The sequence below is a fragment of the Novosphingobium mississippiense genome (assembly GCF_044029535.1).
Lineage (GTDB): Bacteria > Pseudomonadota > Alphaproteobacteria > Sphingomonadales > Sphingomonadaceae > Novosphingobium.
Map to the genome: position 1 here is coordinate 3,791,023 of NZ_CP147001.1, position 50,324 is coordinate 3,841,346.

General features: G+C 66.0%; 45 protein-coding genes (1 of these 45 running past the window's edge). 21 read left to right on the forward strand and 24 right to left on the reverse strand.

Annotated features, from left to right (window positions below; genetic code table 11):
- The 4 genes from WBP06_RS18030 to WBP06_RS18045 form a co-directional block, all read right to left on the reverse strand.
- On the reverse strand, positions 1 to 439 hold the start of the coding sequence (locus tag WBP06_RS18030) for an AAA family ATPase (protein ID WP_395330496.1). 2,999 nt of this gene lie to the left of the window's left edge; 439 of the gene's 3,438 nt are visible here — the first part of the coding sequence; it begins with the start codon at positions 437 to 439; the stop codon falls past the left edge of the window.
- A 32-nt stretch (positions 440 to 471) separates the two neighbouring features.
- On the reverse strand, positions 472 to 1,242 hold the full coding sequence (locus tag WBP06_RS18035) for a thioredoxin domain-containing protein (protein ID WP_395330498.1): 771 nt from the start codon (positions 1,240 to 1,242) through the stop codon (positions 472 to 474).
- Positions 1,243 to 1,357: 115 nt separating this feature from the next.
- Positions 1,358 to 2,134: a DsbA family protein gene (locus tag WBP06_RS18040; RefSeq protein WP_395330500.1), complete on the reverse strand. Its 777-nt coding sequence runs from the start codon at positions 2,132 to 2,134 to the stop codon at positions 1,358 to 1,360.
- Positions 2,131 to 2,691 (reverse strand): DUF721 domain-containing protein, encoded by a 561-nt coding sequence (locus WBP06_RS18045; protein WP_395330502.1) that lies wholly within the window; start codon positions 2,689 to 2,691, stop codon positions 2,131 to 2,133. Before WBP06_RS18045 ends, WBP06_RS18040 begins: the two co-directional genes overlap by 4 nt.
- Before the next feature lie 29 nt (positions 2,692 to 2,720).
- On the opposite strand from WBP06_RS18045, the gene WBP06_RS18050 reads away from it, so the two are divergent.
- Genes WBP06_RS18050 through nudC form a run of 3 tightly spaced genes read left to right on the forward strand, consistent with a single transcriptional unit; the run spans position 2,721 to position 5,973 of the window.
- Positions 2,721 to 3,791: an A/G-specific adenine glycosylase gene (locus WBP06_RS18050; RefSeq protein WP_395330504.1), complete on the forward strand. Its 1,071-nt coding sequence runs from the start codon at positions 2,721 to 2,723 to the stop codon at positions 3,789 to 3,791.
- Positions 3,792 to 3,817: 26 nt separating this feature from the next.
- A complete protein-coding gene (locus WBP06_RS18055; RefSeq protein ID WP_395334254.1) occupies positions 3,818 to 5,086 on the forward strand; it encodes a serine hydrolase domain-containing protein in 1,269 nt (422 codons plus the stop codon).
- Positions 5,083 to 5,973 (forward strand): NAD(+) diphosphatase, encoded by an 891-nt coding sequence (gene nudC, locus WBP06_RS18060; RefSeq protein ID WP_395330506.1) that lies wholly within the window; start codon positions 5,083 to 5,085, stop codon positions 5,971 to 5,973. Before WBP06_RS18055 ends, nudC begins: the two co-directional genes overlap by 4 nt.
- A 167-nt stretch (positions 5,974 to 6,140) precedes the next feature.
- On the opposite strand, the gene WBP06_RS18065 is transcribed toward nudC, so the two are convergent.
- From WBP06_RS18065 to WBP06_RS18090, 6 genes are all read right to left on the reverse strand, one after another.
- The gene (locus WBP06_RS18065) at positions 6,141 to 6,845 is read right to left on the reverse strand and encodes an HAD family hydrolase (RefSeq protein ID WP_395330508.1); all 705 of its coding nucleotides are present in this window, start codon (positions 6,843 to 6,845) and stop codon (positions 6,141 to 6,143) included.
- A gap of 147 nt (positions 6,846 to 6,992) precedes the next feature.
- Entirely contained in the window at positions 6,993 to 8,270 is a 1,278-nt protein-coding gene (locus WBP06_RS18070) for an N-succinylarginine dihydrolase (RefSeq protein ID WP_395330510.1), read from the reverse strand.
- Positions 8,271 to 8,277: 7 nt separating this feature from the next.
- Positions 8,278 to 9,297, reverse strand: a complete 1,020-nt coding sequence (locus tag WBP06_RS18075; RefSeq protein ID WP_395330512.1) for an arginine N-succinyltransferase — start codon at positions 9,295 to 9,297, stop codon at positions 8,278 to 8,280.
- The gene (locus WBP06_RS18080) at positions 9,294 to 10,502 is read right to left on the reverse strand and encodes a hydrolase (RefSeq protein WP_395330514.1); all 1,209 of its coding nucleotides are present in this window, start codon (positions 10,500 to 10,502) and stop codon (positions 9,294 to 9,296) included. The genes WBP06_RS18075 and WBP06_RS18080 overlap by 4 nt, the downstream gene beginning before the upstream one ends.
- On the reverse strand, positions 10,499 to 11,917 hold the full coding sequence (gene astD, locus WBP06_RS18085) for a succinylglutamate-semialdehyde dehydrogenase (RefSeq protein ID WP_395330516.1): 1,419 nt from the start codon (positions 11,915 to 11,917) through the stop codon (positions 10,499 to 10,501). The genes WBP06_RS18080 and astD overlap by 4 nt, the downstream gene beginning before the upstream one ends.
- Entirely contained in the window at positions 11,914 to 12,945 is a 1,032-nt protein-coding gene (locus WBP06_RS18090; protein ID WP_395330518.1) for a 2-oxoadipate dioxygenase/decarboxylase family protein, read from the reverse strand. Before WBP06_RS18090 ends, astD begins: the two co-directional genes overlap by 4 nt.
- 382 nt (positions 12,946 to 13,327) lie before the next feature.
- Here WBP06_RS18090 and WBP06_RS18095 point away from each other — a divergent pair, with 382 nt between their 5' ends.
- Both WBP06_RS18095 and WBP06_RS18100 read left to right on the forward strand, forming a co-directional pair.
- Positions 13,328 to 15,691, forward strand: coding sequence for a glycosyltransferase family 4 protein (locus WBP06_RS18095; RefSeq protein WP_395330520.1), 2,364 nt, complete (start codon positions 13,328 to 13,330; stop codon positions 15,689 to 15,691).
- A complete protein-coding gene (locus WBP06_RS18100; RefSeq protein ID WP_395330522.1) occupies positions 15,663 to 16,976 on the forward strand; it encodes a glycoside hydrolase family 130 protein in 1,314 nt (437 codons plus the stop codon). Before WBP06_RS18095 ends, WBP06_RS18100 begins: the two co-directional genes overlap by 29 nt.
- Here the strand turns inward: WBP06_RS18100 and WBP06_RS18105 are convergent.
- From WBP06_RS18105 to zwf, 6 genes are all read right to left on the reverse strand, one after another.
- Positions 16,948 to 17,901 carry a DUF2268 domain-containing putative Zn-dependent protease gene (locus WBP06_RS18105; RefSeq protein ID WP_395330524.1) on the reverse strand — a complete coding sequence of 318 codons (954 nt, stop codon included), beginning with the start codon at positions 17,899 to 17,901 and terminating at the stop codon, positions 16,948 to 16,950. The two genes, WBP06_RS18100 and WBP06_RS18105, sit on opposite strands and share 29 nt — an antisense overlap.
- Positions 17,894 to 20,692 carry a phosphoenolpyruvate carboxylase gene (locus WBP06_RS18110; protein ID WP_395330526.1) on the reverse strand — a complete coding sequence of 933 codons (2,799 nt, stop codon included), beginning with the start codon at positions 20,690 to 20,692 and terminating at the stop codon, positions 17,894 to 17,896. Before WBP06_RS18110 ends, WBP06_RS18105 begins: the two co-directional genes overlap by 8 nt.
- Positions 20,689 to 21,315 carry a bifunctional 4-hydroxy-2-oxoglutarate aldolase/2-dehydro-3-deoxy-phosphogluconate aldolase gene (gene eda / locus WBP06_RS18115; RefSeq protein WP_395330528.1) on the reverse strand — a complete coding sequence of 209 codons (627 nt, stop codon included), beginning with the start codon at positions 21,313 to 21,315 and terminating at the stop codon, positions 20,689 to 20,691. Before eda ends, WBP06_RS18110 begins: the two co-directional genes overlap by 4 nt.
- A complete protein-coding gene (locus WBP06_RS18120; RefSeq protein WP_395330530.1) occupies positions 21,312 to 22,304 on the reverse strand; it encodes an ROK family protein in 993 nt (330 codons plus the stop codon). The genes eda and WBP06_RS18120 overlap by 4 nt, the downstream gene beginning before the upstream one ends.
- Before the next feature lie 14 nt (positions 22,305 to 22,318).
- Positions 22,319 to 24,133, reverse strand: coding sequence for a phosphogluconate dehydratase (gene edd / locus WBP06_RS18125; protein ID WP_395330533.1), 1,815 nt, complete (start codon positions 24,131 to 24,133; stop codon positions 22,319 to 22,321).
- Between the two features lie 237 nt (positions 24,134 to 24,370).
- Positions 24,371 to 25,843, reverse strand: a complete 1,473-nt coding sequence (gene zwf, locus WBP06_RS18130; protein WP_395330535.1) for a glucose-6-phosphate dehydrogenase — start codon at positions 25,841 to 25,843, stop codon at positions 24,371 to 24,373.
- A gap of 459 nt (positions 25,844 to 26,302) precedes the next feature.
- Here zwf and WBP06_RS18135 point away from each other — a divergent pair, with 459 nt between their 5' ends.
- Positions 26,303 to 27,301: a sensor histidine kinase gene (locus WBP06_RS18135; RefSeq protein WP_395330537.1), complete on the forward strand. Its 999-nt coding sequence runs from the start codon at positions 26,303 to 26,305 to the stop codon at positions 27,299 to 27,301.
- Between the two features lie 95 nt (positions 27,302 to 27,396).
- On the forward strand, positions 27,397 to 28,068 hold the full coding sequence (locus tag WBP06_RS18140) for a beta/gamma crystallin-related protein (RefSeq protein WP_395330539.1): 672 nt from the start codon (positions 27,397 to 27,399) through the stop codon (positions 28,066 to 28,068).
- A gap of 18 nt (positions 28,069 to 28,086) precedes the next feature.
- Here WBP06_RS18140 and WBP06_RS18145 read toward each other — a convergent pair whose 3' ends face one another.
- Positions 28,087 to 29,541: an OprO/OprP family phosphate-selective porin gene (locus tag WBP06_RS18145; protein ID WP_395330541.1), complete on the reverse strand. Its 1,455-nt coding sequence runs from the start codon at positions 29,539 to 29,541 to the stop codon at positions 28,087 to 28,089.
- 304 nt (positions 29,542 to 29,845) lie between these two features.
- Between WBP06_RS18145 and WBP06_RS18150 the strand changes: the two genes are divergently transcribed.
- The 8 genes from WBP06_RS18150 to WBP06_RS18185 all read left to right on the forward strand — a co-directional run bounded on the left by WBP06_RS18150 (position 29,846) and on the right by WBP06_RS18185 (position 38,751).
- On the forward strand, positions 29,846 to 31,336 hold the full coding sequence (locus tag WBP06_RS18150; RefSeq protein ID WP_395330543.1) for an OprO/OprP family phosphate-selective porin: 1,491 nt from the start codon (positions 29,846 to 29,848) through the stop codon (positions 31,334 to 31,336).
- A 221-nt stretch (positions 31,337 to 31,557) separates the two neighbouring features.
- A complete protein-coding gene (locus tag WBP06_RS18155) occupies positions 31,558 to 32,601 on the forward strand; it encodes a substrate-binding domain-containing protein (RefSeq protein ID WP_395330545.1) in 1,044 nt (347 codons plus the stop codon).
- A 33-nt stretch (positions 32,602 to 32,634) separates the two neighbouring features.
- Entirely contained in the window at positions 32,635 to 34,008 is a 1,374-nt protein-coding gene (gene pstC, locus WBP06_RS18160; RefSeq protein WP_395330547.1) for a phosphate ABC transporter permease subunit PstC, read from the forward strand.
- A complete protein-coding gene (gene pstA, locus WBP06_RS18165; protein ID WP_395330549.1) occupies positions 34,001 to 34,918 on the forward strand; it encodes a phosphate ABC transporter permease PstA in 918 nt (305 codons plus the stop codon). Before pstC ends, pstA begins: the two co-directional genes overlap by 8 nt.
- A 4-nt stretch (positions 34,919 to 34,922) precedes the next feature.
- Complete coding sequence (pstB, locus tag WBP06_RS18170; RefSeq protein ID WP_395330551.1) at positions 34,923 to 35,684, forward strand: phosphate ABC transporter ATP-binding protein PstB; 762 nt, start codon at positions 34,923 to 34,925, stop codon at positions 35,682 to 35,684.
- A 29-nt stretch (positions 35,685 to 35,713) separates the two neighbouring features.
- Positions 35,714 to 36,409, forward strand: coding sequence for a phosphate signaling complex protein PhoU (gene phoU, locus WBP06_RS18175; RefSeq protein WP_395330553.1), 696 nt, complete (start codon positions 35,714 to 35,716; stop codon positions 36,407 to 36,409).
- The gene (gene phoB / locus WBP06_RS18180; RefSeq protein ID WP_395330555.1) at positions 36,406 to 37,092 is read left to right on the forward strand and encodes a phosphate regulon transcriptional regulator PhoB; all 687 of its coding nucleotides are present in this window, start codon (positions 36,406 to 36,408) and stop codon (positions 37,090 to 37,092) included. The genes phoU and phoB overlap by 4 nt, the downstream gene beginning before the upstream one ends.
- Positions 37,093 to 37,362: 270 nt before the next feature.
- Positions 37,363 to 38,751 (forward strand): voltage-gated chloride channel family protein, encoded by a 1,389-nt coding sequence (locus tag WBP06_RS18185; RefSeq protein ID WP_395330557.1) that lies wholly within the window; start codon positions 37,363 to 37,365, stop codon positions 38,749 to 38,751.
- A 10-nt stretch (positions 38,752 to 38,761) separates the two neighbouring features.
- Here WBP06_RS18185 and WBP06_RS18190 read toward each other — a convergent pair whose 3' ends face one another.
- Positions 38,762 to 39,292, reverse strand: a complete 531-nt coding sequence (locus WBP06_RS18190; RefSeq protein WP_395330559.1) for a YceD family protein — start codon at positions 39,290 to 39,292, stop codon at positions 38,762 to 38,764.
- A complete protein-coding gene (locus tag WBP06_RS18195) occupies positions 39,289 to 39,816 on the reverse strand; it encodes a ubiquinol-cytochrome C chaperone family protein (RefSeq protein WP_395330561.1) in 528 nt (175 codons plus the stop codon). The genes WBP06_RS18190 and WBP06_RS18195 overlap by 4 nt, the downstream gene beginning before the upstream one ends.
- A gap of 209 nt (positions 39,817 to 40,025) precedes the next feature.
- Between WBP06_RS18195 and WBP06_RS18200 the strand changes: the two genes are divergently transcribed.
- From WBP06_RS18200 to WBP06_RS18225, 6 genes are all read left to right on the forward strand, one after another.
- Positions 40,026 to 40,532: an outer membrane protein assembly factor BamE gene (locus WBP06_RS18200; protein ID WP_395330563.1), complete on the forward strand. Its 507-nt coding sequence runs from the start codon at positions 40,026 to 40,028 to the stop codon at positions 40,530 to 40,532.
- 135 nt (positions 40,533 to 40,667) lie between these two features.
- The gene (hslV, locus tag WBP06_RS18205; RefSeq protein WP_395330565.1) at positions 40,668 to 41,225 is read left to right on the forward strand and encodes an ATP-dependent protease subunit HslV; all 558 of its coding nucleotides are present in this window, start codon (positions 40,668 to 40,670) and stop codon (positions 41,223 to 41,225) included.
- A 14-nt stretch (positions 41,226 to 41,239) separates the two neighbouring features.
- On the forward strand, positions 41,240 to 42,541 hold the full coding sequence (hslU, locus tag WBP06_RS18210) for an ATP-dependent protease ATPase subunit HslU (protein WP_395330568.1): 1,302 nt from the start codon (positions 41,240 to 41,242) through the stop codon (positions 42,539 to 42,541).
- Positions 42,542 to 42,657: 116 nt separating this feature from the next.
- Positions 42,658 to 43,059, forward strand: a complete 402-nt coding sequence (locus tag WBP06_RS18215) for a GFA family protein (protein ID WP_395330570.1) — start codon at positions 42,658 to 42,660, stop codon at positions 43,057 to 43,059.
- Positions 43,052 to 43,768, forward strand: coding sequence for a phytanoyl-CoA dioxygenase (locus tag WBP06_RS18220; protein WP_395330572.1), 717 nt, complete (start codon positions 43,052 to 43,054; stop codon positions 43,766 to 43,768). Before WBP06_RS18215 ends, WBP06_RS18220 begins: the two co-directional genes overlap by 8 nt.
- A gap of 24 nt (positions 43,769 to 43,792) precedes the next feature.
- Positions 43,793 to 43,993 (forward strand): DUF1737 domain-containing protein, encoded by a 201-nt coding sequence (locus WBP06_RS18225; protein WP_395330574.1) that lies wholly within the window; start codon positions 43,793 to 43,795, stop codon positions 43,991 to 43,993.
- A 30-nt stretch (positions 43,994 to 44,023) separates the two neighbouring features.
- Here the strand turns inward: WBP06_RS18225 and WBP06_RS18230 are convergent, their stop codons facing one another.
- The 5 genes from WBP06_RS18230 to WBP06_RS18250 are packed head-to-tail and all read right to left on the reverse strand — an operon-like array spanning position 44,024 to position 50,040.
- Entirely contained in the window at positions 44,024 to 44,590 is a 567-nt protein-coding gene (locus WBP06_RS18230) for a hypothetical protein (protein WP_395330576.1), read from the reverse strand.
- 58 nt (positions 44,591 to 44,648) lie between these two features.
- On the reverse strand, positions 44,649 to 46,469 hold the full coding sequence (locus WBP06_RS18235; protein ID WP_395330578.1) for an ABCB family ABC transporter ATP-binding protein/permease: 1,821 nt from the start codon (positions 46,467 to 46,469) through the stop codon (positions 44,649 to 44,651).
- A 5-nt stretch (positions 46,470 to 46,474) separates the two neighbouring features.
- On the reverse strand, positions 46,475 to 47,431 hold the full coding sequence (locus tag WBP06_RS18240) for an aspartyl protease family protein (RefSeq protein WP_395330580.1): 957 nt from the start codon (positions 47,429 to 47,431) through the stop codon (positions 46,475 to 46,477).
- A 55-nt stretch (positions 47,432 to 47,486) separates the two neighbouring features.
- Positions 47,487 to 49,037 (reverse strand): oligosaccharide flippase family protein, encoded by a 1,551-nt coding sequence (locus WBP06_RS18245; RefSeq protein WP_395330582.1) that lies wholly within the window; start codon positions 49,035 to 49,037, stop codon positions 47,487 to 47,489.
- 1 nt (position 49,038) lies between these two features.
- Positions 49,039 to 50,040: a glycosyltransferase gene (locus tag WBP06_RS18250; RefSeq protein ID WP_395330584.1), complete on the reverse strand. Its 1,002-nt coding sequence runs from the start codon at positions 50,038 to 50,040 to the stop codon at positions 49,039 to 49,041.
- Positions 50,041 to 50,324 lie beyond the last annotated feature (284 nt).

Here is a 50,324-nt window from a genome sequence, read left to right on the forward strand (position 1 = left end):
CGGCGATGCGCCCTTGCGAGACGAGGGCGGGGCTATGCGCGCCGGTGGCAGCATCGGCGAAGATCAGCGCCACGTCCTTGGCGCGCACGTCGCGGCCATTGACGCGATAGGCGCTGCCGGCGCCGCGTTCGATGCGGCGGACGACTTCCAATTCCTCACGCTGGCCGGCGCTGTCGGCGGCAGTTTCGGCGTGGAGGACGACTTCGGCAAAGGCGCGGGGCGGGCGGGTGGCGGTGCCCGCGAAGATCACGTCCTCCATCCCGCCGCCGCGCATCGACTTGGCCGAGCTTTCGCCCATGACCCAGCGGATCGCTTCGAGAAGGTTGGACTTGCCGCAGCCGTTGGGGCCGACGACGCCTGTCAGCCCCGGTTCGATGCGCAGTTCGGCAGGCTCTACGAAGCTCTTGAAACCACTGAGCTTGAGCCGCTTTATGCGCATCGAATCAGGTCAGGAGGCAGAGCGGCGGCGCATCAGCGCGCGCCGGCTTCCTGCAGCTTGGCTTCCAGTTCCTTGAATTCCATCGAACCGACATTGTTGCCGTTGATCAGGAACGTGGGGGTGCCGGTGATGTTGAAGTCCTTGCCGGCCTTTTCGGTCTGATCGGCAAGGGCCTTGGCCTTGGCGGTGTCCCGCAGGCAGGCGCTGGCCTGATCGCGCGAAATCCCGCGCGAGGCGAAGAATTCGGTCATGCCGCTGACTTCGGCAATGGCGGGAAGCTGCTGTTCCTTCGGCATGTTCTGGATCGCTTCCAGGCGCGACTTGTCGGCCGCCTGCAGCTTTTCGAACATGTTGGGCTGCCAGGCCCAGAACTGCTCGGCCAGTGGCAGCGCCGCCTCGGTCGAGCTGCAGGTGGCCAGCATGGTGGCCGGGAAGTCATAGGCATTGAGCATGAAGAAACGGATTTCATAGCTCACGCGGCCGCTGTTGACGTACGTGTCGCGCAGCGTGCCGAAGCCGTCGGTTGCGAACTTGGCGCAGTGCGAGCACGACAGCGCGCCGTATTCCACCAGCTTGATCGGGGCTTCGGGATTGCCGATGCGATAGCCGCCTTCAGCGGTCTTCTCGACCATGTCCGACCAGGTCTTGCCGGCCGGGGCGGGAACCTTGGCCAGTGCTTCGCTGGAAACGGGGGCCGAAGTCGAACCGTCAGTCGTCCCCTTCTTGCCGCATGCGACAAGGCCCAGCGCCAGCGGAGCGATGGCAAGGCCGAGAACGATCTTTCGGAAGGCAGGTCGGGTCATCGATGCGAATCCTCGATTGGAAGTGCGAAAGTTAGCGTAACGCCAGAGGCGTTCAAAGCGTGGGAAAGCCCGTTTTCAGCGGCTTTCCCACAAGATTCCGGGGCTTTCGGGCCGATCAGATCGAGCCCTTGCGCTGGGCCGCCTGCTTGTCGGTCAGCGCCTGCGACAGTCCGGCCCAGTCATGCGCGTCCAGCAGCTTGCCATCCAGCACGAAGCTGGGGGTGCTGTTCGCACCCACCGCCTGCACCGTCTTCTGCTGCTGTTCCAGCTTGGCGAAGGCGGCCTTGTCGTTGATGCACTGGTCGGCCTGCGCGTGGCTGACGCCCCAGGGGGCGACCATCGAATAGAAGTCGAAATCGGCCGCGATCAGGCGCATGCGGGCCTGGATATCGCCTTCGTACCAGCGCTTCTGACGGTCTTCGCCCAGGGTATTCAGCTTCGCCATCCAGATGTCCTGCGTGGCAAGGAAGGCGTTGTGGCGCGTGACGAAACGCTTGGGATCGCCGCATGTGGTCAACATGGCGATGGTCAGGTCGATCGGGTTGCGCAGCAGGTTGGTGATCGTCAAGGCCACCTGTCCCTTGGCCACCATGGTCTGGCGCAGCGGGGCGTCGGATTCCTTGGTGAAATGGGCGCAGTGCGGGCAGGTGTAGCTGACGAATTCGGTGACCTGGGTGGACGCCTTGGGGTTGCCCAGCATGTGGCTGCCGTCCGCGGTGATCGTCACCATTGTGCCCCAGTTGGTGGCGGCGGCGGGCTTGCGCGCAGCCGCCGGAGCCTTGGCGGCAGGCTTGTGCGCGGGGGCCGCCCCGGCAACGAGCAGGGCGGCGGCTGCAAGCGGTGCGGCAAGCGCGCCGAACTTCGCGGCGCGCGACTTCGAAAACTTCATCATTTCCCCCGTTCGTCCTTCAATGTCTCGTCCTTGGCGGCAAGGCTGCGGGCCAGCGATTCCAGCACCGCGCGAAGCTCCGGATCGCCGACATCGCGCAGCGATTCGCCCAGTTCGAACGGCACCGGCTTCACGCTGGGCGGCGCGGTTTGCGGCCTTGCAGCAGGTGGCGCCTTAACCTCGCCTTGCCGGATTTTCGCTTTGGCCACAGCCTTGTAGCCGAAGAAGCGGTTCACCCGCTCGATGATCTCGGGCACCACGTGCTGGATCATCGGCGCGTGCGCGGGGGCGACCACCAGCTGGAGGATGCCGTCGCACTTTTCGCCGGGCGGAAAGCGGATCGATTCGGGCGAACAGACGCGGGCGTGGCGGGCGCCGACGATCTCCGGCCAGCGCGTCACCACGCTGGACTGCACGAAGCCGAAGCGGCGGAATGCGGTGCGGCCCACTTCGGGCATCAGGTCGGCAATCGCGCGCGCCTGGCCGCCGCGCGCGCGTTCGAAGCGCTTCGGCGTCTTTGCGGCGTCCTTGCCGCTGTTCTTTGGGCGATCCCGTTCCATTGTCGGCGCTCCAATGCCATAGGGCTGGCATGGACGCCAGCCGCGATACGATCCCCGACCTGCTTCTCGACTGGTACGACCGCAATGCACGCAACCTGCCGTGGCGCGCGGCCCCGGGCACTCCGGCGCCGGAGCCCTATCGCGTGTGGCTGTCCGAAGTGATGTTGCAGCAGACCACCGTGGCGGCGGTGAAGGACTACTTCGCCAAGTTCACCGCGCGCTGGCCGCATGTGAACGACCTTGCGGCGGCGGCTGACGAGGAGGTGATGGCGGCCTGGGCGGGGCTTGGCTATTACGCCCGCGCCCGCAACCTGCTGGCCTGCGCCCGCGCGGTGGCGGCGCGGGGCGGGGTGTTCCCCGATAGCGAGGACGAGCTGCGCGCGCTGCCGGGGCTGGGCGCCTATACCGCCGCCGCTGTCGCCGCGATCGCGTTCGGCCGACGCGCGGTGGTGGTGGACGCCAATGTCGAGCGGGTCGTCTCGCGCCTGTTCGCGCTGGAACAGCCGCTGCCGGGTTCGCGCCCGGCGATCCGCGCGCTGGCCGATACGATCACGCCGGACGTTCGCGCGGGCGACTTTGCGCAGGCGATGATGGACCTTGGCGCCACCGTCTGCACCGTGCGCGCGCCGCGCTGCCTGCTCTGCCCGCTGGCGGGGCCCTGCAAGGCGCGGGCGCAGGGTGAGCCGGAGCGGCTGCCGCTGAAGGCCGCCAAGAAGGCCAAGCCGACGCGGCAGGGGCGGGCGTTCTGGATCGAGCGCGAAATCGGCGGGGAGGAGCATGTCTGGCTGGTGCGCCGTCCGGACAAGGGCATGTTGGGCGGAATGCGTGCATTGCCCGATGACGGCTGGATCGCGCGCAGCGACGGCAGCGGGCAGGGGCCGATCGATGGGCCTTGGGAGAATGCCGGCCGGGTCAGCCACGTCTTCACCCATTTCGCGTTGGAACTCTCGCTGCAGGTTCATGTCGGCGCGTTGGCGGGCGATCCGCCGGGCGAGGGGGAGTGGTGGCCTCTCGATCGGATCGACGAGGCTGGCCTGCCGACGCTGTTCGCCAAGGTGGCACGCCTGGCGCTGGTGGGGTTGGGGGCAGAGGCGGCGTGAGCCTTTCCGCCCGGATCGACCGCCGCATGGCCCTGCGCCTTGGCGCGGCAGCGGGATTGTCGGCGGCCTTGATGCCGCGCCTGGCATGGGCGGTGGCGCAGTCCGCCGCGCTGTCCAAAGTCTCGGCCCTGGTCGATCGCTGGGTCGGCATCGGCAAGTTTCCCGGCATGGTCGCCTCGGTCGGCACGGCCGGGCGTGAAGCGACGTTCGTGGCGCGTGGCGCGCAGGGTTTCGACGACGGCACGCCGATGGGGCCGGACAGCCTGTTCCGCATCTATTCGATGACCAAGCCGATCACCGGCCTGATGGCGATGCAACTGGTGGAGCAGGGCCGCATCGCGCTCGATCAGCCATTGGCCGATATCCTGCCGGCATGGCGCACGATGCAGGTGCAGGATCGCTACGACGGGCCGCTGGACCGCGTCCACCCGGCTCCGCGTCCGATCACCATGCGCCATCTGGTCACGCATACCTCGGGCATCGGTTATTCCATCGTCCAGACCGGGCCGATCCATGACGCCTATGTGCGGCAGGGGCTGGTGCCGGGCCGGATCAGCCGGATCGAAGTGCCGGGGCTGACATACGGGCCGACCGTCAAGGGGCTGGACCACTTTGCCGACCGGCTGGCGGCGCTGCCATTGGTGGCCGATCCCGGCACGCGCTGGTCCTATTCGATGGGGCTGGACGTGATGGGCCGGGTGATCGAGGTGGTCACCGGCAAGAGTTTCGATGCCTATCTGTCCGAATCGCTGTTCGGCCCGGCGGGCATGGCGAGCACTATGTTCACCGTGCCAAGAACGCAGGCGCGGCGGTTGACGACCAATTACGGCGCACTGGGCGGCGTGCTGGTGCCGATCGACCCGCCGGAAACCTCGGTCTACCTCGATCCTCCCGCCTTTCCGTTCGGCGGTTCGGGGCTTGTCAGCACGCCGCGCGACTACGATCGGTTCCTGCGCCTGCTGGCCCAGGGCGGCATGATCGACGGGCGGCGCGTGCTGTCCGAACGCGCGGTCGCCATGGGCACTTCGAACTTGTTGCCACCCGCGGCGGACCGCTCGCACATGATCGGCGGGCCGGCCGCGTTCGGCGCCGGTGGCCGTATCGGGCTGGGCGCCGAGGCAGGCATCTTCGGCTGGTCCGGCGCGGCGGGGACGGTGGGCATGGTCGACATGATCCACGCCCTGCGCTCGCAATTGTTCGTCCAGTTCATGCCCAGCGACGCCTTGCCGCTGTTGCCCGAGTTCCAGACCGCATTGAAGGCCGATGTCATGGCCCTGTTGGAGAAGCCCGCGTGATCCTTCCAATCGCCTTTTCCGGCGCCCATCTCGACCGTGCCGATCATCTGCGCAACGATCCCGAAGCTTTGGCCGCCGCGCAGGGGGCGAACGCACGGCTGCTGCGGCTCGACGGTCTGGACGCGGTGCTGGCCGGAAGCGGGGCGCTGCTGTGGGACGGGCTGGACCGGGCCGCGTCGGACAGCGAACTGATCTTCCTTGGCCTTGATGGGGAGGCGGCCTGCTTCGCCGAAGTGCTCGCCGTCACCCCTCCCGGTGGGCCGCATGCCACGCCGGTCAACTGGCTGACGATGGCGGTGCTGCCGCCTTACGAACTGGCGGCCTACGGCACCGCACGCAGCCTGGTGAGCTGGCATTGCCGCCACCGCTTCTGTTCGACCTGCGGGGCGGGCACCGTGCTCGCCAAGGGCGGCTGGCAGCGCACCTGCATCAATCCCGATTGCCGTACCGAGCACTTCCCGCGCGTCGATCCGGTAACGATCATGCTGGTCGAGCACGAAGGCCGCGCGCTACTGGGCCGCCAGCCGCGTTTTCCGGAGGGGCGCTATTCGACGCTGGCCGGCTTCGTGGAACCGGGCGAGACGGTGGAAGAAGCCGTGGCGCGCGAGATATTCGAGGAAGCCGGCGTAAGGGTGTGCGATGTGCGCTACGTCGCCAGCCAGCCCTGGCCGTTTCCCTCTTCGCTGATGATCGGCTGTTATGCGGTGGCCGAAAGCGATGGGATCACCATCGACACCACCGAGCTTGAGGACGCGCGCTGGTTCACGCGTGAAGAAGTGGCCGAGGCGCTGGAAGCGATTGGCCGGAACGAGAACGGCAAGGCGTTCGGCGCGCCGCCTGCGCATGCGATCGCGCATGTGCTGATGCAGTGGTGGCTGGATCAGTAAGGGCGGCAGACGGCAATTCGAGCGCCTGCCACGCCACCTCTTCCTCTCCCATTAAACCCCGTCGTCCCCGCCTTTGCGGGGACGACGGAATGCTGTTTTGAGAGAGCTGCGGCCGGCTTACAATCTTAGGGCGTAGCGCCGGGATTTTTCCGCTCTTCGGTCTGAAATCAACCCGCCTCGGTCGGTGCCAGCAGCAGGTCGCGCAGGGCGTGCAGGCTGGGCAGGACCTCGGCACTGGCGAGCACCATCTCCTCGGTCGGCGGTAGCAGGTCGGGCACCAGCACGGTGGCGATACCGGCCGAGGATGAGGCGCGCACGCCCGCCGGGCTGTCTTCCACCGCGACGCAATGCGCGGGATCGACACCGAGGCGACTAGCGGCCAGCAGGTAGGGTTCCGGATGCGGCTTGGCGTGGGTCACGTCGCTGCGCGTCACCACCACGTCGAAATAGTGCAGCAGCCCCGCCTTCTCCAGCCGCTGCGTCGCATAGGGTGCTTCGGTGGAGGTGGCGATCGCCAAGGGCACACCGGCCTTGGCGAAGTGGTCCAGGATCACTTCGGCGCCGGGGCGCAGTGCGATGCCGGCATCCACCATCGCCTCGAACAACTCGTCGCTTTCGGCGAAGAAGTGATCGAGCGGGAACCCGGCCCCCATGCGGTCCGCCACCAGGCGGCGGCTGCCGCCGCGATGCACGCCGACCATGGAGATCAGCAGGTCGTCGGGCAGCGGCAGGCCCAGCGCGTGGCCGGTCTGCACGAAGGCGCGGCGATGCGCGGCCTCGGTATCGAGCAGCGTCCCGTCCATGTCGAAGATCGCCGCCCGGATCGGATCGGGAAGCACACGCGGTGCGGCGGTCAGTATCGATGTAGCCATGGCACCAATATGAAGGCTGGTTGCTGCGGAACCATTGCAAAACACGAAACTGGCATTGCGAAAAGTGGCGCGGCGGCTTTTCGAAGGAAAGGAAGCGGGGCCCCCGCCTTCGCGGGGGCGACGGTGTTTTGGGGCGGAAGGGAGCGGTCAGAACCGCTCGCGATCCAGTTCTTCCAGCCCCAGTTCCGCGCAAAGGGCCGAGCGCGCAGCAAGGCACTGCTTCCAGATCGCCGGGTCGGACAGGTCATCCACCGCGATCCGGTCGGGCCACATGCGGTTCACCAGCGCCTCGATGCGATCCAGCTTGTCGGTCGTGGCCAGGAAACGGGGATCGACCGTGGCCGGATCGGCAACCACGCGCAGGCGCAGGCAGGCGGGGCCGCCGCCGTTGGCCATCGATTCGCGCAAGTCGTGGATGAACAGATGGCGGATCGGGCCGTTGCCGGAGACCAGCTTTTCCAGCCAGCGCCAGACGGGCGGCGATTCCTGCGCCTCTGTCGGCAGGATCAGCGCCGCCTCGCCCGAGGGCAGCGTAACCAGCTGCGCATTGAACAGGTAGGACTGGATCGCATCGAACAGGCTGACTTCGCTGGCCGGGATCTCGACGATCTCGATCTCCGGCAGCTTGGCGCGCAGTTCGGCGTAGAACTGGTCGCGGTGGGTGAAGGCGTTCTCATGCGTGAACAGGATGCGTTCGTTGGCGACGGCAACGACATCGTTGTGGAACGCACCCGCCGCAATCGCTTCCTCGGACTGCTGTACCAGGATCGTGCGATCGGGATCGAGGTCGTGCAGGCGGGCGACTGCGGCGCTGGCCTCGCGGTGCTGGCGCGCGGGGTAGGGGCCGATCGGCTCTCCGCCACCGGTGTGACCGTAGACGAAAACCTCGATCCCCGGCGCGTCATGGCGGGTGCAGAGGCGCATGTGGTTGGCGGCGCCTTCGTCTCCGAACGGCGGCGGCACCGGTGCGTGGACCACGAAGTGTTCGGGATCGGCGAAGGCGATGCGAAGCTGCGCCAGCGCCTCGCGCCACTCGTGGCTACGGTGCGGCATCGTCACCAGATTGGCGACGGTCAGGTGGCAGCGCCCGTCGGCAGTGTCGGGCGCGGGGGAGACGGTGGCGGCATTGGCCGCCCACATCGAACTGGCCGACATCGCGTTGGCGCGCAGGCGCGGATCGGCGTTTTCCAGCGTCATGCCCAGCTGACCCAGCCAGTCCGTATCGGGGCGGCGCTGGGGCAGGAAGAAGCCCTGCACCAGCCCGCGATCCAGATTGGCGCGCATCTTCGCCAGCCCCTGCAGAGCGGCGGCGCGGGGGGCCGAGACCTTGCCGAAGTTCCTCGTGGAGGCGAGGTTGCCAAGGCTGAGCCCCGCATAATTATGGCTGGGGCCGACGATTCCGTCGAAATTGATCTCGGTAAGCATGGGTGGATCAGGCGCTCGCGTAAGTGATACTGTCGCCCCTCGTCACGCCTAGCAGAGCGGCCGCTTCGGCATCAAGGGTAACCCCCCCCTCCGCCGCATCGACTTTCCCCAGACAGGCGCGAAATTCGGCCAGGTGGCCGGTGGCGACCAGATGGCTGGCCTCTTCCAGATCGGCATCGGCAATTTCCACGATCGTCGCCGTGCGCGCTTCCTGCACGGTGCGGATCTGGTCGGTCTTCGCGATCATCGTCGGGCCACCGTCGAAGATGTCGACGTAGTTTTCGAAGGAGAAGTTCTCGTTCTCCAGCATCCGCATCGCCGGGCGGCCCGAATAGTGCGGCTGGCCCATCACCTGCCGCGCCGCTTCGGACAGCAGCGCGCAATATATCGGGTGCTTGGGCATCAGGTCGGCGATGAACTGGTTGCCGTGCTTCGCGTTGAACTCGTCCGCATCACGGAAGCTCATGTCGAAGAAGCGACCGGCAAGCCCGTCCCAGAATGGCGAGTTGCCGGCATCGTCGATGGCGCCGCGCAGTTCGGCCAGCGTGGTATCGCCAAAGCGCGAACGGTGCATCTTGATGAAGAGATAGCGGCTGCGCGCCAGCAGCTTGCCGACGCCGGCCGATCGCTCGGTCGCGTCCAGATAGAGCCCCCCCACTTCGCTTGCCCCGTCCAGATCGGTGCAGAGCGTCAGCATCTCTGCCCGGAAAGTACGGTCCAGTTCCTTGGAATGCTGGGTGATCCGGCCGATGCGGTACGAGTAGAACGGAAACTCGGTGCCCACTTGCGAGAACGCCTGGCAGGTCCCGCGCACCTTGCCGGTTTCGGTGTCTTCCAGAATGAACACGAACAGGTCGTTGGCGATCTCGTCACTTTCGCGCGCGAAGCTCTTGGCGGTGCGCTGCAGCTTGGCGTCCAGCGTCGGCTTGTCCGGCGGCAGGTTGGTGAACCCGCCGCCCGTACCCTTCGCCATGCGATAGAGCGCTTCAAGGTCCTTTTCCTGGGCGGTGCGCAGGAGGAATGTCATTCGGGCAAAACTCCGTTGCGATCCAGTCTATGGAGGACAAGGGCGGTAAGGCGGGCGCGGGCGTCGAGAGAATCGGCCAGCAGGAATTCGTCGGGCGAGTGGATCGAGCCGCCGAGCGCGCCCATCGTATCGAGCACGGGCACGCCGCAGGCGGCGATGTTGTTGCCGTCGCAGACGCCGCCGGTGTCCTTCCAACTCATCGGCTGGCCAAGGTCTGCCGCGGCCTTGCTGACCACGCCGTAGAGCGCCTCGGTCTGTTCCGAGATCGCCTTGGGCGGGCGCGAGACGTGGCCGTGGATGTGCATGTGCACCTCGTGCGCGGCCGAGACTTCGGCGACGGCAGCCTTGATATGCGCCTGCGCCTCGGCCGCGAGTTCGGGCGTGGCGGGGCGCATGTTGAAGTGCAGGATGGCAAGGTCCGGCACGGTATTGTTGGGGGCGTCGCCCTCGATCTTGGCCGGGTTCACCGAAAGGCCCGGACGGCGCATCGCGGCAAGGCGCAAGGCAAGATCGCTGGCGGCGAGAACGGCGTTGCGTCCTTCCTCGGGATTGCGTCCTGCATGGGCGGATCGGCCATGGACGACCACGGCATAGTTGCCCGAACCCGGCCGGGCGCGGGCCATCTGGCCGCCGGGCAGGGCGGGCTCGTAAGTCAGCGCCGCCAGCTTTCCTTGCGCGAGTTGCGCGATCAGCGGGGCGGAGGAGAGCGATCCGGTCTCCTCGTCGCTGTTGATGAGGACATCGTAGCCGAGCGTGGGGCTCGACTGTTCATAGGCCGTGAGGCCGGCCAGCATCAGGGCAAGGCCGCCCTTCATGTCTGCCGTGCCGGGGCCGTGGAGTGTGTTGTCGTCCAGCCAGTCGCAGGTCTGGAAGGGGTGATCGACGGGATAGACGGTGTCCATGTGGCCGGTCAGGATCACCCTGCGCTCCGCCTCGGGGCGTACCGAGAGGACGAGGTGGCGGCCATGCGCGATCTCACGGGTTCGGCCCTGGCTGTCGACTTTCTCGACCGGGGCGGGATCGACCAGCCGTACTTCACCCGGCAGCGCGGCGAAGGCGCCAGCAAGGCGTTCCGCCATCGTCGCCAGCCCGTCGAGATGCGCGGTGCCGCTGTTGATCGCCGCCCAGTCGAGTGTGTGGGCAAGGATCGGCGCCCGCTCCACCGGGGCGAGCAGGTGCTGTTCCGCCGGCGTCAGCCCCGTCATCCGCGCAGCTTGCCGGTTAGAGCGCCGCTGTTGCCTGCCACGCTTGCCGCTTCGAAACTGGCGACCGGATAGGCGCAGTAATCGGCGGCGTAATAGGCGCTGGGGCGGTGGTTGCCGCTATCGCCCAGCCCGCCGAACGGCATCGATCCCGCCGCGCCGGTGGTCGGGCGGTTGCGGTTGACCACGCCCGCGCGGCTTTCCAGCACGAAACGGTCCCACAAGGCATCGTCGCCGCTGATCAGGCCCGCCGAAAGGCCGAAGCGCGTGGCATTGGCGGCGGCCATGGCGGCATCGAAGTCCGGCACGCGGGTAACCTGCACCACCGGGGCGAAGATCTCCTCGTCCGGCACGTCGATCCCGGTCACGTCCAGAATGCCGGGGGTGACGAAGGCACTGCCGCGTCCTTCCACGCCGGTGAACGCCCGGATCACCTTGGCGCCGCGCGCGACGAGTTCGGCCACGCGCTCCTGCGCCGCTTCCGCCGCGTGGCCGGAGATCAGCGGGCCGAACCAGGGTTCGGGCGTCTCATCCCAAGCACCGATGGTCACGCGGTCCGCCAGCGCGGCGACGGCATCGACCAATGCGGTGCCGAAATCGTCGTCCGGTACGATCAGCCGGCGCGCGCAGGAACAGCGCTGGCCGGTGGTGATGAAGCTGGACTGGACGACGACCGAGGCGGCCTCATCAATGTCCCCATCCCACGCCACCAGCGGGTTGTTGCCGCCGAGTTCCAGCGCCAGGATCACGTCCGGGCGATCCGCGAAGATCCGCCGGAAATGCGCGCCGGCCCCGGCTGATCCGGTGAACAGCAAGCCGTCGATATGGCCCGCCACCAGCGCCTCACCCGTTTCGCGCGCGCCGTGGACGATCTGGAACACGCCTTCGGGAAGGCCCGCTTCCGCCCAGGCATCCGCCATGGCCTGCCCGGTCGCCGGGGTCATTTCGGACGGCTTGAACACCACCGTATTGCCCGCCAGCAGGGCGGGTACGATGTGGCCGTTGGGCAAGTGACCGGGGAAGTTGAACGGCCCCAGCACCGCCATCACCCCATGCGGACGGTGGCGCAGCACCGCCTGCCCGAACGGCATGTCGTTGCGCTTCTCCCCCGCGCGTTCGGCCTGCGCGGCGATCGAGATGCCGACCTTGCCGATCATCGAGGCCAATTCGCCGCGCGTTTCCCACAGCGGCTTGCCGGTCTCGCGAGAGATCGTCTCGGCCATCGCTTCCTTGCGATTTTCGAGTACCGCCTTGTAGCGCTGGACAGCCTCCACCCGCACGGCCACCGGCAGCGCGGCCCAGCCGGGAAACGCCGCGTGGGCGCGTTCGAGCGCCGCGTCCACCGCCGCCGCATCGGCAATCGGACCTTCCCAGACGAGCGCGTCGGTGGCGGGGTCGTAGGAGCGCAGCGTGTTCATGCGTTCCTCGTCACGGCGAAGATGCCGGTGGCGTTGCCGGAATCGAAGGTCAGGTCCAGCTTGCCGGTTTCCGGATCGATGTCGCGGGTGATGAATTCGTAGAACGATCCGGGCACCGAAAGCGGCACTTCGCTGCCGTCCGCCTCGCGGAACGGACGCACCACCTTGTCGGCCAGGATCGCCGTCTGGCGCACGCGGCCGTTCTGCGAAATCTCGACCGAGGGCTTCATCGGATAGCCCTGTTCCTTCAGCGCGTCCGACAGGGTCATCACATCCGCCGTGCGGGTGGTCGCATGGTTGAAGGCGTTGCCCTCGGTGGCGATCCAGGCGCCTTCCTTGGTTTCGGGCAGCAGCACTTCGTAATCGGCCAGCGCCGGCGGTTGATGCTGACGCTCGAAGCAGGCGATCGCGCCCTTCAAGGCGGTGACGGCCATGTCGAACGCGCATTGTCCATCGCTGGCCAGCGTGTCGAGCGCGGCCCATTCGGCCTCACCCAGCGGATCCACCGAGGTGCCGAAGACATTGGCGCAGGCCCCCTGCGCGGCTTCGGGCAACTGGTCGACATGGAGTTCGGAGACGAAGAACTGGGGGATCGTCTCGGGCAGGTCGCGCTGGGCATAGGCGCGGCCGGTCATCTTCAGCTTGGGCAGCGGATAGAGGCCGACGACTTCATAGCCCAGCGGCGCCAGAAAGCGGCCGAAGGCCATGTGTCCGCCCGGCAGCGCGCCGGTCTCGCCATCAATGGTGCGCAGGGCACCGTGGTCGAACACGATCGTCTCCCCCGCCGCGCGCACTTCGTCGATATAGCGCTGCGCCGTGGGAACGCGGTCCAGCAGGTCGGCGAACAGCGCGGCGTTCAGCGCCATGGCCACGTGCGCGCGGCTGGCGGTCTCTCCAGTGCCGGCCAGCGCGGGATCGATGGTCAGCGTGGTAAGTGCCAGCGCAGCCTTGGTTTCGCCGATGGCAGCGGCCAGCAGGCGGAACAGCGTCTGGTCCGGATTCGCGTGAGATTGGGGGGCGGAGGGCATCGTTTTCCCGTCGTTCCTGTTGTTTCGCGTGGCCAAGACATAGGAAAGCCCCAGCACCAAGTCCATGCCCCGGGGACGCCCGAAGCGCTTTTTTGTCTATACGTAATCAGCGAGGGCGGAGCGACGGTTTTCCGCCGGCCCTGACACGCCGTTTGCCCCGAATCGAGACGGCAACCGTGGCGGTGGTCCATGGCTGCGGCCTTTCTGGAGAAGCGGATCGGCGGTCAGCCGGTGGCGGGTTCATGGCAACCCCGCTCCACAGACCGTCTTTCGCACCCGCTTCGGCCCGTTTGCGGGAACAATATTGCAGTGCAGCGGGAAACTCATGGCATGTTCGCGCTTTCAGGATTCGATCTCTCCCTCCTGCCTCCTAGGAGCGCGCATGAACTGGTTGCCTCGCGAGGAAGAACCCGGTTGGAAATCGGGTTCGGACAAGGTGCGTTCGATATTTGACGCCACTGGCGGTATTGATTCCAATACAAGGATCAAGTCCGCCCATATTGCGCTGATTGGCAATTTTGCCCCTCGCAAGTGCGGCATAGCCACATTTACGACCGACATTTTCGACCAGCTGCGCGAACATCATCCCGAAATCGCCGTCGACGTCTATGCACTGGACGATCCCCGGCACCCGCTGGAATACCGCGACGTGGCTGGCACCATCGCCTGCGACGATGCGGAGGACTATGCCGGCGCCGCGCGGCGGATCAACGAAAGCGCGGTCGATGCGGTGTGGCTGCAGCACGAATACGGCATCTTCGGCGGCAAGGACGGCGATCTCGTCTGCCATTTCGTCGACAGGTTGGCGGCACCGCTGATCCTGACGCTGCATACCGTGTTGCAGGAACCCACCGCGCACCAGCGGGCGATTCTTGGTCACCTTGTCGTTCGCGCATCGCGGATCATGGTGATGTCGCAGAATTCGAAGACCGTGCTGGAGCGGGACTACGGCGTTCCCCCCCGCGTTATAGAGGTGATCGAACACGGCGCGCCGGATCGCCCGTTCGGCCGCCACGAACACTTCAAGGCGCTGCTGGGCCTGCAGGACCGCAAGGTGTTGATGACCTTCGGCCTGCTGGGGCATGGCAAGGGGCTGGAACATGCGATCGCGGCGCTGCCCCGCATCGTCGCGCGCCATCCGGACGTGCTTTACCGTATCGTCGGCGCCACGCACCCCAACCTCGTCGCAGAGGAGGGCGAGGCCTATCGCGAGGAACTGGAACGGCTGGCGGTGGAACTGGGCGTGGCCGACCATCTGGCATGGGACAACCGCTTCCTCGAGACCGGGGAACTGCTGGACCAGCTGGAGGCCTGCGACATCTACCTGACGCCCTATCCCGGGCTGCAGCAGGCCACATCGGGCACGCTCAGCTATGCAGTGGCGCTGGGCAAGGCGTTGATCTCCACGCCTTACCTCCATGCCCGCGAACTGCTGGGCGATGGCGTGGGTGTGCTGATCGATCCGGGTTCCAGCACGGCGATTGCCGACGCCGTGAACGCGCTGCTGGACGATCCCGACGAGCTGGCCGCAATGCAGCGCCGCGCCTGGGCGCGCGGGCGCGAGACGATCTGGCCGCGCTTCGCGGAAAGCTCTGCCCGGCTGATCGCGACTGCCCGCGCACCGCGCGCGGTGGTGCCGCCGGTGACGGCAACGCCGGGGCTGTCGGCAGTTTTCGCGATGAGCGATGCCACCGGGATGCTTCAGCATGGCGTCGGCGTCGTGCCCGATCGTCGCCATGGCTATTGCCTGGACGACAATGCCCGCGCGCTGATGCTGATGAACGTGGCGCACGGTGTTGCCGCGGCCGAGCGGATGAAGTGGAGCCTCTCCTACGCGGGCTTCGTGCAATATGCGTGGAACGCGGACCTTGGCCGCTTCCGCAACTTCATGCGCTATGACCGGTCGTGGTGCGAGGATGAGGGATCCGAAGATTCGAACGGCCGCGCGCTCTGGGCGCTGGGGCAGACCTGCGAATGCAATCTGGACGCGCCGCTGGGCGATTGGGCGCTTGACCTGTTCCAGCAGGCGCAGGGTGCGGTGGGGGAAAGCGGATCGCCGCGCGCGGTTGCCTTCGCGATGCTGGGCGCCTGCGCGGTGCTGCGCCGCGATCCCGATCACGCACAGTCGCGGGAGCGTGTGGAGGCAGGCGGCGAATTCCTGATGAAGCTGCTGGGCCATGGCCGCCGGCCCGACTGGGCCTGGTTCGAGGCGGTGCTGGGCTATGACAATCCCCGCCTGCCGCAGGCGCTGATAGAGGCGGGCATGGTGCTGGGGCGGGAGGACTGGATCGGCGATGGCTTGGCCACGCTGGAATGGATCTGCCACCAGCAGCTTTCCGCGCGTGGTCAGTTCCGCCCGATCGGATCGGAAAGCTTCCACAAACCCTACAACTATCTGCCGTTCGACCAGCAGCCGCTGGAGGCGCAGGCCGCGATAGAAGCCTCGCGCTCGGCATGGCGTGCGACGCAGGGCGCATTCTGGCGTGAACATGCGATGGCGGCATGGCGCTGGTTCTTCGGCGGTAACGATCGCGGCGTGGCGCTGGCGGACCTGGCGACCGGCCGCTGCCATGACGGGGTGACCCCGCGCGGCGCAAATGGCAATTGCGGTGCGGAATCCATTCTCGCTTTCCAGCTTTCGCATTATGCTCTGGCCGAGCTTGCCCAGTTGGGCCCCTTGGTATCGTCAGGCCCATTGGTATCCGAAGGAGGTTGGCTTGAATCGGCCCGAGACAGCCTGGTCTGAACCGCTGCACGTTTTCGAAACCCGCCTCCACGCCGATCCGGCGCGAGTGGTGCTGCGCCCATTTCACCTTGGCTGGCAGGCGAAAAATGCGCCCAGCGGCCGGGCGATGAAGCTGGTGGAGCACGTTGCGGCGCTGACGGAGGAGCGTGCCGCTGCGGAATACGAACGCGTGCTGCGCGACTTCAAGGAACGCCACTGGCAGACCGAGAGGATCTTCGAGGAGCGCTTTGCCGAAGTGGCGGCGAACCTGGAACTGGACCCTGCGCGCTTTTCCGAGTCGCGCAAGCGGCTGATCGGATCGTACTTCTGCCACGAATATACCTTCGCGGCGGCCGCGCTGATGAATCCCTCGATCGTGCCCGCGCCCGACCAGTCGGGCATGCAGGACGGATCGGTCCGCTTCATCATGAGCCTGCGCGCGGTGGGGGAAGGGCACATCAGCTCCGTTGCATTCCGCGAAGGCATTGCCGAGGAAGACGGCACTTTCAGCCTTTGGCCGCAGGCCTCGTTCGCCACCTCGGTCGAACTGGACGATGAAGAGCAGATCGATGCAGAGGACACCAACGTCTTCGTACATCGCCATCCGGAATCCAGCCTGTCCAACACGGTGATCTTCCCGATCACCGAACAGCAGCGCGGCGGGTTGGAAGACTTGCGCCTCGTGCGGTTCGAGCATGGCGATGGCGATTACGAATGGGTGGGCACCTACACCGCCTATTCGGGCAGTTCGATCCGTTCCGAACTGCTGCGCACGCGCGATTTCCGCTCGTTCGAGCTGGAGCCGATCCACGGCCGCGCCGGGCGCAACAAGGGCATGGCGCTGTTTCCGGAGAAGATCGACGGGCAATACTGCATGGTCGGCCGACAGGACGGGCAGAACCTGTTCCTGTTGAAGTCCGATGAGATGGCAGTCTGGGATGACGACGGCGTGCTGCTGATGGAGCCGGCCTACCCCTGGGAGTTCATCCAGATCGGCAATTGCGGCAGCCCGATCCGCACGGAAGAGGGCTGGCTGCTGTTCACCCACGGCGTCGGCGCGATGCGCAAGTACGCGCTGGGCTGCGCGCTGCTGGACCTGAAGGACCCGTCGAAAGTGCTGGCGCGCACCGTGGAACCGGTGCTGACGGCGGAGAACGCCGATCGTTCGGGCTATGTGCCCAACGTGGTCTACACTTGCGGCGCGCTGAAGGTGGGGGAACGGCTGCTGATCCCCTATGGCATCTCCGACAGCACGGTGGGTTTCGCGACGTGCGAGATCAAGGCGCTGATGGGGCTGATGGAGTAGGGCCGGCCGGCAATGGCGCCGGCGTCCAGCCGCTTTCGGCCAGTATGGCCTTGGGCGAATCGAGCCTGATCAGTGTGGCAAGCGCTGTGCGCTTGTCTTTGGCGTGATCGTAGTAGGCTTTGGCGATCCGATACCCTTCCCAATAGCCCAGATCGCCGGGATGGTCGGGCGTGCCGCGTCCGTTGTAGAGCCAGTCGGAAAGGTCCGCGCTGTCGGCCTCCGCCAGAAAGCGCTTGTCGATCTCTGCCTGCTTGCCGCGCGTCCAATCGCGCAAGTGGGCGTTGCCGATGTCGCCCGAACTCAGTTCGGCCAGAAGTTCGGCTACCCCTTCGATCAGCGACTGACGCAGGACCGTTGTGGGAAGCGTTTCGTCGTCCAGCGCCGCGGGCTGCTGGATGTGACCGTATTCGTGAGCGATGAGGTGCACCAGCCGGTCGGCAATTTCGGCCTGCGGCCAATCCGATCGACAGGCCACTTCCAGGCCGATAAGCACGCCCGACGCGCCGGTGGTGCCTCCGCTGTTGTTGCGTCCGATCAGGATGGTAACGGGTGGAAAATGCGCTTGCGGGTCCAGCTTCGCCAGTTTGGCAAAAGCCGTTTCCAGCCGCGCCTTCACCGTGGGCAGAACTTTCAGGCAGGCCCTAGCGCCCTGGTAGATTTCGGGATGCAGGGCAACTTCCGTGGCCAACTTCTGACCGGAGAGGATACGGTGCGGCACGAACTGGCGCACGCCGTCGCTGCCGGCATCGATATAGTCGTGTTGCAGGACTTCGGCCGAAGGTTTGCCGCCGGCGGCGTCGTAGAGCGCATAGAAGCGGTCCACGTCGCCGATGCGGATTTCTGCCGAAGCCTGAGGCCGCGCGGCGGCGGGCAGGGCGAACAGGCATCCACCGATCGCCACCGCCGCCGCGAGAGCCTTACCCATGCGCGCCGAACTCGTTCGCCAGCGCGGTGGTGATGCGCAGGCTCAGGGCATAGCACCGCGCGATCGGGTCGATGAATTCGCGGTGGATCTGCGCATAGCCGGTCGCGCTGGAATCCGGATAGTCGCTGGGCTTGTCCACCGTGAAGTCGTCGATCGAGGGGAAGCTGGTCGGGAAGGCGCGGCGCAGCTGCGCCAGGCCGTCCTCCACGCGCAGGGTGAAGAACATCTCCAGCACGTCGTCATGGCTGATGTCGTTGGCGCGGCTGAACGGCGGCACCATGACCACGCGCAGGAACATGTGCTTGAACAGTGCGATGCGCAGCGACTGCAACACGCCCAGGCTACGCCGGGTGTGCTCGCGGTCCGGCAGCGGCGCTTCGTCCGGCAGCAGGTCGAGCAGGAAGTGCAGCTTCATCGCATCGACGCGCAGGCGTGAGGCCAGACGGCGATAGACGCCGGTGCGGTCATCCTTGGTCAGATATTCGGCCAGCTTCAGGCAGGCGTCGGCAATGTGCTTCTCATCCCCGCGATAGGGGCGGCTGGCCCAGTAGGCGGAGTTGAACAGTTCGCCATAGGCCGCGACCGTCTTGATCGAGGCCAAGGCGTTGGCCGCGCGGGCCAGACGCATCAATTGCTGCCCGCGTTCGCTCTCGCGCAGCAGGCCGGCGATTTCCTCGCGGTTGCCGTCCGACGCGGTGCCGATCCCGGCGATCACGTTCACCGGATAGCCCAGTTGCTGCAGGATGGCGTTGTGCGGGATCGCGCGAATCTGGCGCAGGCTCATCGAACGGTCGGCGGCAAGGTCCGACTGGCGGCGCGACTTGCGGCTGCCGGTGTCGTTCAGCAGCCCCAGGCCGAACGCGGTGATCGCCCGGCTGTAGGTGGAGCTTTCCAGATGCTCATGCTGCACGCCCCGGATCGCGCGGTAGAAATCGAGGCTGAGGTCGGTGCGGCGATAGAACAAGTCGGTCGGCGCATCGACATCGGCGCCCCACAGCGGCATTTCGGCCATGCGGGTGAGCGTGGCCAGCGCCAGTTCGTCCGATCCGAACCAGAGGTAGCCGTCACCACCCTGGAACGAGACTTCGGGCTCCAGCCGGATTCCCGCACGCAGGAAGCGGCGGCGGGCCCAGGGCGACATCGGCCACTGGAAGCGGTCCTCGATGCTGGACGGATGCGCGCCGCGGCCCATCGATTCGCCGTGGGTGTTGAAGATCAGCGCCGAAACGTCGGTAAGGCCATTGGCCACCATCGCTTCGGACAGGCGGCCCTGCAGACGCTCGATCGCCAGCGCGGCGGGAACCTGGCCGACGAAGCGGCCCGCGTCGGAGAAGCCGGTCTGGATCGAGACGCGGCCGCGCTTGTGCGCATAGTCGCGGTAGGCGGGCTCTGCCAGCACCGCGTCAAGGAAGCGGCCGCCGTGTTCCAGCGCCGTCTCGGTCTCGAACAGGGGCGAGACGTCCACCTTCTCGTCGATCCCGAACATCCGCGCGAAATAGAGCGCGGCCAGGATCGTGGTCGGCTCCTCGCACTCGGCCACCAGCATGCGGATCGGCGCGTCGGCATCGATGTGCGCAAGGATCTGCGCCATCGCCAGGAACTGGCGCACGGCGGTGGAATTCTCGATGGCGAGCGCGGCGAAGTTGGACTTCAGCGGCGTGACTTCGGCCAGCAGTTCGCGCATGCGGACCAGCGCGGCCTGGCTGGCAAGGTTCAGCTTGCCTTCCGGGTCGATGCGCAGGCGGATCGCGTTCTGCAGCTGCGATGCGTTCACGCGGAAGTGGATCCAGCCCATGCCCAACCCGTCGGCGCGCATGGCGGCGGCGGCGACGAGGAGCGTGCGGGCCTGATCCTGATCGGCGTGGCGCGCTTCGGATTCGAGGTGGCTGATGATGCCTTCTAGGCTGATCAGCTTGTCCGGATGCTCGGCGGTCAGCGTATTGGCGGCGTCCGACAGCGCCTCCGGCGAGGAAAGGTCGGCGGCGAAGCGTGCGGCCATCTCGGTGGCAAGCGCGCCGGCACGGGCCAGCTTGGCGGACGTGTCCGGCGCGGCGTGGGCCAGCATTTCGGCATAGCTGGCAAGCCGCTGGGCCTTTTCCTCAAGCCGGTAGCGGATCGAGGTGGACCAGCTGATGTCGGTACGACCGTCCATGTCGTAGCCCACCCAGGTCGCGAAGCGGGCGGGCATCGGGTTCAGGCCCTTCCAGCGCTTGGGCCAGCGGGCGGCGGCAATGTCGAACAGGCGTTCGTTGATGCGGTCGCGGGCCTTCTGGCCGCGCGCGATGGCTTCCATCGCCTTGCCGTGTTCGTAATCGAGCGTGATCGTGTCGCGCGTGGGGGAGGCGGCGCAGACGGTGGCCTCGCTATGATCGCCGGTAGAGGCGGCCTGCGTCACGGCCTCGGTCTGGGCGGTGGAAAGCAGGAACGTGGGGTGCCCGGTGAAGACCACGTGGGCCGAAGGACGCTGCCAGCGCACGGCGAAGGCGTTGAAGTCCTCTTCGCTGGCGGCGGCATCCAGCCGCTTTTCGTTTTCGGCCGGGGCGATCGGGGCCAGCATTCGGTCAAGCCGCGCGGCACGGGCGCGCAACCCTTCGCACTCCATCTCGGCGACGAGGGCCTCGATCGTGTCGAGGCCCATTTCGCCGTTTTCCAGCTGGCGCGAGAGTTCGAGCCCCAGCTGGAAAACCGGATTGTAGAGCGGCGTCTGGGCGGTCAGGACATGGAGTTCCTGAAGCCGGCGATCGAGATCGTCGACCGTGTTCAGCGGCAGTCCCGCCTCTGGCCCGCTCACCGTGCAAGCCCCGCCGCAGCGCGGGCCGCCGCCTCGATCTTGGCGACATCGGGCTTGCCCTTGGGCACCATCCAGCTGCCGCCGACGCAGAGCACCGCGTCCAGCCCCAGCCATTCGGGCGCGTTTTCGGGTGTCACGCCGCCGGTGGGGCAGAACTTCGCCTTGAACAGCGGCGCGGCAATCGCCTTCAGCGCCGAAGGACCGCCCGCCGCCATGGCGGGGAAGAACTTCAGACGGTCGAACCCGCATTCCAGCGCGAACATCACGTCGCTGGCGTTGGCGGTGCCGGGCAGGAAGGGGATCTTGGTCTTGTAGGCGGCTTCGGCCAGCATCGGGGTGAGGCCGGGCGAGACGATGAATTCGGCGCCCGCATCGATCGAGCGCTTCAGGTCGTCCGGCGAAAGCACGGTGCCCGCGCCGACCACGGCGCCGGGAACCTGCTTCATCACCTTGATCGCCTCGATCGCGCATTCGGTGCGCAGCGTCACCTCAAGCGCGGGCAACCCGCCGGCGACCAGCGCTTCGGCGATCGGCAGCGCGTGTTCGATATCCTCGATCACCAGCACCGGGATCACCGGGGCCAGACGCATGACCTTTTCGACGGCTTCGGACGGGCTGCTCATTGATGGTGCTCCCTGACATAGGCGGCAGCCGCGCCGAACAGGCCGGGCTGCGGATGGGTGATGAGCTTGACCGGGATCTGCGCCATCATGCCGGCAAAGCGGCCCTTGGCGCAGAAACGCTCGGCAAAGCCCGAGGACAGAATGGTTTCACGAATGCGGTAGCCAAGGCCCCCGGCGATGACGACGCCGGCCGCCCCGTGGGCAAGCGCATAGTCGCCCGCCGCGCTGCCCAGCGAGAGGCAGAAGCGATCGACGGCGGCCGCCGCCAGCGGGTCCGAATGGTTCGTGCCGGCGGTCCAGATTTCCACGTCGGTCACGTCATGCACCGCGCGGGTCTCCATGGCGGCGAGCGTCTGGTAGATATCGACGATGGCCGGGCCGGAGACGACGCGTTCGGTAGAGACGCGGTTGTGCCGCTTGCGCAGGCGGGCGAGGATCGCGTCCTCGATCAGGTCGAGCGGGGAATAGTCGGTATGGCCGCCCTCGGTCGCCTGCACGTGGTAGAAGCCGCCGTGGCCGTGGGGCAGGCCATTGCGCCACAAGTGCGCGACGCCAAGGCCGGTGCCCGGGCCAAGCACGCTGAGCGTGCCCGAAGCGGGCAGCGGAACGTCCGGCCCCGCGAGATGCAGGAACTGGTCTTCCGGCGCCAGCGCGACGGCATAGGCCACCGCTGCAAAGTCGTTGACCACGGTATAGCGTTCCACGCCCAGCTTCTCGGGAATGAGATTGGGGCGGATGATCCACGGGTTGTTGGTGAAGCGGATCACGTCGCCGCCCACCGGGCCGGCGATGGCGATCGAGACGGCGGAGGGCAGCTTGCCGCCCTTGCGTTCCCGGAACGCCTGCCAAGCCAACTGGAAGCTGCCATGGTCGCTGGTGTGAAGGGTGACGGGCTCGTCCAGCGTGATGTGGCCATGATCGTCGACCGAGGCCAGCGCGAAGCGGGCATGGGTGCCGCCGATGTCGACGGCGACGAGTTCGGTGCTCATGCTTTTGTTTTCGCTCACAGGCCTGCAACCTCCAGCATCGAGGAGCCGCCCTGTTCGGCGCCGCCTGCGTTCATGCGGAACATCGCGAAGAGTTCGCGGCCCATGCCTTCGGCCGGGGCCGGCAGCGGGGCGGGTGAGCGCCCGGAAAGGTCCGCCGTGGTGGAAAGCGTGCCGTCCACCGCGCAGAGGCGCACGATGTCGCCGTCCTGAAGGTAGGCGATCGGCCCTTCGGCCAGCGCTTCCGGGGTGACGTGGATCGCCGCGGGCACCTTGCCCGATGCGCCCGACATCCGGCCGTCGGTGACGAGTGCAACCTTGAAGCCGCGGTCCTGCAGCACGCCCAGCGGCGGGGTCAGCTTGTGCAGTTCGGGCATGCCGTTGGCGCGCGGACCCTGATGGCGCACGACCACCACGACGTCGCGGTCCAGTTCGCCCGCCTTGAAGGCATTGATGACGGCTTCCTGCGTTTCGAAGACGCGGCAGGGCGCCTCGATCGTCCAGCGCTCCTGATCGACCGCGCTGGTCTTGAACGTGGCACGGCCGACATTGCCGGAAACGAGGCGCATGCCGCCATCGGGCAGGAAGGGCTTTGCCACCGTGCTCAGCATCGTATCGTCGCCGCTGACGGCGGGGGCGGGCTTCCACTTGAGTTCGCCGTCGTCCAGCGTCGGCTCGGTGGCGTAGGCGCGCATGCCGTCCTTCGAGACGGTGAGGATGTCCTCATGCGCGAGGCCCGCGTCGAGCAGTTCGCGAACGATCCAGCCCATGCCGCCGGCGGCGTGGAAGTGGTTCACGTCGCCCGAACCGTTGGGATAGACGCGCGCCAGCAGCGGCACGGCGGCGGAAAGTTCGTCGAAGTCCTGCCAGTCGATCTGGATGCCGGCGCAGCGGGCCATGGCGGGCAGGTGGATTGCGTGGTTGGTCGATCCGCCGGTGGCCAGCAGACCGACGATGGCGTTCACGATCGCCTTTTCATCCACGACATGCGCCATCGGGCGGAAGTCGTCACCCTTGCGGGTCATCTCGGTCACGCGGTGGACGGCGGCGCGGGTCACCGCCTGGCGCAGCGGCGTGTTGGGCGGCACGAAGGCAGCGCCCGGGATATGCAGGCCCATCATCTCCATCATCATCTGGTTGGAGTTGGCGGTGCCATAGAACGTGCAGGTGCCGGCCGAGTGATAGCTGGCGCTTTCGCTGGCCAGCAGTTCCTCGCGCCCGACCTTGCCCTCTGCATAGAGCTGGCGGACCTTCTGCTTCTCCTTGTTGGAGATGCCGCTGGGCATCGGGCCGGAGGGGATGAAGACCGCAGGCAGGTGGCCGAAGCGCAGCGCGCCCATGACCAGACCGGGCACGATCTTGTCGCAGATGCCCAGCAGCGTCATGCCGTCATACATCGCGTGGCTGAGTGAGACGGCGGTGGAAAGCGCAATGGTATCGCGGCTGAACAGCGACAGTTCCATGCCGTCGAAGCCCTGCGTCACGCCGTCGCACATGGCGGGCACGCCGCCGGCGACTTGGGCCGTCGCGCCCACTTCGCGGGCGTAGAGCTTCATCTGCTCCGGATAGCGGCCATAGGGCTGATGCGCCGAAAGCATGTCGTTATAGGCGGTGACGATGCCGACGTTGATCGCCTTGCCGGTGGCGATGGCGGGCTTGTCCTCGCCGCTGGCGGCAAAGCCATGCGCCAGGTTCGAGCACGAAAGGAACGAACGGTCCGAATGGCGACCAGCCTCGCGGTCGACCATGGCGAGATAGCGGGCGCGGGTGGGCTTCGACCGTTCGATGATGCGGTCGGTTACGCGGGCTACCACCGGGCTGAGGGTGCTCATGGGGTTACTCCTGCTCTGTCCGTCTGCCACTTTAGCGTGGCATCTGTCTTTGTCTCAGCCTTCCGAAGCCGCGCGCTCGGGATCTCCCGGGCGAGGCTTGAAGGCATTTAGGTAACCGGTGTCAATATCTATCTTCCACCGGTTCGCGGGGGAATGGGCACGGGAAGCGGCGCGCACCCCGGTATATAGGGTGCGCTGCGCGTTCATGCCCGTTCAGGCCAGCTTACCCCTGCCCGATCACTCATGCCACGTGACGCCGTCGCGCTCGGCGAGGGCGATGGCGGCGGACGGGCCCCAGCTTCCGGCGGTGTAGGTCTTCGGCTCCTGGGCCTGTTCCTCCCACTCGGTGCGGATGGCGTCGATCCAGTCCCACTGTGCTTCCACCTCGTCACGGCGGACGAACAGCGTCTGCTCGCCCTCGATCAGGTCCAGCAGCAGGCGCTCGTAAGCGATGCGGCGCTGCGGGCCGGCGAAGGCGTCGGGCATGGTGATGGCCAGCGGGATGGAGCGCAGGCCGAAACCATTGCGATCGAGGCCGGGCACCTTGGCCATGAGCGAGAGCGTGATGTTCTCGCTCGGCTGGATGCCGATCACCAGGCGGTTGGGCACCGTGCGGGCGCCGCGGCCATGGAAGATGGAGTGCGGCACATCGCGGAACTGCACGACGATCTCCGTCGTGCGCTTGGGCAGGCGCTTGCCGGTGCGCAGATAGAAGGGCACGCCCTGCCAGCGCCAGTTGTCGATATGCGCCTTGATGGCGACGAAAGTCTCGGTGTTCGAATCCTTGCCGAGTTCCTCGTCATAGCCGGGCACGGCCTGGCCGCCGATGGCGCCGGCACGGTACTGGCCGGTGACGGTCTCGTTGGCGGCAACCTTGCGCAAGCTGCGCAGGATCTTCACCTTTTCATCGCGCACGCTGGTGGCGTCGTAGCTGACCGGCGGCTCCATCGCGACCAGCGCAAGAAGCTGCAGCATGTGGTTCTGCACCATGTCGCGCAGCGCGCCCGAATCGTCGTAATAGGCGACGCGCGATTCAAGACCCACGGTCTCGGCCACGGTGATCTGCACATGGTCGATATGTGCGGCGTTCCACAGCGGTTCGAACATCAGGTTGGCGAAGCGCAGCGCCAGCAGGTTCTGGACGGTTTCCTTGCCCAGATAGTGATCGATGCGGAAGATGCGATCTTCCGGGAAAGCACGGGCGACGGCGTCGTTGATCACCTTGCTGGAGGCAAGATCGACGCCCAGCGGCTTTTCCAGGCCGATGCGTACGTTGTCGCCGGCCAATCCGCTGGCCTGCAGGCCGCGAATGGTCGGTTCGAACAGGCTGGGCGCGGTGGACAGGAAGATCGACAGGCCGTCCTTCGGCTCCCCCACCTTGGCTGCCAGCGCGTTGAAACCTTCCATCTGGTTGGCGTCCAGCGTCTGGTACGACAGGCGGTTGAGGAACCGCGCCATGCCGCCCCGCCGCTCAGCCGGCAGGAACTGTTCCAGCGACTGGCGCGCGAAATTGCGGAATTCCTGGTCGTCATGCTCGGAACGGGCAGTCCCGATAATCTCCACCTTGGGGTCGAGCAGGCCTTCGGCGTCGAGCGCGCAGAGCGAGGGAAGGAGCATACGGCGCGAAAGATCGCCCGTCGCCCCGAACAGGAGCAGGCGGTCTGACGTGAATTGGCCGGACGCGGATTGGGCCGGAGTAGAATTGGTCACTGGGCGCTTTCCACCTTCTGGGGGTTATTCACCTTTACAATTTTCCGCCGAGGACCGGCGGGCTCCTCCTCCCGAGTCCAGATCATGCGCACCGCATCGAAAGGGCCAGCCATCGGATAGCGTCGATCCCGTGCACGGCCCCTGTCCCAGCGGCAGGAGGTGACGATCGGCGCTAAGGCAGGGCCTAAGGTTCTTCGCGGTTGCAGCATAACATGGACTGCGTGCGAAGTGCTAGGCGAGAGCGCGCGAAAGCTCAACCTCGATTGCACGGATTGAACAAGACTTATGCGCGCATACGTATTTAAGGCCTGTCCGGAGGCGATGGCGCGGGCGATTTTCCGCAAGTTCGTTACCCGGCCGTCTTTGTCCTGTCGTTCGGGACGGGCATGGGAGCAGGTCAGGATTCATCCAGGCGACGGCGCGGCAGCGGACGCGCATTGATAAAAGAAGGCAAAAACAATGGCCGGTGACGGCGTCCAGCTTCTCGAACACCTCCAGACGCCGGCAATGATGGTTTCGCGCGGGCAGGTCCGTTTCGCCAACAGCGCGGCCAAGGCGCTGCTGGGCGCCCATATCGTCGGGCAGGATGTGCGCATCGCCATTCGCGAACCGCGCGCGGTGGCGGCGATCCTCAGCGAAGGCGGCGGCATCGCCCGCGTCACCGGGCTTTCGACCGGGGGCAGCGTGTGGGAAGTCGATTGCCGGGCAATCTCTGCCACGGACCGTCTGGTCAGCCTCTACGACTTGTCCGAGCGGGTCAGCGTGGCCAAGTCGCACGCGGATTTCGTCGCCAATGCCAGCCATGAGCTGCGCACGCCGCTCGCCAACGTGATCGGCTATGTCGAGACGCTGATGAACCCCAAGGCGGGTGGGGACGAGGGCGTGCGCAACCGCTTCCTCGACACCATCCGGCACGAGGCGCAGCGGATGCAGGCGCTGATCCTTGACCTGATGAGCCTTTCGCGGATCGAGGCGGTGAAGCACGAAGTGCCGCTGGACCGGGTGGAGATGGTGGCGCTGGCGCAGGAGATGGCGGGCGAATCGAAGCCCGGTTCCAACGTGATGGTCCACGCCAATTGCGAGACTGCCGTGGTGACGGGCGATCGCGGACAACTGGCGCAAGTGCTGCGCAACCTGATCGACAACTCGCTGAAGTACGGAAAGCAGGGCGGCAAGGTGGACGTCTCGCTGGAGGCGACCGCGACCGGCTGGGTGCTGATCTCCGTGCGCGACGAGGGCGACGGCATCTCCCCCGAACACTTGCCGCGCGTGACCGAGCGCTTCTATCGCGCCGATACCAGCCGCAGCCGTGCAGTGGGCGGCACCGGGCTGGGCCTGTCGATCGTGAAACACATCGTCGAGCGCCATCGCGGCCGCTTCGATATCGACAGCCGCGCCGGCCAGGGCACCACCGCCTCGGTGATGCTGCCGCTGCGCAAAGAGGATGCGCCGGCGTAACAGGGCTCCATCCGCCCGCCCGGCAATTATGCCCACTTGAACAAAGCGGCGCGCGCATCGACAAGGAACCGGCGGGGGCTCTTGTGGAGGTTCCGATGCGTGCTGCCAGACACTTGCTTGCCGGCGTTCTCTTCGCCGGCACGGGCCTGCTTCCCGTTTCCATTCCGGCCCATGGCCAGCAGGCTGCGGCCCACCGGCCGCCACCTCCGCCCGCGCAGCCGGCCGGTGAGATCATCGTCTATCGCGATCGCAACTTCGCCGGGCCGGCCGTCAGCATCCGGCAGGACCAGTCCAACTTGCGCCTGGCCTGGACGGTGCGTTCCGCCAGAGTGCGCAGCGGCACCTGGGAGTTGTGTGAAAGGGCGGGCTTTCAAGGGCGGTGCCTGACGGTCACGCGGGACAATCGCGATCTTGGCCAGCGCCGCGTGCAGAGCGTGCGTGGAAGCCGATCGGCGGCATGGCGTGAATTCGGCAGTGCCGATGTCACCCGCTTCGGCTGGGATCGCAGGACCATCGCCGCGCGCGGCACACCGCGGCTCTGGTCGATCCGCCTCTGCGCCGACCGCAACGCGGTGCAACTTCGCGATGCGCGCGCCACCTTCACGAACAGGCAGTACGAAATGCTGCACGTGCCCGCGCGGCTGGCAGGCGGCGCCTGCACCGGGCCGCTGGCCTTCGCGTCGCGCCAGAACCTGGCTTCGGTATCGTTCTCGGCATCGACCGTATCGCCTTCCGCCCGGGTGCGGGTCCGGCTGGAAGGGCGCTGATCCGGCCGCCCGAACCGGTTAGAAATCCAGTTCGAAGCGCGAGCCCAGCACGTTGACGGTGTAATCGGTCCGCCCCGAATCCAGCGGCTTGGCGCCCTTGTAGGCCAGCAGCGCATAGTTGATGTTGAAGCGCAGGTATTCCACCGGCGTCCAGACCAATGCGGCGATGGCGGCGTTCTGGGTGCCGCCGCGAATGTCGCGGTCGTTGAGGTCCAGCCAGTCGTAGCGGGCGGTCAGCTGGATCGATCCGATGCCGCCATTTCCCAGCGGATGGGCCGGGGCCTTGGTGGTGAAGATGCCTTCCTTGTAGCCCCGGCTGTCGCCCGAAGTCAGGAACAGGCCCAGTTCGGCATAGGCCCCCTGAAAGCGGACGGAAGATAGCCCCACCCTATCGGCGGTGAGCGTGTTGTATTCGGCCGCCGCGTGCCAGCGGCCCCGGATCGCGGCCATTTCCACGCCCCAGTTGACTTCGCGCTCTACGTGCATGGTGGGGGTTCCGATCAGGCGGGTATTGGTGGAATGGACATAAGGGCGCTGGCGATAGCGCGTGTCGCCCTCCGCCAACCGGGCAAGCTCGCGCCAGTGCGCGGAGCCGCCGAAGTGAAGCTGGGTGTCCCCCAGCTTCGGCGCATAGACCAGCCGCGCATCGACGCCGTGGCTGTTGTTTTCATCTCCGCCCTCGACGCCGTCGGCATCATTGGCAAGCGCGCCGATATCGTCGCTGAACAGGCCCAACTGCGCCAGCACCGGCCCGCGCTGGTACTGCACGGAGGCGCCCAGGCGGCGTTCGAAATTGAACGCGTCGGTAAAGGCGGCGCGCTCCATCACGCTGCCGCTGGTGTCGCCGGTCAGTTCGTCCAGCGACTGGAACGGGTTCTGGTTGCCCAGCTTCACGCTCCACGGGCCGTGTTTATAGCTGACATAGGTATCGACCAGATCGACGCTGTTGTCGGACAGTTCCAGCTCCAGCTTGTAGCCGAAGCCGCCACCGATCCCGCCTTCGCCGCCCAGCCGGATACGCCGCATCTCGGTGGAGAAGCCGAGGCCCTTGTCATCCAGCCCCTTGGGCGCGGCGACGTAGTTGGCATCGGCCTGAATGCGCCCCTTCACCTTGAACGACCGCTCGCCCGAGGTGAATTGCGGGCTGCCTTTCCATCCGATCGCGGTGGCTGGGCTGGCCGGAGCAGTGGTGCCCTGAATGGGAGCGACGCCGGCCAATGGCGGTGACGCGGGGGCCGGAGTCGGTGCCGGATTGGAAAGTGGCGGTGCCAGTCCTGCCGAGGCCAATCGCGCTTCCATCCGCTCCACCTGCTCCTTCAGCGCGGCGACTTGCGCGCGCAACAGGGCGGCTTCTTCGGCAGAGATCGCCTGCGCCGGGGTCTGCGCTTGCGCATGGGCGTCGGGAGCCAGCATCAGCAGCAGGCACACGGTCAGCAGCGGCGCTGCGGCCACGCGGTTCAGTTTCGAAGGCATCGGGATCGGCTTCCGGGCAGGTCATCAAGGCACCCGCGGCGCGGGCCTCGGCAGGCCGGTTATGGCTATGAAATGACGGTTCAGTGACAAATATGACCGCCGGATGCGCTGTCATCCTTTGTCACAGAGCGGCCTCAAAGCGGCCATAAACTCCAGCCGGAAAATCGGCGGAAAACCGGGCTTCCTGGAACCCGAACTATAAAGTGTCATGGAACTGAAACAGTCTAGTCATACTGGCGTCGTGTCAGTGCCATCAAAGTTTCATGGAAGGTCGGCCAAGGTGAGGAAACCAAAGACAATTTTGATGATGGCGCTGTCCGTGCCCACGCTTGCCATCGCGGCGGGGTGGGCGCCGGCGGCTTATGCGCAGTCTGCGGATTCGGCGGCGATCCGGCAGGAACTGGACGCGATGCGGGCGCAGATGAAGGCCATGGAAGGCCGCATCGAATCGCTGGAAGGCCAGTTGAATGCCGCCAATGCCCGCGCCGATGCCGCCACGCAGGCTGCGCAGAGCGCGTCTCAGGCCGCATCCCAGTCGGTGGCCCAGTCGGCGGCCCAGTCACCTGCTCAGTCGGGCAGCATCGCCGCCGCCGCGAAGGCGCCGGGCTCTGCACCCGCTGCTGCGGGAACGGCGAAGGCCGCGTCCGACACATCGCCGATCCAGGTCGTCTGGAAGGGCGGCCCGGAATTCCGCGGTGACAATGGCTGGAGCTTCAAGCCGCGCGGCCGCCTGCAGATTGATGCCGGCGATGTGAACGCGCCGTCCGGCCTTGACGAGACCTCCAGCGATCATCTGGGCTTCAGCACCGAACTGCGCCGCGCCTACCTGGGTTTCGACGGCACCATGCCGGGCGGCTTCGGCTACCGGTTCGAAGTGGATCTTGCCAATTCCAGCGTCGTCATCAACGACATGTACCTGACCTACAGGGTCAACAAGGACGTGACGCTGGCGTTGGGCAACCAGAAGCCGAACACCGGGCTGGAAGACATGACGTCGGACCTGTTCACCAGCTTCATGGAACGGGCCAGCTTCGTCGGTGCCTTCAACATGGAACGCCGCGTGGGCCTGAATGCCCAGTACCTGCACAAGGGCGTGCTGGTGCAGGCCGGCGTGTTCAGCGACGATCCGAACTCGCTGAACAGCGATTACGACAAGTCATGGAGCACGGACGGCCGCCTGGTGTTCATGCCCACGGTCGCGGGCGGAACATTGCATCTGGGCGGATCGGTCCATTGGCGCACGCTCAACGATTCGATCCCGACGGTGACCTATCAGAGCCGCCCCTTCGTCCACACCACGGACCTGCGCTTCCTCAGCGCCGGGGTCACCAACGCCCGCAACGAACTGGGCCTCGGCCTCGAAGCGGCATGGATCAAGGGCCGCTTCCACGCCACCACCGAAACGTATTGGCAGAAGGTGCGCCGCGAAGGCTTCGCCGATCCCACGTTCAACGGTGGCTATGCCGAAGTGGGCTACATGCTCACGCATGACGATACCGCCTACAAGGCCGGCGTGTTCGATCGTATCCGCCCCCACAACGGGCTGGACAAGGGTGGTCTGGGCGCGGTCCAGCTGAACGTCCGCTATGACTGGCTGAACCTGAACGATGCCGGCATCGTCGGTGGGCGCGAGCAGACGGCGGGCCTGTCCGCGATCTGGATGCCGACCGATTATGTGCGCTTCATCCTCAACTACGGCCATATCTGGGTGAAGGATTCGCCGGTCCTCGTGGACGGCACCGACAATACCTACGGCGTCGATTCGATGGGCATGCGCGCCCAGTTTGATTTCTGATCCCATTCTCGAATCTTCCGGGGTGGCTTGCCCGTGCCACCCCGGAAATGCCAGCCTCACGTGGCAAAGACTTCGACCGATTGTCATAATCGCGATCCGCCGAAGAAACTACGGATTTCCAGCAATTTCGCGAAGCCGAGAACAATGTCACTTCTTTGTCATGGAAGTGTCATTGTAGCCCAATAGGGGCAACTCACACTTGAAGCCCAAGGGGTGACATCATGCGTTCCACCAAGACTTTCCTCATCGTCGCCGCATCGTCCGTGGCACTTGCCGGTTGCGGCGGCTCGGGTGGCTCGGCCGCCGGTTCGCGCGACTTCGTGCGCGCCGTCGGTTCGTCGACCGTCTACCCCTTCGCCACTGCCGTCGCGGAAGAATTCGCCAAGGCCGGCGGCAAGTCGCCCGTCATCGAATCGACCGGCACGGGCGCGGGCATGAAGCTGTTCTGCGCCGGCGTCGGCGCCCAGCACCCCGACATCGAAGACGCTTCGCGCCGGATGAAGAAGTCCGAGTATGACGAGTGCCAGAAGAACGGCGTGACCGACATCGTCGAAGTCCAGGTCGGCATCGACGGCATCGCCTTTGCCGAAGCCCAGAACGGCCCCGGCATGAAGCTGACGCCGACCGACATCTACAAGGCGCTGGCCGCCAACCCCTTCGGCAAGCCCAACACCGCCAAGACCTGGAAGGACGTGAACCCGTCGCTTCCGGCCGAACCGATCCTGGTCTACGGCCCGCCGTCGACCTCCGGCACGCGCGACGCGCTGAAGGAACTGATCCTGGAAGCCGGCTGCAAGACCGATGCCGCCACCGCCGCGCTGAAGGAAACCAGCAAGGATAAGTACGAGGCGATCTGCCACGACATCCGCGAGGATGGCCCCTATGTGGACGCGGGCGAGAACGACAACCTGATCGTCCAGAAGATCTCGCAGAACCCCAAGGCGATCGGCATCTTCGGCTATTCGTTCCTGGAAGAGAACGCCAAGACCATCAAGGGCATCCCGATGTCGAACGTCGTCCCGACCTACGAGACGATCTCGAACTTCACTTATCCCGGCGCCCGCCCGCTCTACATCTACATCAAGAAGCAGCACCTCGCCCCGATCAAGGGCCTGCAGGGCTACGTCAACGAGTGGGTGAAGTCGTGGGGCCCCGATGGCTACCTGAAGGCCAAGGGCATGGTGATCGCGCCGGAAGACGTGCGCACCAAGAGCGCGGACATCGTTGCCAAGATGACCCCGCTCAACCCTGCCGACCTCAAGTAATCGTTTAGACCGAAAGGCGCCGGAACGGCCTTTATGATGCTTACAGGGGTTCTCCTGGCCGTTCTCGGCCTCGGTCTCGTCGGCTGGTTTGCCGCGCGGGGCCGGGCCCGGCTGCTCCATACGGGGCGCGGCTCGCTCAATTCGCTGCCCAACTACCACGGCTGGCACGTGCTGCTGTGGATCGTCGTCCCGGCGTTGATCGCCTGGGGCGCATGGTCCGCGATCATGCCGGGTCTGGTCGACGGCGCGGTCATGGCCGATCCGGCCGCCGCCCAACTGCCGGCCGATGCGATGAGCCGCGCCGCCGTGCTTTCCGAAGCCAAGGCGATTGCCGACAATCCCGGACAGGCTGCGTTCAATCCCCTTGCGCAGACCCTGTCCGAACCGGTGCGTGCCGCGCACCAGCGTTTCGGCCTGATCGGCGCGCTGCTGGTGATGATCGTGGCGCTGGCCGGTGGCGGCTGGGCCTTCACCAAGGTCCGCGCCAGCTATCCGGCACGCACCCGCGTGGAGCGTGCGGTGATGGGCGTGCTGCTGCTCGCCTCGCTGATCGCGATCCTGACCACCTTCGGCATCGTCGCCTCGCTGGTGTTCGAGGCGGGCCTGTTCTTCAAGGACGTCTCGCCGATCGACTTCCTGACCGGCACCCACTGGTCACCCGGCTCCGCGCGCGGCGACAATCTGGGTGAGAGCTTCGGCGCGGTGCCGCTGTTCTGGGGCACGATCTATATCGGCGCGATCATCGCCATGATCGTTGCCATCCCGCTGGGCCTGATGAGCGCGGTCTACCTGACGCAGTATGCCACGCCAACCATCCGCAAGTGGCTGAAGCCGGTGCTGGAGATCCTGGCGGGCATCCCCACGGTGGTCTACGGCTACTTCGCCGCGCTCACCGTGGCGCCGATCTTCCGCGATTTCGCCGCCTCGCTGGGCATGGCAAATCCCTCGACCGAAAGCGCGCTGGCTGCCGGCGTCGTCATGGGCGTGATGATCATTCCCTTCGTCTCCTCGATGGCGGACGACGCGCTGGCCGCGGTGCCCCGCGCGATGAGCGACGGTTCGCTGGCGCTGGGCGCCACCAAGTCGGAAACGATCAAGAAAGTGCTGCTGCCCGCCGCGCTGCCCGGCATCGTTGCCGGCGTGATGCTGGCCGTCAGCCGCGCCATTGGCGAGACGATGATCGTCGTCATGGCCGCCGGTGCCGCTGCCAACCTGTCGGCGAACCCGTTCGCCTCGATGACCACGGTTACCTACCAGATCGTCCAGATGCTGACCGGCGACCAGGAATTCAACAGCCCCAAGACGCTTTCCGCCTTCGCGCTGGGCCTGGTGCTGTTCATCGTCACCCTCATTCTCAACATCATCGCGCTTCGTGTGGTGAAGCGTTTCCGGGAAGCTTATGAGTAACGCGCGCCTAAGTAATGCCTCCCAGGGCAATGCACGCTGGCAAACGCCGGAGGCCGCGCGGCGCATCGCGCGCCGCAACGCCGCGGAACGCCGCTTCAAGCTGCTGGGTCTGGGCGCGATCGTCCTCAGCCTCGCCTTCCTGGCGCTGCTGCTGGTGATCATGCTGAAGAACGGCCTGGGCGGGCTGGACTGGTCGTTCCTGACCGGTTCGGACTCCACCAATCCCGATGTCGCCGGCGTCTGGGGCGCCACCAAGGGATCGCTGCTGACGATGGCCGTCACGCTGGTGCTCTCGTTCCCGATGGGCGTGCTTGCCGCCGTCTATCTGGAAGAATTCGCCCCCAAGGCCCGCTGGATCGAATGGGTTGAGGTTTCGATCAACAACCTGGCGGCGGTGCCTTCGATCATCTTCGGCCTGCTGGGCCTGGCCGTGTTCATCAACACGCTGGGCATGCCGCGCTCGTCGCCGCTGGTCGGCGGTCTCACGCTCGCGCTGATGACGATGCCGGTCATCGTCATTTCCGGCCGCAATGCGATCAAGGCAGTGCCGCCCTCGATCCGCGATGCCGCACTGGCCGTGGGCGCCAGCAAGGTGCAGACCGTGTTCCACCACGTCCTGCCCCTGGCGCTGCCCGGCATCCTGACCGGCACGATCATCGGCATGGCCCGCGCGCTGGGTGAAACCGCGCCGCTGCTGATGATCGGCATGCGCGCCTTCGTCGTCACCCCGCCGGGCGGGATCACCGATCCGTCCAGCGTGCTGCCGATGCAGATCTTCCTGTGGTCCGACGAAATCGACAGCGGTTTCGTTCAGAACACTTCCGCCGCCATCATCGTGCTGCTGGTCTTCCTGCTGGCGATGAACGGCCTTGCAATCTACCTTCGAAACAAGTTCGAAGTGCGCTGGTAGAACCATGACAAAAGCCAAACTCACTGCCCGCAATGTCGACGTCTTCTACGGCGCGAAGAAGGCCATCAACGATGTCTCGATCGAGATCGACAACGGCATCGTCACCGCCTTCATCGGTCCGTCGGGCTGCGGCAAGTCCACTTTCCTGCGGTCTCTGAACCGTATGAACGACACCATCGCCGACGCCCGCGTCACCGGCGAGATCCTGCTGGATGGCGAGAACATCTACGCGCCGGACATGGATCCGGTGGCCCTGCGCGCCCGCGTGGGCATGGTGTTCCAGAAGCCGAACCCGTTCCCCAAGTCGATCTACGAGAACGTCGCCTATGGCCCGCGCATCCACGGACTGGCGCCGACCAAGGCGGACATGGACGGGATCATCGAAAGCTCGCTGACCAAGGCGGGCCTGTGGGACGAAGTGAAGGACCGCCTGCATGATGCCGGCACCGCCCTTTCGGGTGGCCAGCAGCAGCGCCTTTGCATCGCCCGCGCCATCGCCGTCAGCCCCGAAGTGATCCTGATGGACGAGCCGTGCTCCGCGCTCGACCCGATCGCCACCGCGCGTATCGAGGAACTGATCGACGAGCTGAAGGACACCTACGCCATCGTCATCGTCACCCACTCCATGCAGCAGGCGGCCCGCGTGTCGCAGCGCACGGCCTTCTTCCACCTCGGCAATCTCGTGGAATATGGCGATACCAGTCAGATCTTCACCACGCCGCGCGAAGAGAAGACCAAGGACTACATCACCGGTCGCTACGGCTGACGGCGAAGACAGGAAACAGGACAAGAGCCATGGTTGACCACACCGTAAAGGCCTTCGACAGCGAGATCGGGCAGCTTCGCGGGCTTGTTGCCGAAATGGGCGGCCTCGCCGAAGTGGCGATCCGCGACGCCATCATCGCGCTGACCCAGCATGACGAGGATCTGGCCGCGCAAGTCGTCGCCGCCGACGCCCGCCTCGATGCGCTGGAAGCCGAAGTGGACCGCCTGGCCGTCCGCACCATCGCGCTCCGCGCCCCGATGGCCGACGATCTGCGCGACGTGATCGCGGCGTTGAAGATCTCCGGCGTGATCGAGCGCATCGGTGATTATGCCAAGAACATCGCCAAGCGCGTCAACGCCATGGAAAGCCGGGGCAAGATCGAGCCGCTGGAACTCGTGCCGATGATGGCCGAGATTGCCGAGGGCATGGTCCGCGACGTGCTGAACGCCTATGGCTCGCGCGATGCCGCGCTGGCGCAGGAAGTGATCCGCCGCGACGAGAAGCTGGACCAGTTCTACAACACGCTGTTCCGTTCGCTGCTGACCCACATGATGGAGAACCCGGCGACGATCACCAGCGCCGCCCAGTTGCTCTTCATCGCCCGTAACCTCGAACGCATCGGCGATCACGCCACCAATGTCGCGGAAATGGTCTATTACGCCGCCACCGGCGAGTACCATGCCGAACGCGACAGCCAGACCAACGACACGCGAGGCCTGCCGTGAACCCTTCCGTTCTGGTCGTCGAGGACGACCGCGCCCTGTGCGAACTGCTCACCTGGAACCTCAGCGCCGAAGGCTATCAGGTGCGCAGCACCGGCGATGGCGAGGAAGCGCTGCTGATGGTGCAGGAACAGCAGCCTGACGCGATCATCCTCGACTGGATGATCGAGCATGTGCCCGGCATCGAGGTGTGCCGCCAGCTCCGCAAGGACAAGGAAACCTCGCAGATCCCGATCCTCATGCTCACCGCGCGTGGCGAGGAGGAGGACATGATCCGCGGCCTCAAGACTGGCGCCGACGATTACGTCACCAAGCCGTTCTCGCCGCGCGAACTGCTCGCCCGGATCGAGGCGCTGCTGCGTCGCGCGCGTCCGTCGCTGGCGGGCAACGTGCTGCAGTGGGGCGATATCGAACTGGATGTCACCAGCCACCGCGTGCGCCGCGGCGGTGAGGCGCTGCATCTTGGCCCCACCGAGTTCCGCCTGCTGCGCTATTTCATGGAACGCCCGAACCGGGTCGTTTCGCGCCAGCAGATCCTCGACGGCGTCTGGGGCATGGATTCGGACATCGACGAACGCACGGTGGACGTCCATATCCGCCGCTTGCGCAAGGCGATCAACCGCGCCAACGACACCGATCCGATCCGCACCGTGCGCGCGGCGGGCTATGCGATGGACGTGACCTGAGCGATCAAGCCATCAGGCCTTGAGCGGGAGGGCAAGCCGCCTTCCCGCCGCTCTTCTCCTACGACGGAAAGCTGGCCGAAGCGGAGCCGCCTCATGCGCCGCACTCCAGCGAAACCGTCCCCGTTGACGTTCGTACGCCTGCCTTTATAGGCCAGTTCCACGGCAATGGATTTCTGCCGGGCTTTTGAGGGGCGATCCGCTCCGGGCCGAACCGCCCTGACAAGGGACGATGATTCCTGACTGGCGCCGCAAGGCAGCATAGGAGGAATCGTGCGTGCTACTTTCCGCAATCTCTTCGCCGAACTGAACCTCTTGGCCCTGGTCTGTCATCGCGGCGCCCACGCCCGGTCGGTGGTGCGCTGGACGGTGATCCTGGTGCCCATGGCCATGGCGATAGGCACACTCTGCGCCGCTTTCCTCTGGAGCCTTGATGCAGCGACCAGGTTGCGCTTCGCCTATCCTTGGCTGCTATACCTGCTGCCGCTGGGCGGCGCGGCGGTGGCTTGGCTCTACCATCGCTTCGGTCGCCCGGTCGAAGCCGGCAACAATCTGATCGTCGAACAGATTCACGAGCCCGGCGGCGGCGTGCCGTTGCGCATGGCGCCGCTGGTCTTTCTTGGCACGATCGTCACCCACCTGCTGGGCGGGGCGGCGGGGCGGGAGGGGACCGCGGTGCAACTGGGTGGCAGCCTCGGCAGCGCGGCGGCGCGCCTGTTCCGGCTCGACCCGCCTAGCGTCAGTATCCTGCTCAAGGCCGGCGTGGCGGCGGGCTTCGGCGCGGTGTTCGGCACGCCGCTGGCAGGCGCCGTGTTCGCGCTGGAAGTGCTGGCGATCGGGCGGATCGACTACGCCGGCCTGCTGCCCTGCCTGGTCGCGGCGCTGGTGGGGGACTGGACCTGCCAGGCCTGGGCCATCCACCATAGCCACTATCGCATTGCCTATCTTGGCGGGGCCGCGAACCTGTTCTCGGTCGATCCGCTGCTGCTGGGCAAGGTCATGCTGGCCGGCGTGGCCTTTGGTCTGGCGGGGGTGGCATTCGCGGAAGCGAACCACATGCTGGGCGGCTTCCTCAAGCGGCGCGTGCCTTTCGCGCCGCTGCGGGCGGCATTGGGCGGGGTGGCGGTGATCGCGCTGGTCTGGCTCTGCGGCACCCGTGCCTATCTGGGGCTCGGCGTCTGGTCGGCCAATCCGGGCGATCCGACCCTTGCCAGCTTCTTCGGCCCCGATGTCGACAGCTGGAGCTGGGCGCTGAAGATGCTGTTCACCGTGGTTACGCTGAGTGCAGGCTTCAAGGGCGGGGAGGTGACGCCGCTGTTCTTCATCGGTGCCGCACTGGGCAATGCGCTGGCCGGCGTGCTGGGCGCGCCGGTGGACCTCTTCGCCGGACTGGGCTTTGTCGCGGTATTCGCGGGGGCCGCCAACGTGCCGCTGGCTTGCACGATCATGGGCATCGAACTGTTCGGGGCGACGCACGCCGTGCCGATCGCAGTGGCCTGCTTCGTGGCCTATGTCTGCTCAGGCCATAACGGCATCTATCTGTCGCAGCGCATTGCCGTGCCCAAGCTGCCGAGCCGCCATGGGCATGCGGCGGCCACTTTGCGCGATGCCCGCGCGGCGCGGGCCCATGCCTTTGTGCGCCGCGCCGGGGGCAAGGGCTGAGCCCCGCCGGTCACTCGCCCAGGTTCAGCCCCTTCAACGCGGCGAAGGCGCCGTTGTCTTCGGGCGTGCCGATTCCGGCGGACTTGCGCGCGGCGTCGGCATTGGGACCGGTCAGGAACGGGTCGTTCGCCAGCGCCAGGCTCTGCGCCACGGCTTCACCCAGATCGATGTGGGTGCCGGTGTATTCGATCTCGTCGCAATCGTCGGCGGTCAGTTCCACTTCCTCATCGGGCACGTGGTCTTCGGATTCGGGGACGAAGCGGAAGAACACCGGTTCATCCACCGAGACGGGCAGGTCCTCGGCCGAAACCGCGCAGGACTGGATGAACGCCGCCTTCAAGGTACCGCGTGCCTCCACCTTGCGGTCCAGGCGGGTGAGTTCAAGGTCGGCGGTCAGACTGTCGATCCGCACGAGGCCGAAGCGTTCGGCCAGCATCGCGCGCTCGGCCTCGTTCGCCTCGACATGCGCGTTCTTGCCTTCGACCTGGCGGATATCGATCCGGCGAGAGAATTCGGGGGTATTGTCGGTAGATTCGGTCATCGGGGTATCCTTGCGGCCAGCAGGTCGTCCGCCGAAAGCGCGTCGATCTGCGTGGCCAGTGTTTTGACGGGGGCGACCAGCCCGGCCGGGTCCGCGCCTTCGCGCAGCGTCACGTTGCGGGCCAGAACCGTGGCGATTGCGGCATCGTCCTGCTCCAGCGCCTCGCGCAGCGCGCCGATGCGGCCGCCGAGTGCACTCATCAGCTTGCCCATGTGCTTGCCGACGACGAGATCGCCGATTCCCGACTGGCGCAACTGCCCATCCATATCATCGACGAACAGTTCGGTCAGCCGCGCGGCAGGATCGATCAGCGCATCGTCACGCTCCATGCGCAGGACGACCAGCGCCATCACCAGGGTTATCACGTCGAACCGGCCAGCGACGGTATCGGCGATGCCGTGCTGGGCATACCACGGCTTTTCGCGGGCGATTTCCACCACGCGATGCCACAGGGGGCGCACGGCATCGCGCCGGGCTTGATTGGTGTCAGGTTGTCTGCCGATCAGGCGGGAGAGCAGGGTCACGTCGTTTCAGGCCTTTCCTCGCGCCCACCGTCCGGCGGTTTCGTGCACCGGCATCGTTCATGGGCAATTCAATCAAGCTGCCCCAACGCCCATTGCGCGACAAGCCGCTGGGCCCTAAGGCTCGGTACCGTTATTTCGGGTCGATATATGGCTCTCGCACCGGCAGGCAATGGCCGGAGCGGACCAGCCCCGTGAATTGGAGTGGGAAAATGCGCGGTTCTGGTCATGGCTCTCGCTATAAGGCGAAGGCTGCAGGCGTTGTTCTGGTGCTGGCTGCGCTGACGGGCGGCTGCACCTCGATCCGCGATCACCGCGGTTATCTGGTGGATCAGACGCTGCTCGATTCGGTTTCGCCGGGCGTCGACAACCGCCAGTCTGTGGAAAAGACCCTCGGCCGCCCCACCTTCGTCAGCCAGTTCGGCGAGAAGGACTACTACTACGTCTCGCAGATCGTGAAGACGCCGCCGTTCGGCCGCCCGCGCACGGCATCGCAGCAGATCCTGCGCGTGCGTTTCGATCCGGCGGGCAATGTGCTGGCGGTGGACAAGGCAGGCATGGCCGATGTCGCCCGCATCCGCCCCGATGGCGATACCACGCCGACGCTGGGCCGCCATCGCGGTCTGCTGGAAGATCTGTTCGGCAACATCGGCCAGGTCGGCGCCGCCGGCATGGGCACCGGCCAGCAGCCCACCGGCCCCGGTCCGAACGGCAGCTGATTACCGACGAACCCTGGGTTCGATTCGAAATGCCCGCGGAATCGCATCGCCGATTCCGCGGGCATTTTCGTTCGATGCATGGGCTTGCGCGGTTCCAGCGCTTGAACCGCCGCCGCGCCGTCATATATCCGCGGCATGGACAATAGCGGGGCGAGCCACGGCCTGATCCAGTGGCACGGAACCACCATCATCGGTGTGAAGAAGGGCGGCAAGACCGTCATCGCCGGCGACGGCCAGGTTTCCATGGGCAATACCGTCATGAAGCCCAATGCGCGCAAGGTGCGCCGCATTGGCGACGGCAAGGTGATCGCCGGCTTCGCAGGCGCCACTGCCGATGCCTTCACCCTGTTCGAACGGCTTGAGCGCAAGCTGGAGCAGCATCGCGGCCAACTGATGCGCGCGGCGGTCGAACTGGCCAAGGACTGGCGGACCGACAAGTACCTGCGCAATCTGGAAGCGCTGATGATCGTCGCCGACGAGGAGACCTTGCTGGTGCTGACCGGCAATGGCGACGTGCTGGAGCCCGAAGGTGGCATCACCGCGATCGGTTCGGGCGGAAACTACGCGCTGGCCGCCGCCCGCGCGCTGGACGAGTACGAGGAAGATGCCGAGCGGATTGCCCGGCGCGCCATGGCCGTCGCCGCCGACATCTGCGTCTTCACTAACGACCGCGTCACGGTCGAGACCATCTGAATTTGCGGGACATCATGAAAGACAACCTGACTCCCAAGGCCATCGTCCGCACGCTGGACGAGCACATCATCGGGCAGACCGAAGCCAAGAAGGCCGTCGCCGTCGCCCTGCGCAACCGCTGGCGCCGGCAGAAGCTGTCGCTCGACCTGCGTGACGAGGTGACGCCCAAGAACATCCTGATGATCGGGCCCACGGGCTGCGGCAAGACCGAGATCAGCCGCCGTCTGGCGAAGCTGGCGGATGCGCCCTTCGTGAAGGTGGAAGCCACCAAGTTCACCGAAGTCGGCTACGTCGGCCGCGACGTGGAGCAGATCGCGCGCGATCTGGTGGAAGAGGCGATCCGCCTGGAGAAGGACCGTCGCCGCGAATCGGTGCGTGAGGCAGCCAGCAAGGCGGCGATGGATCGCCTGCTCAACGCGCTGGTCGGCGAAGGCGCTTCGGAGGCGACCCGCGCCTCGTTCCACCAGCGCATCACCGAGAACGCGATGAACGAGACCGAAGTCGAGATCGAGGTGGAGGATACGCCTTCGGCCCCGATGGAGATTCCCGGCATGGGCGGCTCGGTCGGCATGATCAATCTGTCGGACATCATGGGCAAGGCGTTCGGCGGCCCCAAGCTGACGCGCCGCAAGATGAAGGTGCCCGACGCCTGGGACAAGCTGGTCGACGAAGAGTCCGAAAAGCGCATGGACCAGGACGACGTGGCCCGCACCGCGCTGGCCAATGCCGAGACCAACGGCATCGTCTTCCTGGACGAGATCGACAAGATCGCCGTGTCCGACGTGCGTGGCGGCTCGGTCAGCCGCGAAGGCGTGCAGCGCGACCTGCTGCCGCTGATCGAGGGCACTACCGTTGCCACCAAGTACGGCCCGATGAAGACCGACCACGTGCTGTTCATCGCCAGCGGCGCATTCCATGTGGCCAAGCCCAGCGACATGCTGCCCGAACTGCAGGGTCGCCTGCCGATCCGCGTCGAACTGAAGGCGCTGACCGAGGAAGACTTCGTGCGCATCCTCTCCGAGACGCGCGCTAACCTGGTGGCGCAGTACAAGGCACTGCTGGCCACCGAAGAAGTCACGGTGGACGTCACTGCCGATGCGGTGAAGGAAATCGCCAAGATCGCGGCCCAAGTGAACGAAAGCGTCGAAAACATCGGCGCCCGCCGCTTGCAGACGGTGATGGAAAAGCTGCTGGAGGAACTCAGCTTCGAGGCTGAGGACCGCAAGGGCGAGACGGTGACGATCGACCAGGCCTATGTCAGCGAAAAGCTGGCGGGGCTGGCGGGTAACGCCGATCTTTCGAAGTACATCCTGTAATTTTCAGGCCCTCGGGCCGGAATCGAAGGGGCGCGGGGTTCAGACCTCGCGCCCTTTTTTGTTCCTTGAATGTTCTCATAAATCGGTTAGCTTCGGCGCGGACAAGGAGAATCGCCATGAAGCTAGAAGGTGGATGCCAGTGCGGGGACGTGCGCTACCGCGTAGAGGGTGAGCCGCTCCACGCTGCGTTCTGCCACTGCACCGATTGCCGCAAGTCGGCCGGGGCGCCGGTGGTGGCCTGGGGCGCGTTCAAGCATTCGGAGTTCGAAGTCCTCCAGGGCGACGCTTCGGTATTCAATTCCAGTGGCACGGCGATGCGCCACTTCTGCCCGCGTTGCGGGACGGGGCTATGGTACACCAATGCGGAATACCTGCCCGGCATCGTCGATATCCAGATCGCGACGCTCGACGACCCCGAGGCGCTCCCGCCAGGTGCGCATATCCAGGTGGCCGAACGCGTTTCGTGGATGAAGGATACGACCCACGTTCCGGAATTCGAGCGCTATCCGGGTGGGTGATCCGCTCGCGCTGGACGCGTGCGATGTTTCCGACCTCGAACTCGTGCGCGACGGAGCTTGTCTTCACCGCGGTCTGGCAACGGCGCTGCTGAACGATCTTGCGGCGGTGCTGGCAAAGTGGCCGGACGGTCATGCGGGCGTGCGCATTACGGGCGATCCCGATCTGGCGCGCCTGCTGGATGCGTGCGGTCCCATCGGCGCGATGGTGGCCAGGGCGCAGGGCCATGATGTATGCCCGGTCCGCGCGGTGCTGTTCGACAAGAACGAGCGCGCCGACTGGTCGCTCGGATGGCATCAGGATCGCACGATTGCCGTACGTGAGCAGGCGGAGGTCGCCGGTTTCGGTCCATGGTCGGTCAATCAGGGCATCCGGCATGTCGAACCGCCCTTCGCGGTGATCGAGGGCATGGTGACGGCGCGCATCCATCTCGATCCGGTGGATGAGGACAATGCGCCGCTACTGGTGGCGTTGGGTTCGCATCGTCTGGGGCGCATTCCCACCGGCGAAGTGGAGGCCGTGGTAGCGGGTTTGCCGATCCACACGTGCCTTGCCGAGGTCGGCGATGTCTGGTGTTATCGTACCCCCATCCTCCACGCCTCGAACGCGACCTTGCCCAAAGCGGGCGCAGGGCATCGCAGGAGGCGGGTGCTTCAGGTCGATTATGCGGTCGGGGACTTGCCAGCCCCACTGGAGTGGTTAGGCATCTGAGCATTCGAAACCGCGAGGATGCCCATGTACCAGACCCCCGAAGACCGTCCGATCTACCGCCTGCTCACCGGCGCGGATGACCGCGCCTTCTGCGAGCGTGTGTCCGAGGCGCTGGCGCAGGGCTGGCGGCTCTACGGCTCGCCGTCGCTGTCTTGGGATACGGCGGAAAACTGCATGAAGGCGGCGCAGGCCGTGGTCTGGCATGAGGCCCACGTGGTGAAGTGAAGGCCCTGACGAGACAGGGATCGCCGTGGATCAGCGGTCCACGGCGCCTTCGGGCAGCAGCGGCGCGAGGCGTTCTACGATCATCCGCCCTTCGGCATCGTCGATGCTCTGCCCCATGCGGATGGTCGACGCGCCGTAGTCGAACGAGATGCAGCCCACTCGCCGCACCATGAACGGGCCGCCCGATCCGCGAGTGAAGTTGAACGGGAACGCCGTCGTATCATTGACGCGCATGTGGCGGACTTGTGAGAGTGGATAGGCGCGTTCGCGGCTGAAGCCCAGCAGCCGCCAGCCGTGGACGAGTTGGCCAAACTCCACGCGGATCACTTCGCTGCCGGTGAATTGCCACAGGATCGTGCTCGCCGCGAAAACCCAGCCGACGGCCCAGAAGACCAACCAGATCGCCATGAAAGGTTCGGGCGCAGCAGACAGGGCCGATACCGCCGCGATGCCGGCAAAGGTCCATCCCGTCAGCCAGAAGCACAGGAACACCAGCCCGAACCAGAATTTCCGAGCCGGAATGCGGATTTCCGGCTGACGTACTCCCCCTTCAATGGTGAAGCGGGCGGGGCGAAGAGGGGCTTCCTTGATGGCCATGCCTTGCAGCTACGCCTGCCCCTCCACAAAGGCGAATTAAATCAATCCCCTGTTCGCGTCATTCCGCCGCTTCGTTCATCGCTTCCGCCTCGGCAGCCTGGCGCGCCCACATTTCGGCATAGAGCCCATCGAGTCGCAGCAATTGGGCATGGGTACCGCTTTCGGCAAGACGGCCCTCGTTCAGCACCAGAATCCGGTCCGCATCGGCGATGGTGGACAGGCGGTGGGCGATGGAAAGACTGGTGCGGTTTTCCGAAACGCGGTGCAGCGTCGCCAGAATGTCCTGCTCGGTACGGGTGTCGAGCGCCGAGGTCGCTTCGTCCAGCAGGAGGATGGGCGGGTTCTTAACCAGGGTGCGGGCGATGGCCACGCGCTGCTTCTCGCCGCCCGAAAGCTTCAGGCCGCGCTCGCCCACTTCGGTGTCGTAGCCCTGCGGCAGGCGATCGATCAGGCCGAGCAGCGCAGCGCCGCGTGCGGCGGCCTCTACTTCCGCGTGTGTCGCGCCGTCACGGCCATAGGCGATGTTGTAGCCGATGGTGTCGTTGAACAGCACCGAATCCTGCGGGACGATGCCGATCGCCGCACGCAGGGAGGCCTGCGTCACCTCCGCGATGTCCTGCCCGTCGATCAGGATGCGGCCCTGCTGCGGATCGTAGAAACGGAACAGCAATCGCGCGATGGTGGACTTGCCGGCGCCCGAGGGCCCGACGATGGCGAAGTTCTGCCCGGCCGGCACTTCGAACGACAGGCCCTGCAGGATGCCGCGATCCGGCTCGTAGCCGAACACCACATTGTCGAACACGACCGAAGGCTGGCGGATCACCAGCGCGGGGGCACCAGGCTTGTCCGAAACTTCCTGCGGTTCGTCTAGCAGGCGGAACATCTCCGCCATGTCGATCAACCCCTGCCGGATCGTGCGATAGACCATGCCCAACATGTCGAGCGGGCGGAAAAGCTGGGTAAGGTAGGTCTGGACGAAGACCAGTTCGCCTGCGGTCGCCTGCCCCTTGTACCAATCCCACACCGTGTAGGCGAGCGCGCCCGCCATCAGCAGGTTCACCACCACGCCTTGCGCGATGTTGAGCAGGCCCAGCGAATTTTCGCTTTTCACGGCGGCATCGGCATAGGCGCGGGTCGCCTGGGCATAGCGTGCCTTCTCGCGATGTTCGGCAGAGAAGTACTTCACCGTCTCGTAGTTCAGCAGCGAGTCCACCGCGCGCGCCAGCGCCTGTCCGTCCAGCCGGTTCATCTGCTCGCGCAGCTTGGTGCGCCATTCGGTGATGGTGCGCGTCACCCAGATATAGGCGGCGATCGACACGGCCGTGGCGACGACGAGGCCGGGGCCGAAGTTCACGTAGAAAATCACCGCGACGGCAACCAGTTGCAACACGGTCGGCGCGATGTTGAACAGCATGAAGTAGAGCATCGTGTCGATGCTCTTGGTGCCGCGCTCGATCGTCTTGGTCACTTCACCGGTGCGGCGGGCGAGGTGGAAGCGCAGCGACAGGTTGTGAAGCTGGCCGAACACCCCTTCAGCCAGTTCGCGCGTCGCATCCTGCCCAACGCGTTCGAACACGATGTTGCGAACGTTGTCGAACACCGTCTGCAACAGCCGGCCGGCCGAATAGCCCAGCACCGTCAGCATCGCCAGTTGCAGCAGCTTCGGACCCGTGGCGCCCATCAGGTCGACCGCCCACTTCATCAGGTAGGGCAGGGCGAGTTGGGTCGCGGTGGACAGCAGGATGAACAGGCAAGCCCAGACGATCCGCCAGCGCAGCGCCGGATTCTCCCGCGGCCACAGATAGGGCATGAAGCGGAGGAGCGTGCGCCAGCCGTCATGGCGGGCTGCGGGGGAGTTCACGGCAGTGTCTGGTGGCATCCGCGCTATTTAGTGCGCGGCTCGCTGGAGGCAATCTTTCTGATCGGGCTGACCGGCTGTTTGCTGTTGCGGGGAATGTCGAACAGCACCTTGCGGGACGAGAAATCGATGGCGATCCGCCTGAATATGCGCAGTTCGCGCATGCCCAGGAACAGGGCCGGGCGCTTTTCCAGGCCCAGTTCGCGGAATGCAGGGGAATCGGCGAAGGCGATGACTATGTTGGTCACCCCCAGTTCGCCGATCTTCAATTTCTGGGCGATGGCCAGTTCGGCGGACAGCACATCCCCGGTCACGCTCGCCAGCTTGACGGTGCCCGCCAGATGCTTGCGCATGGCGTTCTGCAGGGCCAGGTTGCCCACGGCGCTGCTGGCGCCGGTGTCGATGACGACATTGGCACGAATTCCGTCGACCACCGCATCGGTCATGATCAGCCGTCCCAGCCGCCGATGCGCGCGCACGACGATTTCGTACCCCTTGTTGTCCGACACTTCCTCGACCGGGCTGATCGCGATCGTGCTTCGCTCGAAATCGAGCGTGACGCGCTGGCCCTGCAGGCTGTCCGTTCCGACGATCCCATCGGCGCCGATATGCTGCGCCTCCAGCAGCGGCACCGTCAGGTCACGGAACGAGCGTTGGCCGATCGCCAGCGTGCCGACGCGCGCGGTGGATACGCTGCTGGAACCGGCCATGCCGATCACCGTTACTTCCGGCCCTAGGGGAAGGCCAAGGGTACCGGCCAGCGTGCTCGAAACGACGGTTTGCTGCGATCCGGTATCGATCAGGAAGTGATAAGGCCCTTGCCCCTGCACGGCGACGGCCACCGTCATCCGCTCGTCGGCATCGGTGCCGGTCTTGAGAGTTTGCCCGGCGGGATCGCTCTCGTCGGGGACAGTCACGGGGGCCGTGCCCGAAGCTGCGGGCGTCGCAGCGACAAGCATCAGCGCAAGGGCGCCGCCAATCATGTCATCCTCCCCGCGGAGCTTGGACTCCGTCGGATATTGTAGGGTCGCTATATTATCACGAGTCGGGTGATTGCGCCATGTTTTGCCAGCGCTGGAGCGCGGGAATTCTGGACATGACCGGATGGATGAGATGGAGCGCCATGCCCGCCAGATCGGTGCGCGCCGGGTGGCGCAGCAGGACGATGGCCAGCCCCCAGCACAGCCCGCCCAAAGCCGCGCTTGCCGCCAATCCGACGAAGCCCAGCGTTGCCGGATCGCGCCAGTAGGTCACGGCCCAGAGCGCGGGCAGCGCGGTCGCCAGAGCCACGCCGGCGCTTGCTGCATAGGTGCGCAACATCGCCCGCCAGCGGAAGCCGACCAGCCGGTGCATCCACCCCGCATAGATGCACACCCAGCCGATGCCATAGACGATGCGTGAGCCTGCGGCCGCTTCCAACCCGATCGTCGCGCCGACGATCAGCGTGCCCACCGAAAGGGCGGTATCTGCCAGATTGAACCAGAACAGCCGGCGCAGGTGGCCCAGCAGGATGGGAAGGTCCATGTGCAACGGCAGCGCCACGAAACAGCACTCGGCAAGCGCAACGTAAGCCAGCAGCGGCGCGGCGCCGGCCCAGCCGGGGCCATAGAGCAGCAGGATCACCGGTTGCGAAAGCACTGCCAGAAGGACCATCGCCGGCCAGACGATGGCTCCATGGGCGGCCACCACGCGCTCGTAATAGGGCCCCAGTTCCTTGCCTTCGTCACGCAGCCGCGCGAACGTCGGGTAATAGATCGAACTCACCGCCCCGGCGACCAGGTAGTGGAGTTGCGATGCCAGGGCCACGCCGCGGCTGAACAGGCCGGTTGCCGCCATGCCCTGCAGGCGGCCGACGATCAGGTCGGGCGTGCGCATGCCGATGCCGCCCGAAAGGTAGAGCAGGGCGCTGCCCGAACCGAATGCGATGATCTCCCACAGCCGGGCCGGCTTCAGTCCCAGACCGGGTCGGGCCGGGCGCAATAGTTGCGCGACCACGGCGCGTACCGCCGATTGTGCGATCATCGCCCAGGCCAGCGATTCCGTCGAAAAGCCCAATGCTGCCAGGATCAGCGCGCAGCCGCTGTTGGCGATCGCGCCGGATGCATTGACCAGAAACGTGCCGCGAAAATCCAGCCGGCGCGACAGCAGCGCCACCGGTACCACGCTCCAGGGATTGAGCAGGTAGGACGCGGCGATCAGGCCCAGGATCCGGAACAGGCGCGGTTCGCCGTAAAAGTGCGCGACCGGCCAGGCGAGCGCCAGGATCAAGGCGGCCAGCAGGAACGAGAAGGTCACCGCGATCACCGTGCAGTGGCGAACCGTCTCGTCATCGGCAGTCGGGTGGCGGCCCAGATAGCGGGTCAACCCGAAGTCCTGGATCACCGAAAGGATCATCGCCGTCGCCAGCGCGACGGAAAACAGGCCGATCTCCTCCGGCTTCAGGAAGAAGCGGGAAACCAGCACCGATGTCACGAATTGCAATGCGAACTGGGAATACTGGCTCGCCGCGGCCCACAGCGCGGCGGACTTGACGCTGCCGCTGCCCCGGCCGCTCTCGTCGGGTGAGGGGGCGGAGGTGGCCTCGCTCACGTCAGGCCGCCCTGGTTGCCGTCAGCATCGCGGCAAGACGAAGGGCGCGCATCGGCTCGCCGAAGCGCATCAGTCTGGCAACGGTGCGCCACATTCCTTCGCGCCGGCCGCCGTCGCGCAGGTGCGCCATGAGCAGCTCGAACCCTTCGTTTCTCAGCGCGGCCGACGAATAGAGCAGACCAAGCGCGACCCGCTCACGCACTTCGCGCGCGGTGCCGGCGCGGCCGAACAGCGTGTCCAATTCGTCGATGGGCGGCAAGCGGTCGAGCGTTGCCGTGGGGTCGGCGCGTCCCGCCTGCCGCTCCTGCCAGGCGAGCCGGGCGACGGCAGTGCCGATTTGCTGTTCGGTGGCATGGCGGGAGGAGACCTGGCCCGGATAGCGCCGATAGCGAACCAATCGCTCGGCGATGTTCCCCATGCGGGTGACGCTGGCGAGCCGCAGCCACAGGTCAAAATCCTCGCAATGACGAAATGCGGCGTGATAGCCGCCTACCGAACGCACGATCTCCCGACGGTACATCGCCGCGGGATGGCAGATCAGTTGGCCGCCCTGTTCGATGGCGATCAGCATGTCCTCGTGGCGGAGCGGGTGATCCTCGCCGCCACGTTGCAGGGCTTCGCCGTGCTCGCCGATGTCTTCGCTCCAACTCCCCACCACGCCGTAGTCGGGATGGCTGTTCAGAAAGGCGATCTGCTTCTCGAAACGATCGGGTCGGCAGATGTCGTCGGCATCCATGCGGGCGATCACCGGGGCCTGGGCCACTTCCAGCATTTCGTTGAGGCTGGCGATCAGCCCACGATTTTCGCGAATGATCGGACGGATGCGGCAGTCCCGCGCGGCATAGTCGCGGATGATGCCGGGGGTGGCATCACGCGATCCGTCGTCGACGATCAGGAACTCGAAATCGCCGAAACTCTGCGCCAACACGCTTTCGATCGCTTCGGCGAGGTAACGTTCGCCGTTGTAGACGCTCATGGCAACGCTGATCGCCGGTATCGGCATGAAGATGAAATTCCGTTCCTGTGCGGGCCCAAAGGATATGCCATTCGCTGCCTTGCCCTTAACCGGGCGTGGTAAACAAACGGTGTGATGCTGGGCTTGGCCTATCCCGATGGTGTCGGGAAGAGGGGAGCGGCCGATTTCGGCGCTTTCTTGGGTAAGGAGATAACCGCCCCGGAAAGTCCCTTACCCGGGGTTTATGGGGTAAAATCGGCGGAAATCTGCCAAAGTTTAGAAAAATGTCGTTTTTTTGAAATTAGTGTTTGACCGAATCATGGGTGGGTTTT

Coding starts and splice junctions, on each gene's coding strand:
- WBP06_RS18035 (WP_395330498.1), bottom strand. CDS start 1,242: ATGACCCGACCTGCCTTCCGAAAGATCGTTCTCGGCCTTGCCATCGCT.
- WBP06_RS18040 (WP_395330500.1), bottom strand. CDS start 2,134: ATGATGAAGTTTTCGAAGTCGCGCGCCGCGAAGTTCGGCGCGCTTGCC.
- WBP06_RS18045 (WP_395330502.1), bottom strand. CDS start 2,691: ATGGAACGGGATCGCCCAAAGAACAGCGGCAAGGACGCCGCAAAGACG.
- WBP06_RS18050 (WP_395330504.1), top strand. CDS start 2,721: ATGGACGCCAGCCGCGATACGATCCCCGACCTGCTTCTCGACTGGTAC.
- WBP06_RS18055 (WP_395334254.1), top strand. CDS start 3,818: ATGGCCCTGCGCCTTGGCGCGGCAGCGGGATTGTCGGCGGCCTTGATG.
- WBP06_RS18065 (WP_395330508.1), bottom strand. CDS start 6,845: ATGGCTACATCGATACTGACCGCCGCACCGCGTGTGCTTCCCGATCCG.
- WBP06_RS18070 (WP_395330510.1), bottom strand. CDS start 8,270: ATGCTTACCGAGATCAATTTCGACGGAATCGTCGGCCCCAGCCATAAT.
- WBP06_RS18075 (WP_395330512.1), bottom strand. CDS start 9,297: ATGACATTCCTCCTGCGCACCGCCCAGGAAAAGGACCTTGAAGCGCTC.
- WBP06_RS18080 (WP_395330514.1), bottom strand. CDS start 10,502: ATGACGGGGCTGACGCCGGCGGAACAGCACCTGCTCGCCCCGGTGGAG.
- astD (WP_395330516.1), bottom strand. CDS start 11,917: ATGAACACGCTGCGCTCCTACGACCCCGCCACCGACGCGCTCGTCTGG.
- WBP06_RS18090 (WP_395330518.1), bottom strand. CDS start 12,945: ATGCCCTCCGCCCCCCAATCTCACGCGAATCCGGACCAGACGCTGTTC.
- WBP06_RS18095 (WP_395330520.1), top strand. CDS start 13,328: ATGAACTGGTTGCCTCGCGAGGAAGAACCCGGTTGGAAATCGGGTTCG.
- WBP06_RS18105 (WP_395330524.1), bottom strand. CDS start 17,901: ATGGGTAAGGCTCTCGCGGCGGCGGTGGCGATCGGTGGATGCCTGTTC.
- eda (WP_395330528.1), bottom strand. CDS start 21,315: ATGAGCAGCCCGTCCGAAGCCGTCGAAAAGGTCATGCGTCTGGCCCCG.
- WBP06_RS18120 (WP_395330530.1), bottom strand. CDS start 22,304: ATGAGCACCGAACTCGTCGCCGTCGACATCGGCGGCACCCATGCCCGC.
- edd (WP_395330533.1), bottom strand. CDS start 24,133: ATGAGCACCCTCAGCCCGGTGGTAGCCCGCGTAACCGACCGCATCATC.
- WBP06_RS18135 (WP_395330537.1), top strand. CDS start 26,303: ATGGCCGGTGACGGCGTCCAGCTTCTCGAACACCTCCAGACGCCGGCA.
- WBP06_RS18140 (WP_395330539.1), top strand. CDS start 27,397: ATGCGTGCTGCCAGACACTTGCTTGCCGGCGTTCTCTTCGCCGGCACG.
- WBP06_RS18145 (WP_395330541.1), bottom strand. CDS start 29,541: ATGCCTTCGAAACTGAACCGCGTGGCCGCAGCGCCGCTGCTGACCGTG.
- WBP06_RS18150 (WP_395330543.1), top strand. CDS start 29,846: ATGATGGCGCTGTCCGTGCCCACGCTTGCCATCGCGGCGGGGTGGGCG.
- WBP06_RS18155 (WP_395330545.1), top strand. CDS start 31,558: ATGCGTTCCACCAAGACTTTCCTCATCGTCGCCGCATCGTCCGTGGCA.
- pstC (WP_395330547.1), top strand. CDS start 32,635: ATGATGCTTACAGGGGTTCTCCTGGCCGTTCTCGGCCTCGGTCTCGTC.
- pstA (WP_395330549.1), top strand. CDS start 34,001: ATGAGTAACGCGCGCCTAAGTAATGCCTCCCAGGGCAATGCACGCTGG.
- pstB (WP_395330551.1), top strand. CDS start 34,923: ATGACAAAAGCCAAACTCACTGCCCGCAATGTCGACGTCTTCTACGGC.
- phoU (WP_395330553.1), top strand. CDS start 35,714: ATGGTTGACCACACCGTAAAGGCCTTCGACAGCGAGATCGGGCAGCTT.
- WBP06_RS18190 (WP_395330559.1), bottom strand. CDS start 39,292: ATGACCGAATCTACCGACAATACCCCCGAATTCTCTCGCCGGATCGAT.
- WBP06_RS18200 (WP_395330563.1), top strand. CDS start 40,026: ATGCGCGGTTCTGGTCATGGCTCTCGCTATAAGGCGAAGGCTGCAGGC.
- hslV (WP_395330565.1), top strand. CDS start 40,668: ATGGACAATAGCGGGGCGAGCCACGGCCTGATCCAGTGGCACGGAACC.
- hslU (WP_395330568.1), top strand. CDS start 41,240: ATGAAAGACAACCTGACTCCCAAGGCCATCGTCCGCACGCTGGACGAG.
- WBP06_RS18215 (WP_395330570.1), top strand. CDS start 42,658: ATGAAGCTAGAAGGTGGATGCCAGTGCGGGGACGTGCGCTACCGCGTA.
- WBP06_RS18225 (WP_395330574.1), top strand. CDS start 43,793: ATGTACCAGACCCCCGAAGACCGTCCGATCTACCGCCTGCTCACCGGC.
- WBP06_RS18230 (WP_395330576.1), bottom strand. CDS start 44,590: ATGGCCATCAAGGAAGCCCCTCTTCGCCCCGCCCGCTTCACCATTGAA.
- WBP06_RS18235 (WP_395330578.1), bottom strand. CDS start 46,469: ATGCCACCAGACACTGCCGTGAACTCCCCCGCAGCCCGCCATGACGGC.
- WBP06_RS18240 (WP_395330580.1), bottom strand. CDS start 47,431: ATGATTGGCGGCGCCCTTGCGCTGATGCTTGTCGCTGCGACGCCCGCA.
- WBP06_RS18250 (WP_395330584.1), bottom strand. CDS start 50,040: ATGCCGATACCGGCGATCAGCGTTGCCATGAGCGTCTACAACGGCGAA.